Annotated in this window: 41 protein-coding genes, 2 rRNA genes, 1 pseudogene and 3 riboswitches (2 of these 47 cut by a window edge); of the genes and pseudogenes, 11 read left to right on the plus strand and 33 right to left on the minus strand. The window is 54.0% G+C overall.

All coding sequences use genetic code 11. From position 1 onward, the window contains the following. From LOS79_RS21700 to LOS79_RS21740, 9 genes are all read right to left on the minus strand, one after another. Positions 1-787: ribosomal RNA gene (locus LOS79_RS21700) — 23S ribosomal RNA — on the minus strand; it reaches 2,139 nt to the left of the window's first position. 323 nt (positions 788-1,110) lie between these two features. After that, a 16S ribosomal RNA gene (locus tag LOS79_RS21705) occupies positions 1,111-2,658 on the minus strand. The 16S and 23S rRNA genes sit together here, the layout of an rRNA operon. A 372-nt stretch (positions 2,659-3,030) precedes the next feature. Beyond that, positions 3,031-3,840, minus strand: a complete 810-nt coding sequence (locus tag LOS79_RS21710) for a transglutaminase-like domain-containing protein (RefSeq protein WP_315412261.1) — start codon at positions 3,838-3,840, stop codon at positions 3,031-3,033. 13 nt (positions 3,841-3,853) lie between these two features. Further along, a riboswitch (cyclic di-GMP riboswitch) is annotated at positions 3,854-3,934 on the minus strand. Between the two features lie 74 nt (positions 3,935-4,008). Next, positions 4,009-4,089, minus strand: a riboswitch (cyclic di-GMP riboswitch). Positions 4,090-4,214: 125 nt separating this feature from the next. Next, entirely contained in the window at positions 4,215-4,865 is a 651-nt protein-coding gene (locus tag LOS79_RS21715) for a class D sortase (RefSeq protein WP_315412262.1), read from the minus strand. Positions 4,866-4,904: 39 nt separating this feature from the next. Beyond that, positions 4,905-5,309 carry a GtrA family protein gene (locus LOS79_RS21720; protein ID WP_315412264.1) on the minus strand — a complete coding sequence of 135 codons (405 nt, stop codon included), beginning with the start codon at positions 5,307-5,309 and terminating at the stop codon, positions 4,905-4,907. Further along, positions 5,299-6,276, minus strand: coding sequence for a glycosyltransferase family 2 protein (locus LOS79_RS21725; RefSeq protein WP_315412265.1), 978 nt, complete (start codon positions 6,274-6,276; stop codon positions 5,299-5,301). Before LOS79_RS21725 ends, LOS79_RS21720 begins: the two co-directional genes overlap by 11 nt. A gap of 55 nt (positions 6,277-6,331) precedes the next feature. After that, the gene (locus LOS79_RS21730) at positions 6,332-10,132 is read right to left on the minus strand and encodes a glycosyltransferase family 39 protein (protein WP_315412267.1); all 3,801 of its coding nucleotides are present in this window, start codon (positions 10,130-10,132) and stop codon (positions 6,332-6,334) included. A 35-nt stretch (positions 10,133-10,167) separates the two neighbouring features. Beyond that, complete coding sequence (locus LOS79_RS21735) at positions 10,168-12,153, minus strand: ArnT family glycosyltransferase (protein WP_315412269.1); 1,986 nt, start codon at positions 12,151-12,153, stop codon at positions 10,168-10,170. Positions 12,154-12,279: 126 nt separating this feature from the next. After that, positions 12,280-13,680, minus strand: coding sequence for an NCS2 family permease (locus tag LOS79_RS21740; protein ID WP_315412270.1), 1,401 nt, complete (start codon positions 13,678-13,680; stop codon positions 12,280-12,282). 123 nt (positions 13,681-13,803) lie between these two features. Further along, a riboswitch (purine riboswitch) is annotated at positions 13,804-13,903 on the minus strand. Positions 13,904-14,256: 353 nt separating this feature from the next. Between LOS79_RS21740 and rsgA the strand changes: the two genes are divergently transcribed. Both rsgA and LOS79_RS21750 read left to right on the plus strand, forming a co-directional pair. Continuing rightward, complete coding sequence (gene rsgA / locus LOS79_RS21745; protein WP_315412271.1) at positions 14,257-15,270, plus strand: ribosome small subunit-dependent GTPase A; 1,014 nt, start codon at positions 14,257-14,259, stop codon at positions 15,268-15,270. Beyond that, entirely contained in the window at positions 15,267-16,268 is a 1,002-nt protein-coding gene (locus LOS79_RS21750) for an aminoglycoside phosphotransferase family protein (protein WP_315412273.1), read from the plus strand. The genes rsgA and LOS79_RS21750 overlap by 4 nt, the downstream gene beginning before the upstream one ends. 80 nt (positions 16,269-16,348) lie before the next feature. Here LOS79_RS21750 and guaA read toward each other — a convergent pair whose 3' ends face one another. The 4 genes from guaA to LOS79_RS21770 form a co-directional block, all read right to left on the minus strand. Then, a complete protein-coding gene (guaA, locus tag LOS79_RS21755) occupies positions 16,349-17,887 on the minus strand; it encodes a glutamine-hydrolyzing GMP synthase (protein ID WP_315412274.1) in 1,539 nt (512 codons plus the stop codon). 230 nt (positions 17,888-18,117) lie between these two features. After that, a complete protein-coding gene (locus LOS79_RS21760) occupies positions 18,118-20,361 on the minus strand; it encodes a DUF4129 domain-containing transglutaminase family protein (protein WP_315412276.1) in 2,244 nt (747 codons plus the stop codon). Beyond that, a complete protein-coding gene (locus LOS79_RS21765; protein WP_315412277.1) occupies positions 20,330-21,733 on the minus strand; it encodes a DUF58 domain-containing protein in 1,404 nt (467 codons plus the stop codon). The genes LOS79_RS21760 and LOS79_RS21765 overlap by 32 nt, the downstream gene beginning before the upstream one ends. A 180-nt stretch (positions 21,734-21,913) precedes the next feature. After that, complete coding sequence (locus LOS79_RS21770; protein ID WP_315412278.1) at positions 21,914-23,335, minus strand: polysaccharide deacetylase family protein; 1,422 nt, start codon at positions 23,333-23,335, stop codon at positions 21,914-21,916. Between the two features lie 109 nt (positions 23,336-23,444). Here LOS79_RS21770 and LOS79_RS21775 point away from each other — a divergent pair, with 109 nt between their 5' ends. Then, a complete protein-coding gene (locus LOS79_RS21775; protein ID WP_315412280.1) occupies positions 23,445-24,125 on the plus strand; it encodes a DedA family protein in 681 nt (226 codons plus the stop codon). 6 nt (positions 24,126-24,131) lie between these two features. Here the strand turns inward: LOS79_RS21775 and LOS79_RS21780 are convergent, their stop codons facing one another. Next, a complete protein-coding gene (locus LOS79_RS21780; RefSeq protein WP_315412282.1) occupies positions 24,132-25,403 on the minus strand; it encodes an MFS transporter in 1,272 nt (423 codons plus the stop codon). Positions 25,404-25,541: 138 nt separating this feature from the next. Between LOS79_RS21780 and LOS79_RS21785 the strand changes: the two genes are divergently transcribed. Together LOS79_RS21785 and LOS79_RS21790 are read left to right on the plus strand one after the other, a co-directional pair. Further along, positions 25,542-26,525: a helix-turn-helix transcriptional regulator gene (locus LOS79_RS21785; protein ID WP_315412283.1), complete on the plus strand. Its 984-nt coding sequence runs from the start codon at positions 25,542-25,544 to the stop codon at positions 26,523-26,525. 112 nt (positions 26,526-26,637) lie between these two features. Next, complete coding sequence (locus LOS79_RS21790; RefSeq protein ID WP_315412285.1) at positions 26,638-26,937, plus strand: zinc ribbon domain-containing protein; 300 nt, start codon at positions 26,638-26,640, stop codon at positions 26,935-26,937. A 104-nt stretch (positions 26,938-27,041) separates the two neighbouring features. On the opposite strand, the gene LOS79_RS21795 is transcribed toward LOS79_RS21790, so the two are convergent. Both LOS79_RS21795 and LOS79_RS21800 read right to left on the minus strand, forming a co-directional pair. Then, positions 27,042-28,568: a DHA2 family efflux MFS transporter permease subunit gene (locus tag LOS79_RS21795; RefSeq protein WP_315412286.1), complete on the minus strand. Its 1,527-nt coding sequence runs from the start codon at positions 28,566-28,568 to the stop codon at positions 27,042-27,044. Beyond that, a complete protein-coding gene (locus tag LOS79_RS21800; RefSeq protein WP_315412287.1) occupies positions 28,565-29,020 on the minus strand; it encodes a MarR family winged helix-turn-helix transcriptional regulator in 456 nt (151 codons plus the stop codon). The genes LOS79_RS21795 and LOS79_RS21800 overlap by 4 nt, the downstream gene beginning before the upstream one ends. Before the next feature lie 148 nt (positions 29,021-29,168). On the opposite strand from LOS79_RS21800, the gene LOS79_RS21805 reads away from it, so the two are divergent. Beyond that, on the plus strand, positions 29,169-29,858 hold the full coding sequence (locus LOS79_RS21805; RefSeq protein WP_315412288.1) for a DinB family protein: 690 nt from the start codon (positions 29,169-29,171) through the stop codon (positions 29,856-29,858). A 145-nt stretch (positions 29,859-30,003) separates the two neighbouring features. On the opposite strand, the gene LOS79_RS21810 is transcribed toward LOS79_RS21805, so the two are convergent. Together LOS79_RS21810 and bcp are read right to left on the minus strand one after the other, a co-directional pair. Then, on the minus strand, positions 30,004-34,284 hold the full coding sequence (locus LOS79_RS21810) for an acyl-CoA dehydratase activase-related protein (RefSeq protein WP_315422369.1): 4,281 nt from the start codon (positions 34,282-34,284) through the stop codon (positions 30,004-30,006). 125 nt (positions 34,285-34,409) lie between these two features. Next, positions 34,410-34,871: a thioredoxin-dependent thiol peroxidase gene (gene bcp, locus LOS79_RS21815; RefSeq protein ID WP_315412289.1), complete on the minus strand. Its 462-nt coding sequence runs from the start codon at positions 34,869-34,871 to the stop codon at positions 34,410-34,412. 102 nt (positions 34,872-34,973) lie between these two features. Here bcp and LOS79_RS21820 point away from each other — a divergent pair, with 102 nt between their 5' ends. Next, positions 34,974-36,032 (plus strand): LCP family protein, encoded by a 1,059-nt coding sequence (locus LOS79_RS21820; protein WP_315412291.1) that lies wholly within the window; start codon positions 34,974-34,976, stop codon positions 36,030-36,032. Positions 36,033-36,132: 100 nt separating this feature from the next. Further along, the gene (locus tag LOS79_RS21825; RefSeq protein WP_315412292.1) at positions 36,133-37,449 is read left to right on the plus strand and encodes a glutamate-1-semialdehyde 2,1-aminomutase; all 1,317 of its coding nucleotides are present in this window, start codon (positions 36,133-36,135) and stop codon (positions 37,447-37,449) included. 89 nt (positions 37,450-37,538) lie between these two features. Here the strand turns inward: LOS79_RS21825 and LOS79_RS21830 are convergent, their stop codons facing one another. From LOS79_RS21830 to LOS79_RS21870, 9 genes are all read right to left on the minus strand, one after another. After that, positions 37,539-38,159: a chorismate mutase family protein gene (locus LOS79_RS21830; protein ID WP_315412293.1), complete on the minus strand. Its 621-nt coding sequence runs from the start codon at positions 38,157-38,159 to the stop codon at positions 37,539-37,541. 47 nt (positions 38,160-38,206) lie between these two features. Then, a complete protein-coding gene (gene def / locus LOS79_RS21835; RefSeq protein ID WP_315422371.1) occupies positions 38,207-38,770 on the minus strand; it encodes a peptide deformylase in 564 nt (187 codons plus the stop codon). Positions 38,771-38,877: 107 nt separating this feature from the next. Beyond that, entirely contained in the window at positions 38,878-40,170 is a 1,293-nt protein-coding gene (locus LOS79_RS21840; protein ID WP_315412294.1) for a stalk domain-containing protein, read from the minus strand. A 106-nt stretch (positions 40,171-40,276) separates the two neighbouring features. After that, positions 40,277-40,567 carry a hypothetical protein gene (locus LOS79_RS21845; protein WP_315412296.1) on the minus strand — a complete coding sequence of 97 codons (291 nt, stop codon included), beginning with the start codon at positions 40,565-40,567 and terminating at the stop codon, positions 40,277-40,279. Positions 40,568-40,580: 13 nt separating this feature from the next. Beyond that, the gene (locus LOS79_RS21850) at positions 40,581-41,468 is read right to left on the minus strand and encodes an inositol monophosphatase family protein (RefSeq protein ID WP_315422373.1); all 888 of its coding nucleotides are present in this window, start codon (positions 41,466-41,468) and stop codon (positions 40,581-40,583) included. 193 nt (positions 41,469-41,661) lie between these two features. Then, entirely contained in the window at positions 41,662-42,669 is a 1,008-nt protein-coding gene (uvsE, locus tag LOS79_RS21855; protein WP_315412297.1) for a UV DNA damage repair endonuclease UvsE, read from the minus strand. Continuing rightward, entirely contained in the window at positions 42,666-42,983 is a 318-nt protein-coding gene (locus LOS79_RS21860) for a hypothetical protein (RefSeq protein ID WP_315412298.1), read from the minus strand. Before LOS79_RS21860 ends, uvsE begins: the two co-directional genes overlap by 4 nt. Before the next feature lie 47 nt (positions 42,984-43,030). After that, the gene (locus tag LOS79_RS21865; RefSeq protein WP_315412300.1) at positions 43,031-44,122 is read right to left on the minus strand and encodes a D-alanine--D-alanine ligase; all 1,092 of its coding nucleotides are present in this window, start codon (positions 44,120-44,122) and stop codon (positions 43,031-43,033) included. Positions 44,123-44,141: 19 nt separating this feature from the next. Next, complete coding sequence (locus LOS79_RS21870; RefSeq protein ID WP_315412302.1) at positions 44,142-45,170, minus strand: amidase domain-containing protein; 1,029 nt, start codon at positions 45,168-45,170, stop codon at positions 44,142-44,144. Between the two features lie 393 nt (positions 45,171-45,563). Here LOS79_RS21870 and acnA point away from each other — a divergent pair, with 393 nt between their 5' ends. Beyond that, positions 45,564-48,308 (plus strand): aconitate hydratase AcnA, encoded by a 2,745-nt coding sequence (gene acnA / locus LOS79_RS21875; protein ID WP_315412304.1) that lies wholly within the window; start codon positions 45,564-45,566, stop codon positions 48,306-48,308. 124 nt (positions 48,309-48,432) lie between these two features. On the opposite strand, the gene LOS79_RS21880 is transcribed toward acnA, so the two are convergent. The 3 genes from LOS79_RS21880 to LOS79_RS21890 form a co-directional block, all read right to left on the minus strand. Continuing rightward, positions 48,433-49,458 carry an iron-hydroxamate ABC transporter substrate-binding protein gene (locus LOS79_RS21880; RefSeq protein ID WP_315412306.1) on the minus strand — a complete coding sequence of 342 codons (1,026 nt, stop codon included), beginning with the start codon at positions 49,456-49,458 and terminating at the stop codon, positions 48,433-48,435. Between the two features lie 182 nt (positions 49,459-49,640). Beyond that, positions 49,641-51,857: a helix-turn-helix transcriptional regulator gene (locus tag LOS79_RS33110; protein ID WP_397386677.1), complete on the minus strand. Its 2,217-nt coding sequence runs from the start codon at positions 51,855-51,857 to the stop codon at positions 49,641-49,643. A gap of 167 nt (positions 51,858-52,024) precedes the next feature. Then, positions 52,025-52,774 (minus strand): IclR family transcriptional regulator, encoded by a 750-nt coding sequence (locus LOS79_RS21890; protein WP_315412307.1) that lies wholly within the window; start codon positions 52,772-52,774, stop codon positions 52,025-52,027. Between the two features lie 236 nt (positions 52,775-53,010). Between LOS79_RS21890 and LOS79_RS21895 the strand changes: the two genes are divergently transcribed. Further along, positions 53,011-54,051: an alpha/beta hydrolase gene (locus LOS79_RS21895; RefSeq protein ID WP_315412309.1), complete on the plus strand. Its 1,041-nt coding sequence runs from the start codon at positions 53,011-53,013 to the stop codon at positions 54,049-54,051. A 251-nt stretch (positions 54,052-54,302) separates the two neighbouring features. After that, positions 54,303-55,454, plus strand: a complete 1,152-nt coding sequence (locus LOS79_RS21900) for a Fe-Mn family superoxide dismutase (protein WP_315412311.1) — start codon at positions 54,303-54,305, stop codon at positions 55,452-55,454. Positions 55,455-55,587: 133 nt separating this feature from the next. Here LOS79_RS21900 and folE read toward each other — a convergent pair whose 3' ends face one another. The 3 genes and pseudogenes from folE to queG form a co-directional block, all read right to left on the minus strand. After that, complete coding sequence (gene folE, locus LOS79_RS21905) at positions 55,588-56,181, minus strand: GTP cyclohydrolase I FolE (RefSeq protein ID WP_315412312.1); 594 nt, start codon at positions 56,179-56,181, stop codon at positions 55,588-55,590. A gap of 53 nt (positions 56,182-56,234) precedes the next feature. After that, positions 56,235-56,486 carry a YneF family protein gene (locus LOS79_RS21910; RefSeq protein WP_315412313.1) on the minus strand — a complete coding sequence of 84 codons (252 nt, stop codon included), beginning with the start codon at positions 56,484-56,486 and terminating at the stop codon, positions 56,235-56,237. Between the two features lie 197 nt (positions 56,487-56,683). Next, positions 56,684-57,671: pseudogene (gene queG / locus LOS79_RS21915) on the minus strand (tRNA epoxyqueuosine(34) reductase QueG); its annotated part runs 206 nt beyond the window's last position; the annotation flags it as partial.

A 57,671-nucleotide genomic window follows, 5' to 3' on the forward strand; every position in this document is an offset into this window, starting at 1 on the left:
GGGTTCGGGCCTCCAGTGCGTGTTACCGCACCTTCACCCTGGACAGGGGTAGATCACACGGTTTCGGGTCTACGTCCACATACTCAGTCGCCCTATTCAGACTCGCTTTCGCTGCGGCTCCGGCTTCTCACCTTAACCTTGCATGTTAAACGTAACTCGCCGGTTCATTCTACAAAAGGCACGCCATCACCCATAGATCGGGCTCTGACTTTTTGTAAGCACACGGTTTCAGGTTCTATTTCACTCCCCTTCCGGGGTGCTTTTCACCTTTCCCTCACGGTACTGTTTCACTATCGGTCGCCAGGTAGTATTTAGCCTTAGCAGATGGTCCTGCTGGATTCATACGGGGTTTCACGTGCCCCGCACTACTCGGGATCCGTCTCGGAGAGAACACAGTTTAGGCTACAGGGCTTTTACCTCTATCGCGGGCCTTTCCAGACCTCTTCACCTACCATATTCCTTTGTAACTCCATGTGAGACGTCCCACAACCCCAAGAGGCAAGCCCCTTGGTTTAGGCTGTTCCGCGTTCGCTCGCCGCTACTGACGGAATCACTATTGTTTTCTCTTCCTCAGGGTACTTAGATGTTTCAGTTCCCCTGGTCTGCCTCTGCACACCCTATGTATTCAGGTATGAGTAACTGTGCATTACCACAGCTGGGTTTCCCCATTCGGACACCCCCGGATCAAAGCTTGCTTACAGCTCCCCGAGGCAGTTTCGTTGTTCGCCACGTCCTTCGTCGGCTCCTGGCGCCTAGGCATCCTCCGTGTGCTCTTATTAGCTTAACCAACGCTCCGGTGTTTCGCTTGTTTGCTCATCTTGTTTTGAATGACGCCTCCGGATCACTCCGTATGCTAGATCATTCAAAGCCAAAGGTCGCTGCACAATCGAAAACCTTCGCTATTCATCAACTAATAACTATTTCAACTTGCTTACACAAGTTTCAGCTAAAAGATGTTCTAAAACGCAAATTCGTTTCGGTATCCAGTTTTCAAGGATCAAGTCTTACTTGAGAGCTTAAACTCTCAAAACTGACCAACGAGTGAGTAACTAACCGACCGGTTAGATTTAAAATTTGAATGTCTTCATTGCAGAAGACGATTCTCCATAGAAAGGAGGTGATCCAGCCGCACCTTCCGATACGGCTACCTTGTTACGACTTCACCCCAATCATCTACCCCACCTTCGGCGGCTGGCTCCCTTGCGGGTTACCCCACCGACTTCGGGTGTTGTAAACTCTCGTGGTGTGACGGGCGGTGTGTACAAGACCCGGGAACGTATTCACCGCGGCATGCTGATCCGCGATTACTAGCAATTCCGACTTCATGCAGGCGAGTTGCAGCCTGCAATCCGAACTGAGACCGGCTTTGCTGGGATTGGCTCCACCTCGCGGCTTCGCTTCCCGTTGTACCGGCCATTGTAGTACGTGTGTAGCCCAGGTCATAAGGGGCATGATGATTTGACGTCATCCCCACCTTCCTCCGGTTTGTCACCGGCAGTCACTCTAGAGTGCCCAGCCTTACCTGCTGGCAACTAAAGTCAAGGGTTGCGCTCGTTGCGGGACTTAACCCAACATCTCACGACACGAGCTGACGACAACCATGCACCACCTGTCTCCAATGCTCCGAAGAGGGGCACTATCTCTAATGCTTTCATTGGGATGTCAAGACCTGGTAAGGTTCTTCGCGTTGCTTCGAATTAAACCACATACTCCACTGCTTGTGCGGGTCCCCGTCAATTCCTTTGAGTTTCAGTCTTGCGACCGTACTCCCCAGGCGGAGTGCTTACTGTGTTAACTTCGGCACCAAGGGTATCGAAACCCCTAACACCTAGCACTCATCGTTTACGGCGTGGACTACCAGGGTATCTAATCCTGTTTGCTCCCCACGCTTTCGCGCCTCAGCGTCAGTTACAGCCCAGAAAGTCGCCTTCGCCACTGGTGTTCCTCCACATATCTACGCATTTCACCGCTACACGTGGAATTCCACTTTCCTCTTCTGTACTCAAGTCACCCAGTTTCCAGTGCGACCCCAGGTTGAGCCCAAGGTTTAAACACCAGACTTAAATGACCGCCTGCGCGCGCTTTACGCCCAATAATTCCGGACAACGCTTGCCCCCTACGTATTACCGCGGCTGCTGGCACGTAGTTAGCCGGGGCTTTCTTCTCAGGTACCGTCACTCCGGTAGCAGTTACTCTACCGGACGTTCTTCCCTGGCAACAGAGCTTTACGATCCGAAAACCTTCATCACTCACGCGGCGTTGCTCCGTCAGGCTTTCGCCCATTGCGGAAGATTCCCTACTGCTGCCTCCCGTAGGAGTCTGGGCCGTGTCTCAGTCCCAGTGTGGCCGTTCACCCTCTCAGGTCGGCTACGCATCGTCGCCTTGGTGAGCCGTTACCTCACCAACTAGCTAATGCGCCGCAGGCCCATCCTCAAGCGGCAGATTGCTCCGCCTTTCATTCTTCTCCCATGAGAAAAAAGAAATTATCCGGTATTAGCTACCGTTTCCGGTAGTTATCCCAGTCTTGAGGGCAGGTTGCCTACGTGTTACTCACCCGTCCGCCGCTAAGCATTTCCCGAAGGAAATACTCCGCTCGACTTGCATGTATTAGGCACGCCGCCAGCGTTCGTCCTGAGCCAGGATCAAACTCTCCAATTTGTATTGAAAAGAGCGATTGCTCATTTTGAAACATCTGACGAGAATTTACATTCTCTGTTTTGGAATCACATAAGTGAATTCCGATACTCACTCGTTGTTCAGTTTTCAAAGATCAAACTCGTTGTCAGCGGCGATTATCTCGTCACCAGCAACTCTTATAATATATCACGTTCGTTCGAGTAAAGCAAGTCTTTTTTTGAAACCACTTTTTTAAGTCATTTCCAAATCAACTTTCCCGCTCCAACAACGCTCATTTATAATAACCTATCTCTCTACTAAAAAGCAACCCTTTAGCAAAATAAAAATAACCCGCTTAATAATTAAGCGGGTTATTCGCGAATAAATCTATCAATTGTATGAGTACAGCTATTCTTAGTAGAACTTAGCTGCAGTATATTTGCTTGCTACTTTAACCAGATCAGAAGTTTTGCTGTTCTTAGCCAGACCTGCATCAACAGTAGTATCAATAATTACCCATTTGCCGTTAAGCAGCACTTCATTCCAAGCGTGGTAGGAAGAAACATAACTTGTGTTCCCCATAACCAGTTTAGTTGGGATACCTTCGCTGCGAAGCATAGTAGCAAACAGGGAAGCGTAATCGTAGCAGATCCCTTTAAGGGTTGCCAGAGTGTTATCGTTATTAGGAATGTAATCAGTAGATACATTAGCAGCCAATGTGTAATCATATTTCACGTTAGCAACAACATAGTCATAGATAGCTTTCACTTTAGCTTCATCTGTAGTCAGACCTTGTGTCAATTGTGCTGCTTTCAGGACTGCCTTATCAGTAGAATTCCATTTAACATTCTGAACAGAGCTCAGGTATACAGCGTTAGTGTCGCTCAGGTTAAGATCTACTGTATCGGAAGAAACTACTTTATATTTGTTACCGGTAGTATTCTCAAGCACGGAAACCTTGTAAGTGCCGTTACCTTGTTGCAACGGGAAAGTCTCACTTGGTTTGGAAGCATACAGGTTGTAAGTGTAGCTAGTGCTGTCTTTAGTAATCATGACTTTGATCTTCTTGTCTTTAGGAACATTATAGGAAACGCCGACAACGCCTTGATCCAATTGTCCGACTTTTAACCAGCTTGTATCTGCCTCAGCCGCTTGGACTGTACCAACCTGCACCGTTGTAACCAATACGAACAATGTAACTAACATCATATAGAACTTTTTCATTGATAAAACCCCTTTCGGTAGCTGGCTGCCATCCTTACGGGAAGGCCCTTTAGCTTTGCGTCCCTACCTTTCGATAGGTTTGCCGTTATCGTATAAGCTTTATCTGCTCTAAATTCTACCAAAAAATCAATAGATTTACATAAAGAACAAACAAAAAAAGCTTCTTCATTCGGTAGCTGGCTGCCATCCTTACGGGAAGGCCCTTTAGCTTTGCGTCCCTACCTTTCGATAGGTTTGCCGTTATCGTGTATTAGCTTTGATAGTTACATCTTACCATATCTATTTCTATTATCAAGACCTAAATTACTAGATTTACATAAAAATTTAATAGTTTTTTTAGGTTTTTGTCTGTTGCTGTCATCAAGGCAGATGAATCAGGTTAATTTGGCATGGATAATCAGCCGGTGCGTCGGGTTCACCAGCGGATCACAAGTAATGAGGGTAAGAATCTTATCCTCTTTATTCCCCTCAAGCACCGATACATCGGTAGGCTCCACGACAGAAACATCATATACTACATATTCGTACTTCTGCCCGCTTGTTGTAATAATGATATCGTCACCAATGCCTACTTCATTTAATCTATTGAACAGCCTTCCCGCTGTTCTTGCTCTATGGGCTGCAATTGCAGCATTGCCAACTGAGCCGATTGCTGCCGTCTCCTTCATGTGCGCAGCAGCATGCTTCATATTGGCCTTGGTCGCACCTTCAAGGACAGGCAGCTTCAGATCAATACTGTCAATCTGGATGATGGCGGTTATTTTTCCGCCGAGTTCAATTTCAGGAGCTGCTGTAGGCGCAGCCTCTTCCTGGGCAGATTCATCTGCCAGCAGCTGGGTAACCTCGGCGTAGGACTCACTCAAATTCGTATCCGGATTAGTATCCGCCGGAGTGATTTCACTATAAGCCTGCTCGGCCTCTTCCAGCAGCTTCTGCTGCTGACGGTCATTGTACCATTCGCTTCCTTTGGGATAGAGCATAACCAGAACCCCGGCAAGTATAATCAAATAGGATAACTTCCGCATGATAATCGCCTCCGTAATAAAGATCTATAATATATTAGCTCAAAACACCCATTTACGGTTGCCAAAAAAATTGATGATTACCGTAACAAACGTAACAAGCACCTTCGCTATAAGAACCTGAATACCAAATGTTTCAGTCAGCAGATGTATCAGCAGCACCGAAATCCCCAGGACGGCCAGATTCAGCACAATAAATTTGACAAGCTGCATCCGGTCAAAGCTGTTTTTGCTGCCCCGGTCCGTGTCACGAAAGGTCACTTTTTTATTCCAGAAAAAGCTGTTGGCTGTACCGGCGCTGTAGGAAATAATCTGTGCAGGGGTGTTCAGCATCCCTAATGCATGCAGCAGCGTAAATACGGCGAAATCAATCAGCGTATTCAGCAGGCCGACGGCGTTGAATTTCAGGAACTGGATAAACCCTGCACTCCAAAGCTTATCTGGCATAATCGCTTTCCTTCCGGGTATCTACGGCTTCCTCATTGTCGTATCCTTTGGTCTCGCGTACGATATAGAGCGGTCTGTCCTTGGATTCATCATAAATCCGCCCGATATATTCACCGATTACTCCCAGCAGCATCAGCACAATCCCGTTAAAGAGCAGATTCACCCCTACTATGGAAGCCCAGCCCGCTACCGTCCAGGAGGTAAAGAGCTTCTGGAATAATACAAAGATCAGATAAAGGAAACTGGAGAAGGACAAGAAGAAACCGATATACGACGCAATCTTGAGCGGTTTATGAGAAAAGGAAGTGATTCCGTCGAGCGCAAAGCGGATCATTTTCTTCAGCGGGTATTTCGTTTCCCCGGCGAAGCGCTCCTCACGCACATATTCCACCATCGTCTGGCGGAACCCGACCCAGCTCACCAGTCCCCGGACGTACCGGTTTTTCTCCTTCAGGCCGCGCAGCACATCACAGACTTTACGGTCAATCAGCCGGAAGTCACCGGTATCCGTAGGGATCTCTACACTGGTCATGCTGCTCAGCAGGCGGTAGAAGATTTTTGCAGTGGCTTTTTTGAAGAAAGTCTCCCCGTGCCGTTTCAGGCGCTTGGCGTAAACAACATCGTAGCCCTCTTTCCACTTCGCAATCATCTGCAGAATGACTTCCGGAGGATCCTGAAGATCCGCATCAATGACTACAACAGCCTGGCCTTCAGCGTAATCCATACCAGCAGTAATCGCCACCTGATGGCCGAAATTACGGGAAAAGTCAATCAGTCTGACATGCTCATCCCTGTTACTGATTCCGCGCATAATCTCAGCTGTACGGTCCCGGCTTCCGTCATTCACGAAAACCAGTTCATAGGAATCGCCACACTCATCCATCACTGCTTTGAGCCGCTCATAGGTATGCTGAATGACCTCCTCCTCATTGAACATGGGGACAATTACACTGTATCTGGCTTTCACCTGGGTTCCTCCTAAATATTTGGTGTAACGATTCCAGTTCCTGGCCGGCTGTTCCTTAGAACAGCCAGGACGGGAACCAGCGTAATACATGTATTATATAATTACTGTTAACCTGCATGCCAGATAACACCGGATAGAATAGGATGAACAGTATGGCTGCACCCGCTATATAACCATACCGCAAGTACTTGGCGTCAAGGAATTTGCTGTCAAGTATCTTGAGAACATATACTACCGCAAGAATCAGGAACGGCACCATGGCAAAATAATGATAAAGGAAGGTCTCCCGAGGTACAAGCATCCACGGAACATACTGCGAGAAGAAAGCGATCCAAATCATGTACAGGTCCTTGTCCCGGCGCTTCACAGTAAGCCATACCGCTGCCAGCATGGCAAAGATTCCCGTCCACCAGATGAGCGGATTCCCCATCGTCACAATACTGCTGGCCTTGCCCTCCGGCAAGCCTTCTCCGCCGCTGAAGAACCATACCGGACGTTTCATGAACGGCCACTCCCACCAGGAGGAAGCGAACGGATGCGTTGCTACAAGCTGGCTGTGATAGTTGTACATATTTTTCTGGGCATCAATCAGCCCCTTTATAGTATAACCCTCCGCCGATGCAGATAGTGCAGGGATGAAGGACAGGCTGTAGATAATTACCGGAATAATAACGAAGAATCCGATGCAGCTGGCCAGCGTAATTACGGTATTCTTCCAGAACGACCTGTCCGCGGTGCGGCAGGCGGCTTTGAGCTCCTGATCGGTCAGCTTGCCTCCGGCCAGCAGCCGCCCCGCTGCCTTATACTCCCTGTACCGCTCAAACAGCACAAGTGCCAGCATGATGGCCAGCCCCGCCCCGCCGTAAAGAACGATCCATTTGGAGGCGACTCCGATTCCGAAAAACAGCCCGGACCAGAACAGCGGAACCAGCGTAGTGCGCAGCGGGGTGCGGTAGAAATTCATGGTGAAATACCGCTGCATGAAATAGAACATCAGCATGATAAAGAATACGCCGTACACATCTATTGTCGATATGCGCGTCTGGGTGAAATGCATGAAGTCCAGCGCGAAAAGTCCGGCGGCAAGCGCAGCATAAGTAGTTCTCCGGAACAGCCGCATCGCCATAATATAGATCAGCGGCAACATGGCGATTCCAAACAAGGTGCCAATGATCCGCCAGCCGAACGGATTAACGCCGAACAGCTCCATACCTGCACCAATCAGCAGCTTCCCGAGCGGCGGGTGGGTATTCTCATAAGGCACTATTCCGTGATAATGTTCATAAGCTGTCCGGGCATGATAGATTTCATCAAAATAAGTACTATTCATGAAATTCGAATTCAGCGGAATGATAGATTGTTCATCAAACAGATTAGCCGGTGTCCCTCTTACAGGCACTGCACCGGCATCCGGTACAACATTCGCAATCGTCAGCGGAGTTTCCGGCGCACCCTGCTGATAGAAGGCTATCTCATGCAGGATGAAGCCCGGAGAAGTGACCGTAAGCTTAACATATCTTGCGGATACGTTGACCGGCTGGCTTTTCCAGATGAAGACATTGCCGACATCCTCACTGACCTCAAACGGGCTGCTCCAATTATCCGGCGTCTGGCTGAATTCAAGCTGAAACTTGCCTGTGCCGACACCGCCGAATACCTTCACCTGCTCCAGCGGATAATCCTGTCCCAGATCCACATAGAAGCTCTCGCCGCTGGCAGACGGCTGCCACACAGTCTGAGGCGACTTGGTATCTCCGAGATGATAAAGCGCAAGTGCTCCGTAAAGAACGGTGATCAAAGCCATCCATATCCAGTCTTTACGCTGCAGTCCCAGCCGGGAACGCTGCTCTTTGGCGGCAAGCGGCCGGATTCCCCCGGCAAGTGCCACATCCGCCTCAAATACTGCCGTCATCGTGACCGGCGGTGCCAGCGGCTTCACCGCTTTGCGGATATATACGTCGTATCCGATATACAGGGTATAGAAGGCCAGAATCAATGTTGTAATTGCTGTAACCAGAACAATTCCGTCCGTTGGCGGATTGCCGCCGGTATTAAGATAGGCCAGCGTATACCCTACATTGATGTATTGTGTCAGGGAAAACCCGAGAAACAGCGTCAGGAAACGCCGGTCTTTACTCTCAATAAAGGCGAACAGCGACAGGAGCAGGACCGGGTACAGGTAGCGCTCATGCATTTTGGTGCCAAATACAAACACAATTGTGATCAATACAATACCAATGAAGAATGATTTGGAGAGATCCTTACGGTCCTTGGTATTAAAGGAGAAATACGCTGCAAGGGCTACTGCCGCAAGAATAAAGATGAAACCCCATATCCGGTAAGGTATGCCGAGCCACGTCAAATCCAGAGCGGACCACATCGGATCTGTTAATGCATACAGGTTAAAGGCATTTACAGTTGAGTAAGGGTACGATGATAAGGTGGCTTTATACAAATTAATCAATCCCGCAAAGCCGCCGTTGTTCCAGAAGAACGGGGCTGCGAGGAAAGCGAAGATCCCCAGTCCGTAGACGGCTCCCAGGGCAAGCTGCTTCCAGGCCCGGTGATGATAGAAGGCAAACAGCAGCACCGGAGTAAAGATCAGCGCCTGCGGTTTAACCAGTGTAGCCAATGCGAAAAAGATTGCTGCACGGATAAAGGTTTTGTCCACAATGCCCGTAATGCTGAGCAGCAGGAAGATTAGGAAAAAGGAATCCGCCTGCCCCCAGGCCGCCGAGTCCATCAGCACTGCCGGGTTAAACAGGAACAGCATCATCAGCCCGATACCGAGGCCGGCACCGATTTTGGGTTTGGCGCCTTTGTAAATCAGCCAGCCGAGCACAAGGTCGGAGATGATTGCCGGCAGCTTGTAGAGAAGCGTCTCCCCGCCTGATCCGCCGGCAAAGCCAAACAGTCCGCGAAGCAAGCCCAGCAGGTAGAGCACATACAAGTATCCGGGCGGATAGTCCGCAAAGTAGCCTTCTTCATAGAACTTGCCCGGACCAAGATCATTCAGCCGCTGACTCCAGGCAATGAATGTATTCATATCATTCTTATAGCCCTGCGCGGTAAGGCCGATCCAGATCCGCAGAAGCAGTGCAGCGCCGAACAGTACATAGAGCCATCTCGTATAGATTGCATTATGCTGGATCAGCAGACGCTCGCTGCGGAAGGCCCTGTTATATAGAAGCGCAAAAAATATACTGAAGACAGCTGATATGAGCAGCAGCTTGGCAGGCGAAACCTTATGAGGCGTTTCCGCCGCCGCGCTGTCCCCGCCTCCACCCGCTTCAGCCGCAGGTGCTCCGCTATCCAGTGAAACTACGCTTGCTCCCGCCGGAAGAGCATCCAGCTGCTCCACGGACAGATCATCGAAATAAGCCTTGCCCTGAATCAGGCTGGCATAACCGCCGAGCGCAGCCCCTATAGTGACCTCTGTCTGCCCGGCACCGGTCTGGCCGATGAACTCAAGATACTGCCAGTTGCCTGTTGTATCCAGAGTGGACGGATATCCCCCTCCGATTCCTACAGGGAAGATATTAGCTCCCATTCCTTCGCCTGCAGTTGTTACCACTTTGACGAATCCGGATATTCTGTAATAGGTGTCCGGTGTCACGGCAACCGTCTGCACCCACTTCAGATGGTTGGCTGCAAAATTCTCGATTACAGCCGCCTTACTTCCGGAATGCACATCCTCCGACTGCACAGACAGGGTACCGGAGGCATCTCCGGCAATCCACATATCCTTGCTCCAGCCAGCAGGCGCTCCGTCCTCTCCTTCTTCAAAGCCAGGATTCTGCAGTAAATTCCCTTCGGCATAAATGTTTGTTACAGGAAGAATAAATAATAAGAGCATTAATAAAGCCGTTACAGCCGCACGCATATTCCTCATCATCGTTCCACCCTCACCTCGTCAATATTAATCCAGCCGTTGCCGCCGGTTATGTAAATTTCCGCCTGCCCGCTCTGATCCAGAGTAACAGCAGGAAGGCTAATCTGCGTATAGTTCTCCCCCGCAGGCAGTTCAGCCTCTGCCAGCACTGCCCCTGCCATGCGGATTCCAAATTTCCCGCCGCTGCCGCCGCTGCTGACCATCACAGACAGCTTATATTCTCCGGGCTCAGCTGCGAACAGCTGTGACACGCTTTTATCTGTTCCCGGATCAAGATAGGCTAGTCCCCTTCCCGCGTAAGGATTATTGGACGCTACACCTGTTCCCGCAGTGAAGCTCCAGCCCGGCGTTCCCTCTTCAAAGCCGCCATTCCGGAAATCCCCAGCAGCAGCAGCCGTTACCTCGGGAGCATTCGGCCCGGCACCTCCGGTCTGATTGCTGTTAGTAACCATCACGCTGTAGCCCGTGAATCTTGTTATTGTATACTCCGCACCCGCCGCCGGGACAGGTGAGTTATTCCCGAAGATATATGCCGCGTCAGCAGGCACAGTGTCCAGGCTGCCAAACTTGTACCTTCCAAAGGAGGTCACCTGCTGGAAAGCATCGCCCGGATTGGCATATAAGACTGAGTCCTGGAAATCCCGCGGACTGATCCTCTCATAGAACAATACAAATATATAAGGCATATTCACTTCATTCGCAATATAGACCTCACCTTGGCTATGATCAGAAGCATACTCCACAGCCTCCCCGAAGGATTCAAAGAAAGCAGGACCGATCCGGTCAGGGAATTCACGGAAGTAGCTGTTCGAGAACAGAATAAACATCAGGGCAAACACCGCAGCAGCCAGCCAGGCCGCCCCTCTTACTTTGCCTGCAAGCCACATAAACCCGGCGCTTACCAGCATAATAAACGGATAGAAGACAATATTGATCCGGTTGATATTCACATCAGTAATAAAAGCCATAAGTACAGCAAGCAGCAGCCACAGCAGCAGAGCTCCCTGCCCGGCTGCCTCACGCCGTCTTGTCCACCAGGCATGCGCAGTAACAATCAGCCCGATACCCGCAAACGGCAGCGCGGCCGGATAAGCGTATCCGTAAGGAGCAATTGAATTCCACGGCAGCCCGTCACTTCCGCTATACATCAGCTTGCAGAACGTACTGAAGTTATGTGCAGCAGTCTCCAGCAGCTGTCCGCCGAATACCGATGAAATCTGTTCAACCCGCGGCATGGTGAGCTTCGGAATCGTGAACAGCGGAGTCGCAATATTCTGCATGGAATAGTGATTAATAATAATAAACAACAGTATAGGCAGAGCCATCGCAGCAAACAGCAGGGCATTCCATGCCAGTGTCCGCAGCTTCAGTCCCCTACTATACAATAGAAGAATTGCTGTACCGAACGCAAATAAAGGCACGAAGAAGTAGGCAGTTCCGTAAGCATACAAGGAGAGGGCCAACATACCTGAGAATGCGTAAAGCCATCCTGGGCGGCTTAAGGACCGCAGCAGAAAATATAGTGCAATTAAGATCAGCGTAGGGAAAAGATTCGATTCCAGCGCCCATCTGGACATCATAATATGCCAGGGATTAATCGCAATAAAGAACATCGCGGCTGTTCCTGCTCTGGATGATGAGGACAGCTGCCTCATTATTAAATAGAAGATAATCATGCTGAGCAGTCCCATCACCAGGCTGAGCGCCCGCACCGACAAGGGCGTCAAGCCGAACAGCAGCAGAAACGGCATGGACAAATAGGCATAAAGCGCATTCTGTCCGCTACCCCAGGCAATCAGATGAACGGGCAGCCGGACGCCGTTCCGGTCCATTCCATAGTGAAGAATTGCGTAGGCATCATAGCCGATAGAAGCTTCATCCTGATTCAGCCCCGGCGGTATTGAAGTTATGTATAGAATACGGACCGTTGCCCCCAGCAAGAACAGCAGTAACGGCCAGGGATTATTAATGCATGACTTGTACACTCGCTTAAATAACCCGGACAACATTTATCACCTCTTCAACAATATAATCTAATATGTACAAAAAGAAAACGGCCCCTTCATATTATTGAAGGAGCCGCAGATTTAGAATTAGTTATCTTACGGTGCTTAGCCTTGGCTGCCGATAAGGACATAACGCAGAATAATCAGTACAGCCAGTACCCACATCATCCAGTGGATATCATATTTCTTCTTGCCGGCCAGGTTAGCTACGCAAGCGAGAATTACATAAGTTACGATACCGAACGAGATACCGTTAGCAATGTTATAAGTGAAAGGCATAATGACGAAGGTCAGGAAGGCCGGGATCGCCAGCACCATGTCCTGGAAGTCAATATCGCGGATCGATTGTGCCATCAGTACGCCGACAATAATCAGCGCAGCTGCTGTAGCAGGTCCGGGAATCAGGGCAACAACCGGGGCAAGGAATAAAGCGAGCAGGAAGCAGGCGCCTGTAGTTACTGCAGTCAGGCCCGTACGGCCGCCTTCAGCTACACCGGCAGCACTCTCAACGTAAGCAGTAGTTGTGGAAGTACCCAGAACCGCTCCGCCTGCAACAGCGATCGCATCGACAAACATCGCGTTTCCGACACGTTTTTTGCCTTCTTCAGGATTCTTCATAATTCCTGCACGCTCAGCAGTACCAACGAGTGTACCGAAAGTATCAAACAATTCTACAAAGGTAAAGGTAGCAATGGCGGAAACAATACCGGTGTGCATAATGCCTTCCCAGTCAAATTCCCAGAAGTTGAGTTGTGTGAAATCAGGAATCCAAGGCGTCTGCGGGTTGCTCAGGGAACTGAAATCTACAGCGCCCATCAGGATCGCCGCCAGTGTAGTACCCAGGATACCGAACAGGATTGCGCCTTTTACACGCAGGACCATCAGGATAGAGATCAGCAGCAGGCCGATAATAACGAGCTGAACATTCGTATTTTCCAGGCTGCCCATATGAATTACAGTTTCGAACGAAAGTACATCTGTGAATTTATTAGCGGCAATGTCGCTGCCGGCTTCAACGCCGATTGTCATCAGTCCGCTGTTCTTCAGGCCGATGATCGTGATGAACATCCCGATACCAACGGTAATGGCATGCTTCAGGCTGTCAGGAATAGCGGTAAGCAATATTTGCCGGACCCGGGTTACAGTCAGCAGGATGAAGATGATACCGGAGATAAATACAGCGGTAAGACCCATTTGCCAAGTGAACTGATGTTCAGTAGTAGCAGAAGACAATACAACGGATGCAAAATATGCGTTAAGGCCCATACCAGGTGCCAGAGCTACCGGGAAGTTGATGAATAACCCCATGGCGATTGTGAAAATACCTGCTGCCAGCGCCGTAGCCAGAAATACGGAATACCATCCCATATCAATACGGCCGAAGGCGGTTAAAGTACTCGGGTTAACCGATAGGATATAAGCCATTGCCATAAACGTGGTCAGACCGGCCATAATCTCTGTGCGTACTGTAGTGCCGTTCTCTTTCAACTTGAAAAAGCGGTTCAAATTGTTCTCCCCCTAAGGTGTATGTTGTGCCATTACAGCAACAGAAAAGCCGGCATCTTGGAGACACCGGCCCGAAAAAAAGAGTGATCTGCCGGACGCTCCGGTTATGGCCGGTCATTCGGGGCAGCTGCTCTTCTTAATCGTAGCCAGGTCATTACGGTGACCTCGTAGAGACTTCCAGGCCAATTCCCGGAATTATACGAATATGTATTTGCTGTAGTGCTCTATCATAATAGGTGTATATGACATCTCTTGTCAATGGTAAATACGAACATTATTCTTTAACTTGTTACTATTGTTCGTAAATTAAACATTTTCATGACAAATTCCGCCCAGGCCAGCTAAGATCCGCCAAACAATACAGGGAAAATGCGGATGAAACTGTTACTTTCTGCGTATAGCATTTACTGCCCGCCAGTTAATATACAGCGCAGCAACGAAAATTATTATAATCAAACTGTACATGGATTATTATTCCAACTGGTGTTAGCCTGAAATAGCTTAGCGATAAGCAAGTTTCTGCACCAGAAGTAACCTTTCGTAAATACAACATTATAAGGAGCCCTTCCCAAAAAAATGATTGATTTGACAACCTATGGCTACACCCAAATAGAAGACCCCCCCTCCGGCTTATTACCCGGCAGAATTACGGAGCTGCGGAGGGAACGCTTCACGGTTATAACCGGGCGGGGCGAAGTAACGGCTGTGCTCAAAGGCACGTTCTACCACAAAGCAGAAGCGCGGGAGGACTTTCCGTGCGTCGGCGATTTCGTCCTGCTGCGTCATAACGGGAGCGGGGATTCGCTCATCGTCACCCTGCTCCCCCGCCGCTCCAAGTTCTCACGCGCGGATTACTCAGGCCATGCAGCCGGCTATACCAAAACCATTCTGGAGCAGGTCGTCGCTACCAACTTTGATTATGTATTTATCCTTTCATCGCTGAATTCGGATTTCAATGTCACCCGTATCATGCGCTATCTGACACAGGCCAGGCAGAGCGGCGGACAGCCGGTCGTCATTCTCACCAAGGCTGATCTTATCGGAGACAGCAGTGACCTGCTCGCAGAAGTAAGGCACAGCATGCCTGATGTGCCGGTTCACGCGGTATGCAGCCATACCGGACAAGGGCTGAACGAGCTCGCCTCCTATCTGCTGCCCGGTAAAACAGCCGTTTTCCTCGGCATGTCAGGTGTCGGTAAATCCTCGTTGCTTAATGCGCTCATGGACCGCAGGGTCATGACAGTTAACACCATCCGTGAAGACGACAGCAGGGGACGGCATACGACAACACACCGCCAGCTCTGCATGCTTCCCTCCGGTGCAATGGTCATCGATACGCCCGGTATGCGCGAGCTTGGGCTTTATGCTGCCGAGGAGGGCATACACGCAGAATTCAGCGATGTGGAGCAATGGTTTACACAGTGCCGGTTTCATGATTGCCGCCATCAGAGCGAGCCAGGCTGTGCCGTTCTCGCTGCTCTTGCCGGCGGATCCTTGCCGCGCGAACGATGGGAGCGTTATCTTGCCCAGCAGCAGGAGAGTAAGTTCGTCCGGAACAAAACAAAGAAAAATGGAGGTTATGTGAAATGAATATCCAAACGCAAACGCTGACCCATGCTTTAAGCCAGCTTTTCAAAACTAAAATCGTCTCTGCTGACAGTGAGGCTCTGTCTTTACAAGGCGGGACTGTAGCCAATGTGTACCTCGTATCCGGAAATGCGGAATCGGCCGGCGGGGAGAGCTTCCCGTACCGCATCGTTCTGAAAATCCAGAAGAAATGGGAGCGTTACAGCGACCCTGGTTCATGGCGCCGGGAATACGATCTCTACTCGTCTGAGCTGGGAGCGACCTTCACGGACACCTTCCGCTGGCCGGTATGCTATCACGCTGAACTCAATGACGACGAAACTGAATTCCAGCTGTGGCTGGAATATGTCAGCGGCGTATCCGGCCTGGACCTGACCGGTGACATGTATGAGCAGGCCTCGCTGGAGCTGGGACGGTATCAAGGCAAATTGCTTGCAGAGCAGCCTGCCTTGCTGCAGAGCCTGACCAATCTGAGTCAGCCTGATTTCATGAAAAATGACTATCTGCATTACAGATCATGGCCTGCCGTTTACAATTATCTCCGCTCGGAGGCATGCGAATTCCCGCAGCATGTGCGGGATATGCTTATCGGTCTCGATGAGCACGCAGAAGAGATATTCTCCCGGATTGAACAATTGCCTCTTGTATTATGCCACCGGGATTTCTGGGTAACTAACCTGTTCTATGCAGACGGAACAATCCGTCTCCTGGACTGGGACACCAGCGGCTGGGGCTACCCGGGCGAGGATCTCGCCAGCCTGCTTGCAGATGAAGCGGATATTGAGCATATGGCGGAATACTACAAGCGCTGTATCCCCGCCTATTACAAAGGATTCTCAGAATATAGTGATGCGCTTCCCGCCGCTCACTGCGTCCATGAGATGATGCTCATTAAATTCGGGTACAGGCTTGTCGATGGATATCTGCACGCAGAAGGCGCGGAAGCGAAATCACAGAATCTGCATACGCTCCAGAAAATTTATGAGATGAAATCTGTCTAAATCGGCCGGCTGAATATTCAACTGATTACAAAAAAACTCCGGAACCCTGATACAGCAGGGTTCCGGAGTTTTCTTTTATACTATTCCCACTCGATAGTCGCTGGCGGTTTCGAAGTAATGTCGTACACGATCCGGTTAACGTTATCGACTTCGTTGACGATGCGGACGGAGATTTTCTCCAGCACATCCCAAGGGATACGCGCCCAGTCAGCGGTCATGCCGTCGATGGAAGTAACCGCACGGATACCTACGGTGTAGGAATACGTACGCTCATCGCCCATAACGCCAACGCTCTTCATGTTAGGCAAGGCGGTGAAATATTGCCAGATTTCGCGGTCCAGACCGGCTTTGGCAATTTCCTCACGCAGAATGTAGTCGGAATCCCGGACGATCGTCAGCTTCTCTTCAGTAACTTCACCGAGTACACGGATCGCCAGACCCGGACCCGGGAACGGCTGGCGCCACACAATGGCATGCGGCATACCGAGCTCTTCACCCAGCTTGCGGACCTCATCCTTGAACAGGGTATTCAGCGGCTCGATCAGGCTGAATTTCATATCTTCAGGCAATCCGCCTACATTGTGGTGCGACTTGATGGTCTGAGCTGTCGCTGTTCCGCTCTCTACGATATCTGTATAGAGTGTGCCCTGCGCCAGGAATGCGAAGTCACCCAGCTTGGCCGATTCTTCGTCGAAGCAGTAAATGAACTCATTGCCGATGATCTTACGTTTCTGTTCGGGGTCGGATACGCCGGCCAGCTTGCCGAGGAAGCGGTCACGGGCGTCGATTTTGACTACATGGATATCGAATTTGCCGACAAAGGTCTCCATTACGCTCTCTGCCTCACCTTTACGCAACAGGCCGTGGTCAATGAACATACAGGTCAGCTGGTCGCCGATGGCCCGGTGAATCAGCATAGCCACAACGGAGGAATCGACACCCCCGCTAAGTGCGCACAGCACCTTTTTGTCGCCGACTTTGTCGCGGATATCCTTGACCGCATCATCGATAAACGACTCCATCGTCCATTTGCCCTCGCAGCCGCAGACCTCATACAGGAAGTTCGAGATCATCTCATTCCCGTTCACAGAGTGGCGTACCTCAGGGTGGAACTGGACCGCAAAGAATTTGCGTGCATCATTGCTCATCGCTGCGATTGGAGCACTCTCTGTGCCTGCATCCAGCTTGAAGCCTTCCGGAAGCTCCACGACATGGTCCCCGTGGCTCATCCATACGGTCTGGCTGCTCTCAAGACCCGCTGCAAGCACCGAGCCCGGCGCGAATTCAACATCCGCTTTACCGTACTCCCGTTTAGCTGCCCGTTCTACCTTGCCGCCCTGCTGCTGAGCCATGAGCTGCATCCCGTAGCAGATTCCGAAGATCGGAAGCCCCAGGTCATAAATCGCCGGATCCACATGCGGTGCATCCTCGGCATATACGCTGCTTGGTCCGCCTGAGAATACAATTCCCTTCGGCGACAATGACTTGATCTTCTCTACTGGAGTATTGTACGGCAGAAGCTCGCTGTATACCCCCAGGTCCCGGATTCTGCGCGCGATAAGCTGGTTATACTGTCCCCCGAAATCCAGAACAACGATTATTTCATTTGGCTTGTTCATTACTTGCCTCCCTTGATTATTGGATTCATTATACTCATGGTTAATTCTCATCGTCAAGGAAAGGCGGCCTGCCATTTGCAAGGCATGGTGTCCATGCAGGGCGGGCATTGAATAGCTGCGGATAGGTCTCTACAGGAAGCTGTCCAGCTTTTGGAAAGCGTATCCGCTTCCATGTCCTCCGCTTCCCAAAAAGACGTCTGCTGCCGGAGCAGCGGACGTCTCAGGTTGGTTCACGCCAGACGAAAAGTCATCAGCAGACAGTTCGCTATAAAAGCTGCCGCAGCGGCGGATTCCCCGCTGCGGCGCGCGGCAGGCGCCGTACTGCCGCTGTACGCCAGGGTCTCCCACTGGCGTACAAAGTCCCGGACGGCGGCGCGCAGCCGCCGGTCCTCGATCGCCAGGGAGTCGGCATACTCCCTGGCGGTAACCCCGGGCGGCGGCGGCCCATACCGCGCCGCCAGCCCGTGCCAGGCCAGAGCGGCAGCGCGCAGCTGCCGCTCCCGGCTGAGCCGGCCGGCGCGCCGCAGCGCCGGCAGCAGGGCCAGGCTGCGCCGCCAGCGCACAGCGGCGGCCAGCAGCAGCGCCGCCACCGCAGGCGGCGCAAGGGAAGTGCCGCCCGCCTGCGGCAGGGCGGCGGACAAGCGGGCTTCCGGCGGCGCGGCGGAAGCCGCCGGGATTGCCTCCGCTGCGCCTGCGGCAGCGGCGGGGGCGGAAGCCGGGGTGGGATCGAAGGGAACCCACCCGGCGCCGGGGAAGTAGACCTCGGTCCAGGCGTGGGCATCGGCATCGGTCACGCTGTAACGCTGCGGGACGGAGCCCGCCACTGCGGTTCCGGGGCCGTAGCCCTGGACATAACGGGCCGGAATGCCGCTTGCGCGCAGCAGGACCGTCATGGCCGTGGCAAAATGAACACAGTAGCCCTGCCGGGTCACAAAGAGGAAGTCATCGGCAAAATCGGCACCGGTCCCCGGCACCCTTGTCTGTAGCGTATAAGTATAATTTTGCTGCAGATACTTTGCTATAGCGGCAGCAGCCTCGTAACGGTTAGCTGCGGCGGCGGTAAGCTGCTCCGCCATGGTCCGGACACGCTCCGGCAAAGCCGGGGGCAGCTGCAGATACAGGCTGCTTACAGCTTCCGGGTCTTCCCCCTGCTCTAAGCGCAGCACAGCCGGATCGCTTTCCGGCAGCACCGACTTCACCGTGTACTCCGTTATGCGGGCGGAACCGTATGCTTCAGGCAGCCGGAAGCTGAGCTTCCCGGCACCGGCAAGCACGTAGCCAAGCAGGCTCCCGTCTGCCAGCCGGATATTCTGTACATCAATTACTGTACCTGCACCGAAGAGCGGCAGCCCGCCGGAGGAAGGGGCAGCGAACTGAATCCGCTGCAGGAGCGTCCCGCCCCGAGCGGCAGCCGGCGCTGATGCAGCCGGCTGCGCCGCCGGAAGACCCGTTAAACTAAGCGGGATATAGGAGGCGCCGCTCCGGATCCAGCGCCGGCCGTCGTAATAGGCGATGCTCTCTCCGCGCAGGTAAGCCGGAGCGGCGGCCGTGACTGTCATTACCTCCGCCCGGCCCGGCGTTAACGGTATGCCGAGTTCCCCGTTCCCGGTGCTGTAGCCTGTGCTGCCGCCCCCGGTTCCGGCGGGTGACGCTTCCATTTGCGCCGCTGCCCAGCTCTCCAGCTTATATAAGACAGGCTGTATGGTTAAGGGGGTACCCGGTCTCGCTCCCAGTACCTGCCCGCCTGTCCAGGCGCCTGCCGTTACAATTGCCGCTGCCAGGAATGTCCAGGCTCCCCAGCGAATATAAGGCAGCGTATGCCTTCCTGTGTGCCCCTGCAGCCGGAGCAGTCCGCTTAGCGACTTCATCCACACAATGAGGCCAATTGCCCCCAGTACATCGCCTGCGGTATCCACTGCATAGACTATATCGAGCACCAGGAGATACACCAGGGTTACGCCTGTAAAGAGCGTAATGCTTCCTCTGTAAAGTGCTAATTGCTGGACAGAGGTTACCAGAAGCCCCCAGCCAAGCACCAGAATCAGCAGCCGGCTGTCCTCGCTCAGCGCAGATACCCTTCCCGACAGAAGCTGGAGGACATCCTCCCGGATCATGGCTGTATAGAGCTTCAGCCAGTTAACTCCTTCACCCGCTGCGCAAAGATCGAACCAGGTCAGCAAGATCAGCAGAACCTGCCCGGCAGCCTGCAACAGGCGGGGAAGCTGGAGACAGCCCCAGATTAGCAGCACTGCAGCCGATACCATCAGAATTCGCAGCAATTCTGCAGTATCTTCCGGTACATCCAGCCGCTGCAAGGGCAGCAGCCACTCCAGGAACATCCCCATAATTGCCAAAGAGAACAGCCCGCGATAATACAGTGGACTGCTCCCTCTTACCCCGTCATCCTCCGCCTCTTGCCCCCTGCCGGCTGCCGGGAGCTCTCTAGCCTGATGTCGGCTTGCCTGGTGGTCCATAGTACTCCGCCTCCTTGTGCACCTGCGCAGGAGATACATCGTTCAGACAATGAATCCGGGCACCCAGCCGCATCAGGCTTCCGGCTATGGTTCCCGCCGGTTTCTGTACTGGAGCTCCGCCGCCGCCATTGCCCGGGGAAGGCAAATCCCAGACATAATACAGCTCTACCTTAAGCCCCTGGACCAAATAGCGGGCAAGCGTCCGCGCCGCCGCCTCCTCAAGCCGTCCGGTAATGACCGAAACCGTCATCCCGGGAATCCAGCTCCGCGAAGCATCTTCAAGCAGCCTGCTGAGGCTCTGTGTGCCTGTTGGTGTAATCTCGGTCAAGAGATTCTGCACTCTGCCGGGAATTTGCCCCAGCCCTTCATGCCGGGCCATTCCCTCAGGCCAGCCGCCGCTGTAGAGCTGAATGTATGCCCCCGTGCGCTCGGCCGTCAGCAGCATTCCCATTGCTGCAGAAACCGCCTGCTCGAAGGCAGGCATAACCGCGGCGCGCTGCCCGCGCGGAACAAGGGCGCCATAAGGAATCTCATAATCCTCCGGGCTGTTCGCAAGCACAATGCAGTTCATCCTTCCGGCTTCCCGTTCTGGTGTCTTACTCTGCAGCGTTCCCTTCCGGGCACTGCTCTTCCAGTGAATCCGGCTAAGCGGATCACCGGGGGCATAGTCACGGATATCCGCAGCTTCTGCGCTGCCCTGCTTCCCGCGCCCCGGAAGCACATACTCACCCGGCAGCGGGTGACTATCAGGCCGCATCCAGCCCGTATAGAGCGCCCGGGGGAGGACCCTAAAGCTCTCACGGCCGGTCTGGCGCCAGCCGCCTGTGAACAGGCCCGGCAAGTCTCCCCAGACCAGGCTGCTGCTGTTAAGCCGGTGTACACCTCTGGAGACAGACTCCAGTGTATAGGTATAGGTGAAGGAGCGGCGGAACCCGGGGAAGAGCAGCTCCTTATGGCCTCCCCCGCTCCACTCATCTGTAACAATGATCCAGGGAAGCGGAATTGTGGAGACAAAGCGGATCTGCACTTTAACGGTAACGTTATCTCCGGCTGAGGGCCGGGGAGGTGATACTGTACGGAGGACAGTTAACTTCCGCGGACCGCAGAGCTGCAGCAGCAGGCCGCCAAGGCTTACCAGTCCGCATGTAATCAGAAGCAGCAGCAGGGATTCGCCGCCCCGCCACAGGTACAGCCCAAGCGCGAGGGCAATCAGGGCCAGCATCCGCCCCCACTCCCATAGGGCACTGCGGGGATGCTGCCGCTGCTGCTTCTCCGCCTCGGGCTGCCCGTTGCGGTTCTCTTGTTTAGGTTCTTGCGCTTTCTGATCCAGCAAGGATGAAGAGGACAAAGAGGACACCCTTCCTTCGGTCATAGATTAGCTCCGCGCCGGCCGTTATACTTCAGGCATTGCGCTTTCAGGAGCCTATTATTATCTATTCTTCCCACGAAAAAGGGTGCCCAGACATTCTATTCAGCAAGCTGTATGTCTGCTGTTCACTATAGCCTGACTGTCATCGCGTTAAATATTAAACCTGATACTGCTGACACAGCTTCAGGAAGCCTTCACTCTTCGCTCCTCAGCATTCACACTGGCCTCCACAGGAGGATGACCTGCCGCTTCAAGTAAATCGCGCAGAGGTACCCATAGAGCGGAACCCAGAAGCTGCACACTTGTTGTCTTGGACTTTTCCGTACCGTCCGGCCCGACCACCAGCATCCGCTGCTGCCTGGAATCTACAATGAGCGTCCGGCCATTCCAGACCACTCTGCCGCTTCGGGTGGCAGTATCCCAGCCGACCTCCCCGCCCAGCCGTTCTACAGCCGTGCGGAGCGGCACATAATATTGCCCGCTGCGGATGCTGTATTCCCCGGGGGTAAGCTTCGTTTCCAGCTTTCCGACCTCAAGCGCAAGCGGTTTGCCGGGCGCAAACAATTCAGCGTTCGGAACAATATTAGCGGAGACCCAGGCCGTAGACGGCTTGCTCCGCTGCAGGGCTGTTGCCCGTGCGGAGACCCTGAACTGTACCGGCTCACTTTGTGCATCCAGCACCTCAAACTGGTAACCGGCGGCTTTGTAGCGCTCAATAATTGCCGGCAGCGCCTTGGCGCTCTGCTCATGGCCTGAACCGTCATGCAGCAGCAGGATTACCCTGGAGGACGTAAGATCAGCCACCGAATTGCGTACGATCTCTGCTGACGGTACTCCCCGGCGGCTGGAATCCCCGCTGTCGGCCGTCCAGTCCATAACCGTATAACCTGCCTGCTTCAGCAGATAAAAGTATGTCGCATCGAAATGGCCAAAGGTACCGCCGGGCGCACGGACAAGCTGCGGGCGGACCCCTGTGATTACTCTGACCGTTTCTTCGGTCTGTTTGATCTGCCGCCAAAATTCTGTGAAGCTGCTATATAAATCATGATAATTATGATTATAGGTATGATTGCCGATGGCATGCCCCTGCTCCCAGATCGCATTGATCAGCTCAGGACGGCTTGCAGCCTGATCTCCAAGTACAAAGAAGGTAGCCTTCACGTCCTGCTGCTTCAGAATCTTCAGCACTTCCGGGGTTACGGCACTCGGGCCATCATCAAAGGTGAGGTATACGGTCTTCTGCCCCGGACTGGGTACTGCAGCAGGACTAGATTTGGCTGCAGCGGCAGATACTTGTTGTACCGGAGAGGCTTGCCCGCCAGAGGCTGATCCGGCTTCCGGGGAGACGGAATGCAGCAGCTGCACCGGCTCTGCGCCGGCTGCTTGAACCGCGGGTGCGGGCAAATCTTGCGCCGGGACACCGAGAAGATTATTCTTAGAAGATACAGATATTGCATTGCCTGCTCCGGCGTGCCGGGAGAAGGTCTCCCCTGAAGCGGCAGATTGCCCTTTCTCCCCGCAGGCTGACAAATTTAATATTATTGCAGTTACCAGTAACCCGCGGATGATTAATCTGCAGATCGGATTTACCCGGCATTCCTTCATCTTCTCTACCTCCAGCATTCTATTGACGGATTCGCGTCATTTGGTAGATTGTATGAAGACAAGCCCCAAATTAGAATTAGGCAAGCTGCCTGCGGAGTGTGAATAATGTATGGAAATGCTGAAATGGATACAGGAATTGTTCGCCAGCTACGGATACAGCGTATTGTTCTTTGGACTTCTGCTGGAATTTATCGCCCTGCCCTTTCCGGGAGAGACTACTATGGCCTTCGCCGGCTTTCTGTCCTATACCGGAAGGCTTGATTTCTTTGCACTCGTTATTGTTGCCCTGGCCGGAACCACCGCCGGCATGACCATTACCTATTTCATCGGGCTTAAAGCGGGACTGCCGTTCATCCAGCGCTACGGCAAATGGTTCCTCTTCTCTCCGGCCAAGCTCGCCAAAACCCAGCACTGGTTTGAACGTTATGGCGCCGGGCTGATCTCCATCGGTTACTTCATTCCCGGCGTCCGCCATTTCACCGGCTATTTCGCCGGCATCATCGCCCTGCCTTTCCGCAAATTCGCTGTATATGCTTATGGCGGTGCATTATTCTGGGTGCTCCTGTTTCTCGGTATCGGCAAAATTTTCGGGCCGCAGTGGACCGGGATCTTTCACCTATTCGAAACCTATGCCCTCTGGATGATCTCAGGCGTGGCAGCCATCGCCGTGCTTATTATTGTGTACCGTTACCGCAGTGCCATCCGCCTCCGGCTGCTCCGGCGCAGTTCCGTTACTCCGCTTGAGGCTGAAGTGAAAGTGAAGGTCAAGGAATCCTCCAAAAGCCGCTGAGCCGCCCTATTCTTGGTGCAGCTTGTTCCCGCTGCTCTGCAGCAGGAAATATCCTCCCAGCAGCAGGGCGATCCCGGCAAAACCGGCTCCGCCCGCAAAGCCCAGCATCCGGGGCTCCACATAATCAAGCAGCCAGCCGGCGGTAAGCATAGAGAGGCCAAGAAGGGTGCCGCTCACCGCAGCAAGCAGCCCGAATACAGCCGGCTGCAGCACAGCCGGCGTCTCCCGCATCACCAGCGTATCCAGGCTTGCATTACCGATTCCTCCGGCCAGAGACAGCACAATGTACAGAAGAAATACTGTAATAAAGTGGCCGGCATTACTGATTGCCATCAGCAGAACCCCCTCCAGCAGCAGCCCGCAGAGCGCCACGGCCAGCAGCCTGGTACGAAGCAGCCGGCCGGCAAAAAAGCTCAGGCTAAGCCCAATCCCGAGCGCCGCATAGAACGCCCCTACTCCACTGTCCCCGGCCCGGAAGACCTGTATGGCATAGACACTGATCAGAACATTGTCCCAGCCGTTAATTATCGGCACAAGCAGTTCATAGCACAGGACAATCTGCAGCACCAGGCTGCCCGCAATCAGCTTCCGCAAAGCCCGCCGCCGGGGAGGCCCGGCAGTCAGGCTTAAGGAACTCCCCGTGCTTCCTGCCTGTGCAGATTGCACAACGTTGTTATTATCTCTGACGGCCGCTGAGCTTCCGTGCGGAATACCCATAATCAGCAGACCGGCCGTGAGGAAAGACACCGCGTTCATCACAAAGGCCAGATCCGGACCGAAGTAGAATGAGACGAGCCCCCCGGTAAAAGCGCCCAGTATAAGCACGCAGCCGTTCAGCAGCTGCTCTAGACCGTTAATCCGCAGTAAATCCTCCGGCGCAGCCAGCAGCGGAATATAGGATTTGCGTACCGGGCTATAGACTGCCTCGCCTGCAGCCATCACGAAGCCGCCGGCATACACCAGCCACAGCATTTCCTTGCCGTCCACAAGCATTAGGGATAAGGCTACAGGCACACGCAGGAAATCAACCGTCATCATGATGCCTTTGCGCGGAAGCCTGCTTGCCAGCAGCCCGCCAAGCGGTGCCATGAACAAATAAGGCAATACCCTCACTCCAAGCGATATGCCTACAGCCATTCCTGAACCGGTTAAATGAAGCACCAGCGCCAGCATGGCAATACTGCTGAACCGGTCACCGATACCGTTGATCAGGCCGGCAGCGAACAGCCGCCGGTACCCTCTATTGTTCCCCGTAAATAATCTTAAGCTGGCAGTCATTGTTTATGCTCCTCATTTAATTATATAATTATATAATTATCTAATTAGATGTTAATATAATATATAAATTGAAGCAATGTTTTATTTCCTGCAATTTGCTAAACTTAAGCCATTCCATTGAAAGCAGGTGCTTCTCTTGTGAAGATAGACCGGTTGCTCTCGATTGTTATTCTGCTGCTCAACCGGCCGCTGGTTCAGGCCAAGGAGCTGGCCGATATGTTCGAGGTCTCTGTGCGCACGATTTACCGTGATATAGACAGCATTAACAACGCAGGCATTCCCGTTGTCACGTACCAGGGCTCAGGCGGCGGCATTGGCCTTATGCAAGGCTACCGGCTGGACCGCAACGTTCTTTCCCAGAAGGAGCTGGCTGATATCTTTAATGCGCTGCAGAGCGTCTCTTCCTACGGCGGAGAAGAGCATCAGCTCCTGATGGAGAAGATCAGCAGCGTGATTCCTCCCTCCCAAACCGCCGCTTTCCGCAGCAAAACTACCCAAATGATCGTCGACTTCTCCCCTTGGGGGCTGATGGGTCCGCTTGAGCAGCGGCTCAGCCTGCTGAAGGAAGCGCTGGAGGGCAATTCCGTTGTGTCCTTCGAATATGTTTCCGCGGACGGCCGGGGCAGCAAACGCATAGTCGAGCCTTATACACTGGTACTCAAAGGCCAGAGCTGGTACTTATACGGATTCTGCACAGAACGCCGGGATTTCCGGCTCTTCAAGCTGCTGCGGATGAAGGCGCTGGTGAAGGAGCAGGAGCATTATGTCCGCCAGGATATTCCGCTGAAGGAGCTGCCTTGGAGTGACGGCTGGAAGGAGCCGCAGAACACCGAGGCGCTTACGCTGCATTTCCCGGCCTGGGGAAAACATCTTGCCGAGGAATACTTCGACTCCGAGGAGCTGCAGCCGGATGGCAGCGGCGGCTATAGGCTGACCGTCCATTATCCGGAGAACGACTGGCTGCTGGGCTTTCTGCTAAGCTTCGGAACAGCGCTGGAGGTGCTTGCACCGGAGCATATCCGCCGCAGGCTGGGAGAGCTGGCCGGAGGAGTAGCCGCCCGGTACAGCAGCAGCCTTGCGCAGCCGGAGCCTTCTGCTCCTCCGCCACCGGCAAGGATGTAAATACAATTTTCCATTTCAGCCTCATTGAACCTGAATCTATGCTGTCAGGTTTACACGGTTATACTGGACAAGAAGAGGCGGCATAGACTGCCCGAATCCTGGAGGAGTGTGGATGATGGAGACGAAATCAGCGGGACAGCCTGAAGGTTTATTCTGCCAAAGCTGCGGTATGCCGGTTGAGAGTGCAGAGCTGCAGGGTACTGACAAGGCAGGCAACAAAGTTGAGGACTACTGCATGTATTGTTATGAGCAAGGCGAATTTAAACAGCCGAATATTACTTTGCAGGAGATGACCGATCTCTGTGCCGGATATCTGATTGAGGAAGGCATGGACGAAGCAGCGGCACGCCAGATGCTGAATGCTTCCCTGCCGCTGCTGAAACGCTGGAGCACAGGTACTCCTGTGCACTGAGGGCTGCAAATACCCCAACTCTCAACTTATAAAAAGGGACGCCCCGGCAACCTTTACGGTCACACGGGACGTCCCTCTTTTACTGATCACTGCTTATAGATAGATTAGGCTTGCTGGGATTTCACCTTATGCGCCAGCACAGGCTCTTCTTCTTCCGTCTTCAGGAAGTCAGGCTGCGGCGAGGTTTTCTTGATGAACAGCGCCAGCACCAGGGCCACGACGGTTACCCAGGTAGCTACGGCGAACGCATGGGTAATTCCGTTAATGGTCGCTTCCTGTGTAAGCTTAGCCATCGCCGCCTTATCGCTCTGCGATACCGCTCCGCTGGTCAGCGCATCGGTGATATTGCTCTTTGTGCGGTTGGTGAACAGGCTGACGAACAGCGCCATTCCCAGTGCACCGCCTACGGTCCGCAAAGTGTTAGACATTGCTGTGCCGTGTGAAGCCAGGCGCTGCGGCAGCTGATTCAGACCGGCTGTTACAATCGGCATCATCAGCATCGACATCCCGAACATCCGGGCGGTATAAGTAAGAATCAGATGCGTATACGTTGTGGAATCACTGATCTGGCTGAATTCCCAAGTGGTGATAGCTGTGATGGTCAGGCCGAGCACCGCCAGCCATCTTGCGCCGATTTTATCAAATATAATTCCGGTAATCGGAGACATGATACCCATCAGAATCGCACCCGGCAGCAGCATCAGCCCGGACTCCATCGGTGTAAAGCCGCGGATTGTCTGAAGATAGATCGGGAGCAGAATCATGCCGGCATACATAGCCATTGTTACGATAATGTTAATCACTGTAGTAAGGGAATACATGTTGTAACGGAAAATACGGAATTCAAGCAGCGGCTTATCCGCCGTAAGCTCACGCCAGACGAACAAGGCCAGCGAGACTACGCCCAGGATCAGGCAAAGGATAACCGTCATGCTGTTCCAGCCGTCTGTTCCGGCATCACTGAATCCGTACAGCAGACCGCCAAAGCCCAGTGTCGATAAAATTACGCCCGGCTTATCCAGTCTTGGAGAAGTCAGCTTGCCTACGTTCTGCATCGTCTTCATGCCAAGCAGTGTAGAGAAGATGGCCAGCGGAAGCACAATGTAGAACAGCACACGCCAGGAGTAGTTCTGGACTACCCAACCGGACAGCGTTGGTCCGACTGCCGGAGCAAAGATCATTGCCACTGCCATCAGCCCCATCGCCTTACCGCGTTCTTCAATCGGGAAGATACGCAGGAACACAATGTTCATCAGCGGCATCAGTATTCCGGCCCCTACAGCCTGAATCACTCTGCCGACCATAATCATCTCAAATCCTGCACCTGTCGCACACACCAGTGTACCTATCGAGAATAGGATCATTGCCGTTGTAAAGAGCTGGCGGGTCGTAAATTTCTCCACCAGGTAAGCGCTGATCGGCACCAGCACCCCGTTAACCAGCATGAACCCTGTAGTCAGCCATTGTGCCGTATTGGCGGCGATCTTCAGGTCCTCCATCATTTTGGGCAGGGCCACATTCATCAGCGTCTGATTGAGCAGCGCCACGAACGCGCCGATCAGCAGCGCTGCAATAATCGGACCTCTGCGGAACGCCTTGGACGCTCCGGTATCAGCAGTTATTGTACTCATAGCTTCTTGTTGTCTCTCCCTTGTTCGAGAATTTGAATAATTTGGCCATGCAGCCGCAGCAGCTCACGGACATCCTCTGCTGGGATATCCTTCAGCGGCTGGAGATACCTTCTGAGCGACTGCTTGCTCAGATCACGTATTTCTTGGCCCTTATCAGTCATAGCCAGCTTAAATATACGCCTGTCGCTCTCCGAGCGTTGTCTGGTTATCAATCCGGCCTTCACCATCCGGTCAACCACTCCGCTTGCGGCGCTGTTCCCAAGATGCAGCAGCTCTGCAAGCTCAGTGATGCCGATATCAGGATGTGCCGACAGCTTACGCAGTACCATAAGCTGCGTAGAAGTAATATTAAGTTCTTCGGCATCCTTCCAAAGCAGCTGCTGGAAATTATGGGTGATGCAGCGGAAAGAGGAGAGAATATCGTCGAGCTGCTGTTCTTTTTCCTCCACCATTCATCCCTCCATTAGCTTATTGCGAAATACTTCGCATGCGAACTATTTTACTATTTAACTATTTATCCGTCAATGCTTTGCAGCAATTTTCTGAAAATGATCTTTTTCTTTCAACCTAATAATCCTGAATGAAAGCGGGGAATCGCCGTTGGATCAGACTCAGCGCAAAAACTGGAATGAGAATCATAAGGTACTCACAGGGTTACTCTCCAAGCCGCAGTCACATGCCGCAGCCGTCAGTCTGTTTCTGGAGCTGCACACTGCCCTGTACGCTTCCGGGCCAGCCGGTGCAGAGCAGCCCGGATATGAAGACCTGCTATGGCATAATATCCGTGAAACGACACTGCGCAGCTACCCGGTGCATACTCCCGGGAGCCGTAATTCAATAGTCTGGCATCTCTGGCACAGTGCGCGGATTGAGGATATCACGATGAATATCCTTGGGGCAGACCGTGAACAGGTGATGCACTCGGACCATTACGCTGAGAGCCTGCAGACCTCCTTCATCCATTCCGGAAACGGAATGAGCGAGCAGGATGTCGCCAGGCTCAGCGCAGAGATCCAGCTGGAGGCTCTCGCCGCCTACCGCCATGCCGTCGCCGTCCGGACCCGTTCCTTCATCTCGGCGACCGAGCCGGGGCAATTTGCCACCAAAGCGACCCCGGCACAGTTCCTGAGAATCCGGGAGGAACAGGCTGTACTGGAAAGCGAGCAGTGGCTGCTTGATTACTGGGGCGGCAAAACACTTGCCGGACTGATCCTCATGCCGGCAACACGGCATAATTTCGTCCATCTTAACAAAGCGATGCGGGCGAAGCAGAAGCTACAGCCGGAATGAGCGGAAGCCGTCAGGGCGGGTCCCTGATCCCGGACTGTCCGCTTCCTTCAGCAGGAGCCCCCTTCCTCCCTGTCTTCAATTGCACGCAAAAGAGCGTGACCGGAAACCTATCCGGTCACGCTCTTTTATTCCCCGAAATGCTGCGTTATCTTCCGCAGCCCAGACTGCCCACCAGTGTCGGCTGCAGCTGCGCAACCTCTTCGGCTGAAGGCTGTCTTCCATTCGCCAGGCCGCTGGCAATCGACATCATCAGCTTGATCCGGTTCGCCTGGTTCACCACGCTGACTCCGGCATCATAGTCAATGGCGACGATATTCGCGCCCGGATACAGCTCCTTCAGCCCCTTGATCATGCCCCGGCCGGTAATATGATTCGGCAGGCAGGCAAACGGCTGAATGCAGGCGATATTGTTCACCCCGTTATCCAGCAGATCCATCATTTCTGCCGTCAGGAACCAGCCTTCGCCCATCTGGTTGCCTGCGGAGACCAGGCGCCCCGCCTTCTCGGCGAGACCATAAATATTCTCGCGCCCTTTGGCCAGTCCCGCCTGCTCCAGCGCTACCTTTACCGGCTTGCGGTAAATCTCCAGATAGGAGATCAGCATGGGATTGATGTAGCCCAGGCGTTTGCTTTTGCCGAACTGCTCGGCTTTGTAAATCGGGTTATACACACAATAGAAGATGAAGTCCAGGAAGTCCGGCATTACGGCTTCCCCGCCCTCAGCCTCAATCATCTCAATAATCCGGTTGTTGGCATCAGGATGGAATTTGATCAGAATCTCCCCGACAATCCCGACCCGCGGCTTATCCGCTGAAGTAATGGCCAGCCTGGAGAATTCGGCAACAATCTCACGGCTCAGCCGTTTGTACTCCCGGAACGAGAAGTTCGACAGGCTGTTCTTGCAGCGCTCCATCCCCTTGCGGAATAGTGCCTCTGCGCTTCCCGGAACAATCTCGTAAGGCCGGAAGTGATAGAGCAGACGCATCATCAGATCGCCGTAGCAGGCCGCAGCAATCAGCCGGTTGGCAAGCTTCAGGCTGATGCGGAAGCCCGGCTGATTCTCCATGCCCGAGGCATTTAATGAAATGACCGGAATCTGCCCCAGATTCGAATCCTTGAGCGCCTTGCGCAGCAGTGAGATGTAGTTCGTCGCCCGGCAGCCGCCGCCGGTCTGGGACATAATAACCGCCGTACGGTCCGGATCATATTCCCCGCTCTTGAGCGCGGACAGCATCTGCCCGATCGTCACAATCGCCGGATAGCAGGCATCGTTATTAACGTACCGCAGGCCCTCCTCCGTCTCCTCCGGCCCCGTGGTTACGAGCACCTTCAGCCGGTAGCCAGCGTCACGGAAGACCCGTTCAAACAGCTCGAAATGAACCGGTGACATCTGCGGAGCCAGAATGGTATAGGTTTCCTTCATTTCCTTCGTGAACGGTACATTGGCCTGAGTCTTGTAGAGCAGCTGCGGCTGTACATCGCTTCTCTCCCGCTCGCGCATCGCGGCCAGCAGGGAACGCAGACGGATGCGTGCAGCTCCCAGGTTGCTGATTTCATCGATTTTGATCAGCGTGTAGACCTTGTTATGACGCTCCATAATCTCCTGGACAGCATCACAGGTAATCGCATCGATCCCGCAGCCGAAGGAAGTCAGCTGGACAAGCTCAAGATCGCTTCGTCCTGCAGCGAGCCGGGCCGCACGGTACATCCGCGCATGATAAGTCCACTGGTTGACTACCCCCACATCACCTTCACTGTGGTCCAGATGGCAGACCGAATCCTCAGTCAGTACGGCAAGACCCATACCGGTAATCATATCGGCGATGCCGTGATTGATCTCCGGGTCAGCGTGGTACGGATGTCCGCAAAGCAGAATGCCTTTGGTTCCGGTCTCTGAGAGGAAGACCAGTGTTTCCTCGCCCTTGGTGCGGACGTCACTCTTCGCCTGATCGGCTTCGGCCAGCCCGGCCTGCACAGCAGCGGCAATCTCTTCCCTCGGAACCTCCGCAAAGGTTTTCACCAGCACCCGGGTTAATGCCGGAATATCATCGAAGGTCAGAAACGGGCTGACGAGCGGAACCCCCTGCTCCTTCAGGCCATCCATATTGTTACGGATTACCTCGGGGTAAGAGGCTACTACCGGACAATTGAAATGATTCTGGGCTGCGTCATCCTCTTTCTTCTCATACACAACCGCCGGATAAAAGATGAAATCGACGCCTTTGCCGATCAGGCTCTGCACATGCCCGTGGGCCATCTTGGCCGGATAGCAGATGGATTCAGAAGGAATGGTATCCATTCCGCTCTCATACAGCTTCTTGCTGGATTTCGGCGACAGCACCGTCCGGAAGCGCAAGGCAGTGAAGAAGGTATGCCAGAACGGGAAATTCTCGAACATATTCATCGTCCGCGGAATCCCGACTGTTCCCCGCACAGCCGCCTCTTCCGGCAGCCCTTCATAGTCGAAGAAGCGCTCATATTTGTATTGCATCAGGTTCGGGAGGGTGTTCTTCTCTTTCTTGCCGCCCGCCCCGCGTTCACAGCGGTTGCCGGTCACATGGAAGCTCTTGTCCGGGAAGCGGCTGATTGTCAGCGCGCAGTTGTTGGCGCAGCGGCTGCAGCGGCCGGGAGCTACTGAGTATTGGAACGTCTCCAGCTCATCCGGTCCCAGAATCGTACTGAACCCTTGCGCACCGGCCTGATCCTTGGCAATCAGCGCACAGCCGTACGCACCCATGACTCCAGCAATATCCGGACGTACCACCGTTCTGCCGGTCAGCAGCTCGAACGCCCGCAGGACGCCTTCATTGTAGAAGGTCCCGCCCTGAACGATAATATTGCGGCCCAAATCCTCAGGGTTGCGGATTTTGATTACCTTTTGCAGGGCATTCTTCACTACGGAATAGGCCAGCCCGGCCGACAGGTCAGCCAGGGAGGCCCCTTCCTTCTGCACCTGCTTCACTTTGGAATTCATGAACACGGTGCAGCGTGAGCCTAAGTTCACCGGCTTGCCTGACTCAAGGGCAGCAGCGGCAAATTCCTTGATATCCAGCTCCAGCGCAGACGCAAAGCTCTCCAGGAAGGAGCCGCAGCCTGCCGAGCAGGCTTCATTCAGCATCAGGCTGTCAATCGCACCGCCGCGGATCTTAATGCACTTCATATCCTGGCCGCCGATGTCGAGGATGAAATCGACCTCCGGCATGAACTTGGCAGCTGCCCTGTAATGGGCAACTGTCTCCACCTCGCCGCCGTCTGTCTTCAGCGCAGCCTTAATCAGGCCCTCGCCATAGCCTGTAGCATAAGCACCCGCGATATAGCAGCCGTCAGGCAGTATCCGGTAAATCTCCTTCAGCGCATCCGTGACTGACTGCAGCGGATTACCTTTATTGCTTCCATAGAAGGTATACAGAATTTCATCGGCTGACCCGGTAATTACCAGCTTCGTTGTTGTCGAGCCGGCATCAATTCCCAGATACACTGGTCCCAGGTAAGCGGACAGCTCCGAGCGCGGAGCAGTAGCGTTACCATGACGCAGCCGGAACGAGTCCAGCTCCTCCGGCGTTGCAAACAGCGGTGCCAGCTCGGCGTCCTCCGCACGGTCCTTGCTGAAATCGACAGCTTCAATGCGTGAGATCCAATCAGCCAGCGGCAGGATTAAGGGATCGCGCTGTGCAAGCGCCGAGCCGATGGCGACAAAATACTGCGAGTGCTCGGGGAACAGCACATCCCCCTCGCCCAGCCCCAGCGTCTCCGTGAACCGGTCACGCAAAGCGGACAGGAAGGTCAGCGGCCCGCCGAGGAAGGCTACCCGGCCGCGGATCGGCCGGCCGCAGGCAAGCCCGCTGATCGTCTGGTTGACGATGCTCTGGAAGATGGAAGCGGCCACATCCTCGCGGCGGGCTCCCTCATTCAGCAGCGGCTGCACATCGCTCTTGGCAAATACGCCGCAGCGTGAAGCGATGGGATAGATCCGCTCATGCTTCACGGCAAGCTCATTCAGCCCGCCGGGATCGGTCTGCAGCAGTGAGGCCATCTGGTCGATGAACGCTCCGGTACCGCCCGCGCAGGCGGTATTCATCCGCTGCTCGATCCCGCCGCTGAGATAGATAATCTTGGCATCCTCCCCGCCAAGCTCAATCGCCGTATCGCACTGCGGAATCCGTTCGCTGATGGCCTTGGTGCAGGCAATGACCTCCTGGACAAACGGAATCTCCCCCAGCTTGGATAAGGAGAGGCCGGAGGAGCCGCTTACCGTAAGAGCCGCCTCGCTGCCCGGGAATTTCCCCAGCACATCGGCCAGGAGCGAGAGCGCTGCTTTTTTTATATCACTGAAATGGCGTACGTAATCTTGATATAGTATTGTATCCCGCTGCATAACAACCAATTTGGCTGTAGTTGATCCGACATCAAGCCCAATCCGCAGTATCATCATGCCATCCCCCATGCCTTGCTCCAAATTTGAAGTAATATGAGGCAACTATATCATGCGGGGACCTGATCTAAGCTGTTAAAAAAGTAACAGACAATTACAATTAATTCCCAGCATACTAATTATTTCACGATTTGTTCTAATGCCGCTCCGGCATGTCCCTTGACCCGGACTTTTCTCCATTCTGCACTCAGGATGCCGTCTTCATCAATCAGGAAGGTGGAGCGCACAATTCCCATAAATTCTTTGCCGTACAGCTTCTTCAGCTGCCATACGCCGAATAATTCACTAACCACATGCTCTTCGTCGGAGAGCAGCGGAAACGGCAGCTCATGCTTGGCGGCAAACTTGCCGTGTGAAGCCAGGGAGTCGGTACTGACCCCAAGCAGAACAGCCCCGTGTACGGTAATCGTATCATGGATATCACGGAAATCGCAGGCCTCCTGGGTGCAGGCGGGCGTCATATTTTTGGGATAGAAGTAGAGCAGCACTTTCCGGCCGCGGTACTGGCTTAGGCTGATCGCCTCCCCGGTGGAAGAGGGCAGCGTGAAGTCCGGGACTTCTTGTCCGAGCTTGACAGTCATTCAATGTTCACTCCTTGCTGGATTGGATGGAGATTCGGAAATTGCGTGTATTCCCAAAAGAAATTATAATGTAGAGAATGTGAATCGGAAAGGGAGAACGAAATGCCGCCAAGAAAGAACCGGCACGCAAAAGCCGGCAAGTCAAAAAAGAAACCGCTGCTCTGGACCCTGGCAATCATACTCCTTCTAATTATCGGGGGACTGGTTTATTATTTCACCGCGATCTACAACCAGCTCGACAACCTGCATAAGACAGGTGAAGATTCTCCGTTTGTCAACGTTCCGACAGCTTCGGCGGAAACGGTCCAGCCTCCTGAATGGGAAGGGACTGAGCCGGTAAATATCCTGCTGATGGGTGTAGATGCACGCGGGGTGAAGAAAGGCGAGGTTCCACGTTCGGATACGATGCTCGTCGCTTCTCTCGACCCGGTCAAGAAAAAATTCTATGTATTCTCCATTCTCCGCGATACTTACATTCCGATTCCTGACCACGGGACACAGCGGATTAATGCTGCAATTACCTATGGACCCAATACGGCGATGCAGACCGTAAGCGACCTGCTCGGCATCCCGATTCAATATTATGTGTATACCGATTTCCAGGGCTTCATGAAGCTTGTAGATGCCGTTGGCGGTGTAGACTATGAGGTTGAGAAGGACATGCACTATACCTCCAAGGCTGACGGGCCTGAGTTTGACATTGATCTCAAAAAAGGCTTCCAGCACCTGGATGGAAATATGGCGCTGCAGTACGTGCGTTTCCGCCATGACGCCACTTCCGATTTCACCCGGACGGAACGCCAGCGCGGATTCCTCAAGGCCGTAGCGGACAAGGTGATCAGCACCACTTCTATTATTAAGCTGCCCACAATTCTGTCAGAGGTTACTCCGTTTATTGATACCAATCTTACCACAAGTGATATGTGGAAGCTGGGGACCGTAGGTTATGACAGTTCGATGGGCGGCAGTGCACAGATTCCGCCGATGAGCCTGATCAGGGAGAAAACTACCAGCGATGGAGCCCAGGTTATCGGTTTCACCAGCACTGAGGATCTGCAGCAATTCGTGCAGGATACGATTACTGCTCCTGATCCGACTCCAACTCCTGCAGCAGACGCTACAGGAAGCAGTACACCTTCAGCTACACCGGCAACAAATTAGAACCCAATATAAGCATGCTTGGCGTAAGGGGCGGGCGGACAGCGGAATCATCCGCTGTTCGCCCTTTCCCTTGCGCCAAGTGATGAAAGGATGATTGACTATGAACCGCAGTACATCAGAACATTTATACGAGGAAGCTTTGCAGCATATCGTCGGAGGCGTCAACAGCCCTTCCCGTTCCTTCAAGGCCGTGGGCGGCGGCGCGCCCGTATTCATGAAACGCGCCGGGGGCTCACGCTTCTGGGATGAGGACGGCAATGAGTACATTGATTATCTGGCTGCTTACGGCCCGATTATTACCGGACATGCCCACCCGCATATCACGGCTGCCATTACGGAAGCAGCCCAGAACGGCCTGCTCTACGGCACACCTACCCGGCTCGAGATCAAGCTGGCCAAGATGCTGAAGGAAGCTATTCCTTCTATGGATAAGGTACGGTTCGTCAATTCCGGGACCGAGGCCGTCATGACCACGATCCGAGTGGCCCGCGCCTATACAAAACGCAGCAAAATCATCAAATTCGCCGGCTGCTACCATGGCCATTCCGACCTCGTGCTTGTAGCCGCCGGTTCCGGACCTTCTACACTGGGCATCCCGGACAGTGCAGGCGTTCCAGCCAGCATCGCTCAGGAAGTTGTTACCGTTCCCTTCAATGACCTGGACGGACTGCGCGGAGCACTTGCGAAGTGGGGCGAAGATGTGGCAGCCGTCATGGTTGAGCCGATCGTCGGCAACTTCGGCATGGTGATGCCGCAGCCGGGCTTCCTGGAAGGCCTGTGCAAGCTGACGCATGAGAACGGCTCACTTGTCATCTACGATGAGGTCATTACCGCCTTCCGGTTCCATTACGGCTCCACCCAGACCTATGAGGGTCTTGCTAACCACGAGGATATCATCCCCGATCTGACTGCACTCGGCAAAATCATCGGCGGCGGACTGCCAATCGGCGCGTATGGCGGACGGAAGCATGTCATGGAGCAGGTTGCCCCGCTCGGCCCGGCTTACCAGGCCGGTACGATGGCGGGCAATCCGGCATCCATCTCAGCCGGTATCGCCTGTCTTGAGGTGCTGGCCGCGGAAGGTGTCTATGACGAGATGGAGCGGCTGGCCATCCGCCTGACCGAAGGCTTGCAGGCATCCGCTGACCGGCACGGCATTCCGCTGACCATCAACCGGATCCGCGGCGCATTCTCTACCCATTTCTGCAGCCATCCCATCACTAATTATGATGAAGCGCAGGATACCGACGGTGAGCTGTTCGCCAGCTTCTTCCGTCATATGCTGAGCCGGGGCATCAATCTGGCCCCATCCAAATATGAGGCATGGTTCCTGACCACTGCGCATACCGATGCCGACATTGACATTACGCTGGAAGCGGCAGAAGCTTCCTTCGCAGCGATGGCTGCGGAGCAATAATAATCCAAGGATAGAACACAGCTGTAATTAGCAAATAACCCGCTGCAGAATCTGCAGCGGGTTATTCTTTACGGACGGGTCCTATCCTGTTAGTTGAAATCAATCTGCTTGTCGAGAATAATCTCTTCACGATGCGGACGCAGGAAGCTTCTGGGTGCGGGAATCAGCGAGAATTCAACGGAATCCGGCAGATCCGGAAGGGGCGGCGACACCATAAACTGCATTTGCAGCTGCGAGCCTCCGCCCCGGCCGCCATGCATTCTTGCCTCATATTCCTCCTGGCCCAGAATAGCAAGTGTAAGCTCCGCCTGAAGGCTGACCGGTTCTGCTGTCTGTTTGAGGCACTTAACTTCTACCGAAACGATGCTCAAATGCTCATACTGCATGGAATGCGTGAGGGTATATTCAAACTCGCCGTCCCGTGTTGTCTTCATGAGGGGCAATACTCCGCAGAGTTCACCCGGCTCTTCCCAGAAATGCCGCCGCGGCACAGTTTCGTTCAGGCTGCTGAGCACAAGCGAGATCTCAGCTGTTTCCATTCCCAGTTCTTCAGACCACCGCTCCAGCACTTCCGGGTCCGGGAACAGCCGCTTCCCGCCCGAGACAGCCCTCCGCTGCAGGACCAATCCAAGGATTTGCTCATCGATTCTCTTCGCTTCTTCGTTATACGCATTTGGTATTCCTCTTAAGGCGCTTCTGCTCCACTCCATTTCGTTTCCTCCCGGGTTCAGTTTGACTGTACCGGCTGCCGCTGTTCTTACTTCCCCTTTTGCTCATACAGGCTGCGGATCTCCGCATCCTGCGGAAGCTTAAACGGGTTCTCCTTGTTAATCCGGTCGTAGAACATAATCCCGTCCAGATGATCCATTTCATGCTGAATTACAATCGCCTGATAGCCTTTGAATTTCTGGGTGATGACCTCACCCTTCAGATTAAAGCCGCGTACCTTCACCGACTCATAACGCGGCACAAAACCGTGGACAGGACGGTCAACGGACAGGCAGCCCTCACTCTCCGGCAAATATACCATCGCCAGAGAATGGCTGATGATCTTGGGATTGACCCATGTATACTCTACATTCTTGCCGTTATCATCCTTCAGATACATGACGAACATCCGCTGCGACAGCCCGATTTGATTGGCAGACAAGCCCACTCCCGAGCGCAGCTTATGCTTCGCAGACATTTCCGGATCCTGGCTGTTCTTCAAGAACTGCATCATGCACTGCAGCGCCTCGCGGTCCTGATTCTGGAGCGGCACTTCCACTGGTTCTGCTACCGCACGGAGGACAGGATCACCTTCACGGATAATATCGTCCATCGTGATAATATAATCAGCTTTATACTTTGTGCTAGACAACTGCATTCATCCACCTTTGCCATACGGGCCTGATTTGATTAAGTCGCTTGCTGATATTCTATGCGGAATTAAGGATTAATGAATGCGGTCCGCAGCTTGCTGCTGTAATTCACATCAAAGCCAAGGCCGGTAGCGAGCGCAGCGAGCGGCAGATAGGTTTTATCCTCTTTGCCGACCTTCTGCAGGAATGCCGGTGTATCAATTGCCACATCGGCACCGTTCACCTTAATCGTCTTCGCACCGATCGTAATGATGACCGTTCTCCCGCCGTAAATAATAGTGGCGCTGGAGGTTTTATTATCCCACTTGCCGTTCGCCCCCACCGCATTGAGGATATCCTTCAGAGCCAGGAAGTTCTGGCCATTCTTCAAAATGGGCTTATTCGGGGTATTCAGTTCAATCCCCTTCACTACAATGGCCATCGGCGCGGCAGCTGAAGCCACCGCGGCAACCGCAGGTGTCCTGTATTCTCCCCACTGCAGCTCTGCAAATACACGGGCAATCTTCTCGTACCCCAGCTGGGTGGGATGGAAATCGGCCGCTCCTGCCCCGATAATATGTGTCAGCGAGCCTTCTACTCCGGCAAATTGTGCCGCCACATGAGCTACCTTCACCTGCGCGCCTGCCTGGTTCAGGCCTGCGGCAATGTTCTCAGCTGCTGCCGTGAACTGCGCTGCCGCATTCATCAGCTTGTCGTAGGATGCTCCAAGCGCAATGCGGGGCGCAGGCTGGTATTGATCGGCAAGCAGTATGGCTGCCTGCGGATTCACCGCTCTGATGTTGTCCAGGACAGATTTCACATTGCTGCTGTACTCTGTCAGGCGCTCCGCAAGCTGAGCCGCAAAGTCGGCATCCGTGAGCGTCTTATAATCCATGAACAGGCTGCTGACATCATTGCCGCCTATCGTAATGGTTACCAGATCTGCAGCAGCAAGCTCGGTTCTGATCTGCGGGGTTAGGGCTGCCAGCCCGCTGATCCGCGGATCGCGCAGTCCGGCCTGGATTCCTTCCGCCGTAATAGCAGCACCGTCTTTGACAGCTGTAGTGTATGCGAGCAGTCCCGCCGTCTTCAAACCTAATATCCCGTAATTACTGAGCTCAGTTCTGCCGTGATACCAGCCCTGCTCAAGCAATCTTTCGGCGTAGCCGTACGGCTTCACATTCGGATCAGTCATGCCCGGTTCATACCCGGCAGTAATCGAATCGCCAAGCGCCACGATGCGAAAGATATCCTGCTCCGGGTCTTGCGCTACAGCCGCTGCAGCAGCGCCGGCTGGTCCTGCATGTACACTCATCAATGCAGCGAACATCATCATTGCCAGCGTACCGGCGGATATGAATTTTCTCCATGCCTTCAGCATCGAATTCCCCCTAAATTAGTATAATTCCATTCTATCATCCAGCTACGTTATACAAAAGAGCGGTTTCCCGGACAACCGGGAAACCGCTCTTGAAGAATTACGCTGCTTACTGCTCTGCATTGCCGGATTCTGCAGATTTCTTCCGGCTGTCAGGGCTTTGCGGGTGCTCGCCTTTCTCACGCTGCAGCACATATTTATCATACCGGTCATCCAGCTCATAGGCTATTTTGCGGTAACGGAGCGTTTCCTCGGCTATCGGATCAAGCGTAGTCTGAATCCGGATCTCGTATTTCGGTGAAATCTGACGGATCTCCTTAGCCTTCCGGTCCGCCTGCTCCATCTCGCCATCCTCCAGAAGCTCACTCAGCTTACGTTCCAGATCATCATTGCCGCTCATGGCACACGCCTCCTTACTGCTTCTTGAAGCCTGTGGCTTCTGCCGCCTGCAGCGATGATACCAGATAATCATGAATCCGTCCGTTGCTCGCCACAACATGGCGTGTGCCGATATCATAAGGATTACCTTGTGTATCCGTAACCTTGCCGCCGGATTCCAGCACCAGCAGAACGCCTGCAGCGCAGTCCCACGGACTCAGCCCGACTTCCCAGTAACCGTCCACACGGCCTGCGGCAACATACGCCAGATGCAGGGCTGCCGAGCCGCCGGCGCGGACGCCGCGGACCTGCGGCAGAATATGCTGCAGTCCTGCCATATTAGCCGGCTGGGCGAATACCCGGTCCGGCGGGAAGCCCATTGCAAGCAGGCTGCTGCCAGGCTCGGTTTCAGCGGATACCGAGGTAGGAATTCCGTGCATATAGGCGCCTTTGCCTTTCTCGGCAACGAACATCTCATCACGGATCGGATCGTAGATAACCCCCACCGTCAGTTCTCCCTTAATTACGAGCGCAATCGATACGCAATAGAAAGGGAAGCCGTGTACAAAATTAGTAGTGCCGTCAATCGGATCAACAATCCACAGATATTCATGCTCACGCGCCTCAACCAGAGCCGCTGTGATTGCATCTGCTCCCGGCTGAACCCCTTCCTCGCCAAGAATGGCATGGTCAGGGTAATGGGTCAGGATCAGCCGGCGGATCATTTGCTCCACACCTTTATCGACCTCTGTAACCAGATCCTGGGCGGAAGTCTTGCTGCCCAGCTCCTTCACCTGGCCTTGTCTGCTCTTGATCCATTCCCCCGCTTTGGCTGCGGCATTGATGGCTACTGCCGTATGGCCCTTGCTTGTAACTACATAGGGCTCCCTTTCATTTCGGTTATCTGGACTTACAGGACTCATCTCTTCACTCCGCTTTCTTTGCACATGATCGTTCTCCCATGGAACGCTGTTTCGCGCAGGACATCATTTCCCCATAGCTTTAATTTCCTTCAACGTAACCTATTTGAGCAGACTTATCAAGTGTAAAAGACTTTGCAGCCCGTATTTCAGAGCCGCGCCGCAGGTAACTCCATGCATCAAAGTTACACAGCGCTTAAGGTTCTATATTCACGCTGGCACCATTAAGTACCGTAATTCCGCTATCCTTCCCGGCGTACTCCTTCATAGCCTCCATCAGGCCAAACAGCGCCCCGTCCTTTAGCTTCGCCTCAATCATGACATCTACTGCAGGAGTATCTGCGGCGATCCGCTTCAGGAAAGCCACGAGCGGCGCCGGCTCCACGCCATCAGCATGGCTGCGCGGGTCTGACGGGCTGCGCGGGCTGGAGACATGAATCTTGGGCGGCAGCGTCTCTCCGGCCGGAACATCCTTCAGGGCAAGACTGCTCTTCCAGGTCTCCTGAATTCCCGGCCACAGCTCCCAGGGCAGCTCTCCCTCATTGTTGACCCACTGGTGGTGGATATCCAGTACCATCGGCAGTCCCATCTTGCGGCAGACATCCAGTGTCTCCACCGCATTAAAGGTCTTGTCATCGTTCTCCAGCGTCATGCGTTCCCGGAGGGCAAGCGGCAATGCGGAGCACTGCTCGCAGAACCGTGCTGCCGACAGGGGCTTGTCCCCGTAAGCACCGCCAATATGAATATTGCTCTTGGCGGTTGCCGGCAGCCCCATGGCCTCCAGCATATCTGCATGGTGCTGCAGGTCCCGCACGGAGTTCACGAGCACCTCCGGCCGCGGAGTACTCAGTACGGTGAAGTGGTCCGGATGAAAGCTGACCCGCATCCGGTGCTTCTTCACATAATTGCCGACTTCAGCAAAATCCTCCGCAAGTGCGGACAATGCATTCCAATCCTCCAGATCAGGATGCGTGGCCAGCGGAACCAGCTTGGAGGTAAGCCGGTAGACCATGATATCCGAGCCTGCGTTATGCTTCAGCAGGCGCAGCGTATTATGCAGATTCATCCGGGCTATTGCTTCCAGCTTGCGCAGCCCGGCTTCCCGGTCGCCAAGCTTACCAAAGCTTGCCATAGTCATAGTCTTGGAGGGGGAGCATTCTGGGATGACAGTTGACATGGCGACATAGCCGAAGCGGACAATCATCCCTCTTCACCGAAGAACATCTCATAGGCAAGGGCAGTCTGAATACGCGATTCTTCGTCATTCAGCTTGCGCACCAGATCCATTTCGACAGCGGTAACCTCATTGCCCTGAAAATTGATTTCAGCAATGGAAGCAGAAATTTTGACAATGGCCACAGCCACATTCTCCGGATTATAAGCGATAACCTTCTGGCCGGTCGGATAGACGCGGAAGCCCTGCTTCACCATCTTGGTACGTCCGTACTCCAGCAGCTCATACAGCTCCTGTTCATTCTTGAACTTGCACACCGAATTGAATTCTGATTGAAATCCCATGCTTCTCTCTCCTTCCCGGCCGGAATGCTCCCGCCGATCACCTGGTATTATTCGTTGTCGTATTTAAGGCCCTGTCTGAACCGGTAACGCTCCAGCGCCAGCTCGATCATCCGGTCCAGAAGCGCCTGATAGGATACACCGGTCTCACGCCACAGCAGGGGATACATGCTGAACGGGGTGAAGCCGGGCATCGTATTCACTTCATTAATCAGAATCTTGCCGTCAGACTTCCGCAGGAAGAAGTCGGCCCGGGTAATACCGCTGCCCTCAATGGCCTTGAAAGCCCGCAGGGCTGCATCACGCAGACGTTCCGCCACCTCGGAATCAACAGGCGCCGGAATCAGCATCTGCGACTTGCCGTCGGTGTATTTTGCCGCATAGTCATAATATTCGCCGGAAGAGACGATTTCACCCGGAACCGATGCATCCGGTTCTTCGTTGCCGAGTACAGCAACCTCCACCTCGCGTGCATCGACGAATTCTTCAATAATGACCTTGGTATCATAACGCAGGGCGTATTCTACAGCCTTAACCAGGCTCTCCTTGTCGGTTGCCTTGGAGATGCCTACGCTGGAGCCGAGATTGGCCGGCTTAACGAACACCGGATATCCCAGTTTATCCTCTATGTTAACGGTCAGCGCATGGCTCTTGCGTTTCCATTCCGCAGCATTGAAATAGCAGTATTCGCACTGCTCAAGCCCGGCCTCGCCGAACAGCTTCTTCATGACAACCTTATCCATACCGGCGGAGGAAGCCAGAACCCCTGCCCCGATATACGGAATATTCGCCATTTCGAACAATCCCTGGATCGTCCCGTCTTCACCATTCGTGCCGTGCAGCAGCGGGAACATCACATCTATAATGGACTCTCCGCCGCTTAGCCCGCTGAATAAGGCATTAAGGGCCATCCCCATGTCACCGGAAACTCCGGACAGCTTCAGTTCCTGCGGCTCACGGTAGGGAGCCTCCAGGGCCGCGCCTACCTTCCACACTCCCTGCTTCGAAATATAGAACGGGATAATCTCATATTTATCGTAGTCAAAAGCGTTCATAACCGCATAAGCCGTCTGCAGCGATACCTCATGCTCCCCGGATTTGCCGCCGTACACCAGTCCTACGGTACATTTATCGTTCCCCATGCCCTAACCTCTTTCTGAATTATAAGTAGTCATTAATATGAAAAAAACGGTAGGCCGTGCGGTCCGTCCAGGCGTAGGAATCCTTGTAATCCCAATAGCGGTGGCGGCTGCTGACCGTCCGGGCATTCACCAGAGGCATTCCCCCCGCGTCAAAAGCGGTAACGATCGTGCTGTGCTGATAATGCCCGTTGCCGTCCCAGTCATACTGGATCAAATCGCCAAGCATCAGCTGCTCCGGCCGCTCGACAATCTCAGCACGCAGGCCATGGCTGCGGCTGCGGCTCAGGAAATGCTGCAGGCTGTCCGAGACCGCCCAGCTGAAGCTCCACCATTCCTGCGCCCCGTTATAGCCCTTGTACCACCAGCCCGTTTCTCTTTTACCAGTATAGTTGATAGGTGCTCCCCCTGCAAAGAGACATTGGGAGACGAAGTTGGTGCAGTCCACCTCGAATATTTCAAACTCCGGGTTGCCGTCCTTCCACCAGCGGTCTGCATAAGCAGCGGCCTCTTCCCGGCGGTAGCGCACCTCTCTGGCCACGCCGGTTCCGCGCAGTACGCTCCGGTTCAGCAGCGGTAGCGACGGCTGCGGTGCAGGCAGCACTTCCCCCCATTCCGACAAACGCAGTGCCGGCTCTGCCTCCACTACCTTGCGCACAGCATTCCGTTCAGGCACACTGCGCTCCACGTTAACTATCTCCCACGCCCCTGCATTCTGCACAAAGGTTAACCGCTCGGATTCAATAATATCCTCCCGGTGCGTCATTCCGCCCTTCTCATAATAAAAAGCACTGTGCAGCGCGACATCGGCAACGACCTCGGCCGCATTCTGCCGCACCGTGCGCAGCGTTCTGACGCCGGTCTCGCCGCGCAGCGGGACAATGCCCCGCCGGGTGTACCACTCGGCGATCCGGCGGGAGCGCGCCCGCTGCCCGCCCAGAAACCGCGGGTCCTTAATAGTTGTATGCCGCGGCTCCACTCCGGGCGCAACCCGCCCCTTATTCAGCTGATCGACATAGACATAGAGACTCTTTTTCCACTGCTGCTCCATCCCTTCCCCGCCCTTTCGTTCAAATAGAAGAATTGGTTTCTGTTTGCCAGTTTGGCTGCTGTCCTATGTATATGAAGAAATATATGCCGCTATACAGCCGGGAAGTGATTAAACTCCATTTGCAGCAGAGCCTTGCTGCTCTTATGCATGTCCTGGAGTATTACGGAGTAACCTAACTGCAGTACATATTGGAATATAGCCCCGTTCAAACGGGCAGGCGTGAATTCAGTATATTCCCCCTGAAGTTTGAAGCGGTTTCACTCTTCTCTGCGCTCCCTGTATACTACCTATTAAAGAGGAAAAAAAACTTTACTCCCCTCTTTGCAGCCGTTATACTTAAGTTATAAGAAATGTGAAATATGGTTTCACCAGATGAAACAAGGAGGCGCATATATGCCAAGCAAGGACCATTTCTCACTAGCTAAGAACCTGGAATCAGGCGGCAAAACTTATCGCTACTATCATTTGAATGCCCTCGAAGCCCAAGGTGCAGGCGACATTTCCTCCCTTCCTTTCTCCATCAAGGTATTGCTGGAGGCTGCAGTCCGCCAGTATGACGGACGGGCAATTACGGAAGAGCATGTGAAGCAGCTGGCCGGCTGGGCCGGCGGCATTGACCGTAACAAAGAGATTCCGTTCATCCCGGCCCGGATTGTATTGCAGGATTTCACCGGTGTACCCGTGGTCGTGGACCTCGCGGCCATGCGCGACACTGTGAAGAAGGCCGGCGGCGACCCGAAGAAGATCAATCCGCTCGTGCCGGTAGACCTGGTTATTGACCACTCGGTTATGGTCGATGCTTTCGGTACCGCCGACGCGCTGGAATATAATATGAATGTTGAATTCGAGCGCAATGAAGAGCGTTACCGCTTCCTGCGCTGGGCGCAGACAGCTTTCAATAATTTCCGCGCCGTTCCGCCGGCGACAGGGATTGTACATCAGGTCAATCTGGAGTATCTGGCCTCTGTAGCTGCCACTAAGACTATCGACGGGGAGACGGTCGTCTATCCGGATTCTCTGGTCGGTACGGACTCGCATACCACCATGATCAATGGTCTTGGCGTAGTCGGCTGGGGCGTAGGCGGGATTGAAGCGGAAGCAGGCATGCTCGGACAGCCGCTTTATTTCGTTACCCCGGATGTTGTCGGCTTCAAGCTGACCGGCAGTCTGATGGAAGGCGCTACGGCAACCGATCTGGCCCTGACCGTAACACAGATGCTGCGCAAAAAAGGCGTAGTCGGCAAGTTTGTCGAATTCTACGGCCCGGGTCTGGCGAATATCAGTCTGGCTGACCGCGCAACCGTAGCCAATATGGCTCCGGAATACGGGGCAACGATCGGCTTCTTCCCTGTAGATGAGGAGACACTGGCTTATCTGCGCAGCACGGGACGGCCGGATGAGCTGGTTGAGCTTGTAGGGGACTATTATAAAGCACAGGGCATGTTCCGCACTGCAGATACACCGGACCCGACATTCAGCGATGTCATTGAACTGGATCTGGCCTCTGTAGTTCCCAGCCTGGCCGGGCCGAAACGCCCGCAGGACCGGGTAGAGCTGACTCATATGAAGGAGAATTTCGAAGGCATCATCCGTACCCCTGTCGACAAGGGAGGCTACGGGCTCAGCGATGAGAAGATTGCCGAAGTAGTGGAAGTACAGCACAAGAACGGCAGCACGAGCAAGCTGGGTACAGGTGCTGTTGTCATTGCCGCCATTACCAGCTGTACGAATACCTCCAACCCGAGCGTTATGCTGGGTGCAGGACTGCTGGCCAAGAAGGCTGTTGAACGCGGACTGACCAAACCCGGCTATGTCAAAAGCAGCCTGACTCCAGGCTCCCTGGTCGTTACGGAGTACCTGGAAAAAGCTGATCTGCTGAAGCCGCTGGAAGCACTGGGCTTCTACTTGGCCGGCTACGGCTGTGCCACCTGTATCGGTAACTCCGGCCCGCTGCCGGATGAAGTCAGTCAGGCCATTGCTGAGCATGACATGACCGTTGCCGCTGTAATCTCCGGCAACCGTAACTTCGAGGGCCGTGTCCACGCTCAGGTCAAAGCCAACTATCTGGCTTCCCCGCCGCTCGTTGTAGCCTATGCGCTGGCCGGTACGGTTAATATTGATCTGAAGACCGAGCCGCTCGGTTATGATCCGCAAGGGGAGCCGGTCTTCCTGGCTGATATCTGGCCGACCTCAGCCGAGATCCGCGAAGCGATCGGCCTCTCACTCAGTCCGGAAATGTTCCGCCGCAAATACGAGAATGTGTTCACCGCCAATGAGCGCTGGAATTCTATTCCGGTGCCGGAAGGCGAGCTGTATGAGTGGGATGACAACTCCACTTATATTCAGAACCCGCCATTCTTCGAGCATCTGGCTGACGGCGTCAGTGACATCAAGGATATCCGCAGTTCCCGTGTACTCGCATTGCTTGCGGATTCTGTCACTACCGACCATATCTCGCCAGCCGGGAATATCTCTACCTCCGGTCCGGCCGGGGAATACCTGCGCAGCCATGGTGTAGAACGTGCCGATTTCAACTCCTACGGCTCGCGCCGCGGGAATCATGAAGTAATGATGCGCGGCACCTTCGCCAACATCCGAATCCGCAACGCAGTGGCTCCGGGTACAGAAGGCGGCGTAACCACCTTCCTGCCGAGTGATGAGGTAATGTCCATCTATGACGCGTCTATGCTGTACCAGTCAGCCGGACAGAATCTGATTGTCATCGCCGGCAAGGAATACGGCACAGGCAGCTCACGTGACTGGGCCGCCAAGGGCACCCTGCTGCTCGGCGTCAAAGCCGTCATTGCCGAGAGCTTCGAGCGGATTCACCGCAGCAATCTCGTCGGCATGGGCGTGCTGCCGCTGCAGTTCCAGGAAGGCCATGGCTGGAGCAGCATGGGCCTGAGCGGACGCGAGACCTTCGAGATCACCGGTCTCAGTAACGATGTACTCCCGGGTCAGGAGCTGACCGTCACCGCTACCCGCGAGGACGGCACCCAGTTTGACTTCCCGGTTACCGCCCGGCTGGACAGCACCGTAGACATCGACTACTACCGCAATGGCGGTATTCTCCAGACGGTGCTGCGCCAGATGCTTGCCGATGCTACTGCTTCGGAATCGGCACTGCCGGTAGAATAAACGGAGATACCTGCCTCCATTTTTGAATAAAAGCTGCACCGCCACAGAACTCTTTCCTTCTGAGGCCGGTGCAGCTTTTTGTCTAATATGTTTCGGGTCTTCACGGGATTATGCGAGTGCTCCGTTATTTGACCGACAGCAGGCTGGTCGAGATGAAATCCAGCTGTGCTTCCAGCGATACCGGATCATTGTACGTATCTGCAGAAGGGTTCAACTGAAACACATTGCCGGCTTTAACCGCAGGGAGACCTGTCCACACCGGATTATCATAGACGATCTTGGGATCAGTTGTATCCCCGGACCACGGGCAGGTGAAGATAATATCTCCCGCAAATTCCGGGAGCTTCTCCAAGGAAATAGAGGCCCAGCCTGTACCGCTGTCTATCGCTTCCTTCTGGGCTTCTGCCGGAGCCTTCAGGCCGAACTCCCCGTACAGAATTTCACCGCCCCGCCCGTAATTATGGCCGAAGACGTACAGCCCGCCCGAATACGGATTCAGAATCGATACCGTCTTATCGCCTACAGCAGCCTGCACCTGCGGCTTCAGTTCAGCAATCCTTGCTTCCCACTGGTCAATCCAGGCCTTCGCTTCATCATTCCTGTTCACCAGCTTGCCGAAATCAAGCATTTGATCCTTATAATTCTTGGCACCATACTGAATAGCAACCACCGGGGCAATTTCCTTCAGCTTCTCGATGTTCTCAGCACCGGCATACACAATGATCATATCCGGGTTCAGCGCAAGAATGTTCTCAGGCGACAGCTCATCACCGATAATCTCCACACCGTCCAGCTTGCCTTCAAAATACGGATTTTGCGCTGCCCCGGCCAGTACACCAACCGGCTTAACACCCAGCGCCAGGAAGTAACCTGTATAGAATGCAGTAGTATCAACAATTCTCTGCGGATTCTTCGGTACCTGCACTTCTCCTACACTGTCCTTGAAGGTAACTATCTCTGCCTCACCGGATGCATTAGCGCTGCCGGATGCTGCTGCAGGCTCTGTTATTGCTGCCGGTTCAGCCGTAGCGGCATTAGCGGCCGCACCGGAATTCTGAGCCGGGCTATTAGACTGGCCGCAGGCTGCAAGCAGTACAGCCAGCACCAGAGTAAAGACGATTAGCATCAGGCTCTTTTTGGAATATCGCAAAATAATCCCCCTATGTATGTATATAGTATGATATTGATAATCATTATCAATTAACAATATAGCATAAAGTTTCTTCACTGACAACAGCCTGCGCTGCTATTAAATGCCTGATCAGCCCGTATGCCGTATATCCGCACCAAAAAATCCCCTTTCAGTTGAAAGGGGATGAAATCAGAGCCTCTTCAGATCTCGATCCGCTCAGAATCAAGAATTCTTTTATAGACCAGTGCAATAATCTGTGAGCGGTCTGTCACGTTCATCTTGTTAAATATACGGCTTAAATGATTCTTCACGGTATGTTCGCTGATAAACAGGCTGCTGGCAATTTCCTTATTCGTCTTGCCCAGGATAATAAGCTCCAGCACCTCTTCTTCACGCGGGGAAATTCCCCATTCTTCCTTCGGCGTCTTCAGGGCCGAGCTGTTCAGCAGCCTGACTGCTGAAACGGTCCGTCTCACGGGAAGCGTATCTGCCCGGCTGCGCAGAAATGACTGGAATGAGCCTCGCGGCTCACTGTCCAGCGCCTCCGCAATATAATCGTCCAGGCGATAACGTGAGCAGTCAATCCATTCCGATTCTGTATCAGCGGGCTGGCTCTTATCCGCGCTTTTTCCTGTATGAAGAAGTACAAGTACAAGCAGCTGTGCAGAGACTGAGACCGCAGGCTTGTCCATCTCGAAATAGAAGGAGGTCAGCTGATCCACCTGCCGGAGCAGTGAAATCTCTTCCTGATAGAACCCGTACCCCAGCAGGAACTCAAGCTTGAACGGAGCCAGCAGGGCGGCCGTTCTCATCCGCTCAGTCTCTTTCTCCGGCAGGCCTGTATAGCGGGCAAGCTCATAGGCCATGGAAGAGGCTGCAAGCGACAGACGCTCCAGTTCGGGATTGCTGCTGCGGAGATAATGGTGGGTATGCTCCATAAATATTCCCGCCTGTCTCGTATGCCTGCTATCCATCTCAATAAGCCGGATAGCGGCACTTGCCACGCCGGCCAGGCAGCTGGATAAGACCAGCCACTCCTCAGCCTCGTTACGGCGCCTGAAGCCGATGGAGAGGATTCCTTTGAATGTCTTCCCGGCAAGCAGCGGGCATTCCAGCAATACCTGGCCCTCAGCCCCCTCATTAATGATCGCCGAGGAGAGAAAGGCCTGGGGGGAATAACGGTTTCTGATATCCTGAACATAGTGGGCAACAGCTTCCGTGCCCCATCCTTTGGCGTAATGGCTGCCTTCCGAGGTCTCTTCGAAAAAGACGAGCACCGAGGAAGGGTAGAACGGCATTCCCATAACCATCTCCAGCAGCTGGATGCCCAGCTCCTGCAAAGAAGCCGCCTGCGGAAGCAGCTGCGCGGCCTCCTTCAGCCTCTGCGTGGCTTCGTGAATCAGTGCCCCGCTCTGCAGGAGCTTCTCTGCGCGGGCGGACAACCCCAGCAGCGAAGCTACCGTCTGCTCATGCTGGATATAGTCCTTCTCCTGCCGGGTTTCGGTGAAACCTACAGCCAGCAGGAGCGCTTTCTTGCCGCTGTCAATCTGCACCGGATAACAGGATAAATACTCCGGCTGGGTAATTCCCCGCTGAGTGAAGAAGAGCGATCTCGGATCTTTGGCAACCGCCTGCCAGTGCCTGGGCTCCCGGCCGAGAACTGCTTGTCCCAGAAATCCGTCACCAAGCTGAAACTCGGCATTCATGAGCAGATTGGCTTCTTTCCCGGCGGAGTATTTCACCTTGAATTTGCCTGCCTCATCTTCTTTGGCGAATGCATACAGATCCGAGTCCGAAAGCGTTCCGGCCATCTGCTGCAGCACTTTCTCAATCTGCAGGAAATCCTCGCCCAGATTGGACAGCAGCTGCAATATCATCGTGTTGCGCCTCTGCGTCAAAGGCTTTAGTGCAGAGCCTGCCAGCAATTTCGACAATATATTCCCGAGGGTGCTAAGCTTGCCTCTGATCTCACTGATTTGTTCCCGGCTCAGCTCAGGCATAGCCGTAAGCTCAGCCCGTAACTCATCATAGTAAGGATGATTCCGCATCTTGGCTTCGAACGCCTGCAGCATAAGCTCGCGTGTACCCTCTTCCATGTATAAGCCTGACCACAAGTAATAAGTCTGGCCATATTCAGGGACCAGCGGACTGACTACATACTTTAGTCCTGGAACCCACTGCTCCAGTACGGCAGGATACGACAAAGGGCCGAGCCTGAGCAATGCCGGCTCGAACGGGCGCTCTGTCCCCTGCAGGGAGCTAAACATCTTCTGATAGAATATTCCGGAAAGCGTTGGGCGGGTAACTAAATTCCCTGCCTGATCCGTAAGCACAATAGCCTGACTCGTGACAGTACCGAACGTATCCTGGAGCTCTTGAATTTCTCCCATCAGTGAATCGGGTATTACAACCTTCATCCCATCACCTCATGCTCTGGATTACATTTCATGTTATTAAGTATTTGTAACTAATATTTTTTAATAATAGTTCATTTTAACTAGATATTCAATGGAGCAGGCAGGTCTTGTTAGCCTCTAATTACTAAATTACCCGCGAGCCATTCCGGCAGCGCACAGGTTCGGGCTCATACCATCATCAGGCCCATTTCAGCTGCCGCCTCTGCCAGTATTACGGCATATTCCTCCAGCGTCTCCCGTGACAGCCGGCTGACCGGACCGGAAAGCGACAGCGCAGCTACCACACTGCCCCCGCGCCCGACAATCGGCACTGCAACTGCCGCTGCCCCCGGCTCCCGTTCCTCGAAGCTTGTCGCATACCCGCAGCGGGTAACCTCCTTCAGCTGCTCCAGATAACGGCTCCGTTCTACGGCTTCAGGCCATGTCGGGTCAGCCAGCAGGCGCACCTGCACCTCATGTGGCGCGTAGGCAGCCAGCACCTTGCTTGAAGCACCTACAGAGAGCGGAAGTCTGGCGCCAATCTGCGCTACGCGGCGGATCGCCTGCTTGCTCTGCACGGCCTGAATGCGGACGCGCTCCAGATTATCGCGCAGATACAGGCTGACGGTCTCGCCCAGCCGGTCTCGCAGCCGCTCCATAGCAGGCAGCAGCAGTACGGCCGGTTCATTCAGGGTCGGCAAATGGGTGGACAGCTCCCAGATGCGGATCCCCAGGCGGTACTTCTCCGTACTTTCATCCCGTTGCAGGAACCCTTTCTCCGCAAGCGTTGTCAGCAGACGGTGCACCGTGCTTTTATGCAGGCCGATCCTGGCGGAAATCTCAGTCAGGCTAAGGTCGTAGTCACTATCCCCGGTAAAGCAGAGCAATATATCCAGCGCCCGTTCTACGGCGCGCACAGTCAGTTTCCGGTCTTCCAAGCCGCTCTCCCCTTTACGTGTTTCACCTCTTGAAACACGGTTACATATTTACCAATAATATCTCTATCTTAGTGCAAAACTCAGAAGAAAGTCCAGCATATTCAGAGCCGGAAGCACTGCTTCCGCAGTTTACATTTACATTACAAAAGCGCTGAATTCATTGACTTTGTCAGGGCATCACCATACGATTAAATATATGAATGATCTCTATTCACTATCCTTTAGGAGGGGACCTTATGGATCTGGCAACAAGTCACCCCGGCGCGCCGGTCTCCCGTATACCTGCTGAGAACAAGCCTAATGCAGCACCTGTAATTTCATTACGGATGATACGCATTAAACATATTGTTGTAGCTTTGCTTTTATCTGTTTTCTTCTTCTTTGTCTTCTGCTTCATCGCTCTGCACGGCTATATCGCCTGGGTGCTCTCGAACCCGACAGTAGCCCCGATCTACTCGAATCCTTATCTGGCCAAAGGGCTTACTTATGAGGAGATCACCTTTCCTGCACAGGACGGCAGCCGAATGATGCAGGGCTGGTATATCCCGTCTGAGGGAGCAGCCAAAACCATCATCTTCAGCCACGGCTACGGTGCTAACCGCGAGGAGAGCTGGGTGCCGATGTATGACCTGGCCCATTATGCACACAGCCTGAACTTTAACGTGGTTATGTTCGATTACGGCTTCGCCTCAGGGAGCAACAAGGATATCGCTACCGGCGGTAAAAAAGAATCCCAGCAGCTGCTCGGAGCGATCTCGTTCGCCAAGGACAAGGGGGCGGAGGAAATTGTAGTGTGGGGCTTCTCCATGGGAGCCGGCACCGCCCTGCAGGCCGGCCTTGTCACAGAGGATGTGGATGCCATGATTCTGGACAGCACCTTCCTGCTGGAGCCTGATACTTTATATCACAATATCAAGCAGAATATAGACCTTCCCCGCCAGCCCTCACTGGCGATTATGGAACTGCTGTTCCCGGTGCTGAACGGCACAGGGCTTGACCAGATTCCTTATTCCAAGGTGAAATCCGAGGATTATCCGTTCCCGGTCCTGTTCATGCATGGTACCTTGGATGATAAGGCTCCGTACCCGATTGCCGAGGAACTGGCCGCGAACCAGAGCAGCCCCTATTCCGACTCATGGATTATAGAGGGCAGCCATCATGAGCTGCTGTTCCGCGAGCATCCGCGCGAGTACCTGCGCCGTGTCTCTGCCTTCCTGGGCAATGTGCAGCTGGCCAAAGACAGTAAAGACAGCGGGAATTCTACCGCAAGCAAATAAGCTCTGCCGGCTCAACCTGATATTGCTGCGGGTTGCCGCCAGGCAGACAGGCTGCTCCGCAGCTTCATTACAAGCATGTACAGATGTATTTCCATACATCCTGTGCATGCTTGTTCTGTTATGCCGGCCAATGCTGCGGCAGCTTCCGCTGTATCCCGGCATCCCAAATATTGCTGTGCCGTTCTCATAAGCCGGCTCCCCGGATCATATAATGAACCGTTGAATAATCGGAAGCGGGAGGACTGCCTGCCATGCAATATGTATCAAGTTCACACCTGCCAGTGCAGATTCTAAGTGAAATCGCCTTTTGGAAAAACCAGGAGAAGGAGCATGCCGGCTTCATTCTTCAGCTTGCCCCTGCGCTGGAGGAGCGTTATGTAAAGCTGCTTCAGGAATGGACCGTTGTCTTCCTGGCAACAGAGCAGGCGGCATTGCAGCTGCTCGGAATTATACAGTCTTCTGCAGCCGGAGGGCCGGGCAACCTTGCCGCTGAAACCGATCAGCTGCGGCTTGCAGCATGCGGCCAGTCCAGCGAATTCATCCGGCAGCTGAGAATGCTGCTGGAGGCGGATGGCGCTGCAGGCGTATTCCCTGCCGGCGGAGCGCTGCTGGAGCATTTCATCCGCGAATCGGAATACCTCCTTGCCGTACTGTCAGCTCTGAGTGCTGCCCGGCAGGAAACCGGAGGACTGCAGGAGAACTTGCTTGAGAATAATGATTCTTCCAAGGAAACAGCAGCCCAGCAGCTGCCGCTCTGGGAATCCCGTGATCCGGAATCCGTCCCAATCGGCGGACATACCCTCCCTCCGCTCCCCTATGCCTATAATGCACTGGAGCCTTATATTGACGAGAAGACAATGATTATACATCACGACAAGCACCATCAGAGTTATGTTGACGGACTGAATAAAGCGGAGAATAAGCTGGCCGAAGCGCGCAGGAATAACGACTACGATCTGGTTAAGCACTGGGAGCGGGAGCTGGCCTTTAACGGCGCGGGCCATTATCTGCACACCATCTTCTGGAATGTAATGTCTCCGCAGGGCGGCGGCCGCCCTGCCGGGGCGCTGCTGGATGCCATTCAGCGGAGCTTCGGCAGCTATGAAGCCTTCAAGGCCCAGTTTACAGAAGCGGCGAATAAGGTTGAAGGCGGCGGCTGGGCCATTCTGGTCTGGAGTCCGCGCAGCCGCAGGCTGGAAATTCTGACAGCCGAGAAGCATCAGAATTTGTCCCAATGGGATATTGTACCGCTGCTGGTGCTGGATGTATGGGAGCATGCTTATTACCTGAAGCATCAGAACAACCGCGCTGACTATATCCGGGACTGGTGGAAGGTTGTGAACTGGCCTTATGTGGCCGAGCGGTATAATGCTGCCCGCAAGCTGGTCTGGCAGCCTTTTTGAGACTGCTGGGCGTACTTGGCGCTGCTGCGGAAGCCGCGTCTCCAAACAGACACACAGAACCCGCCAGCCACTTCAATGTGGCGGCGGGTTCTGTGTGTCATCCTTCCGGCTCCCGGAGCGGAAGGACTCTGCTCTATTCCTTAATCAAAGCAAGAAACTCAGCACGCGCGGCAGCATCCTCACGGAAGCTGCCCCGGGTCGCCATTGTAACCGTCTTACTGCCCGGCTTCTTCACGCCCCGTGCGCACATGCAGAGATGCTCTCCCTCGACCACTACCATAACCCCATGGGGATTCAGCACCTCGGTCATGATGTCGGCAATTTGCGCTGTAATGCGCTCCTGCACCTGCAGGCGACGGCTTACTGCTTCTACTAGCCGGGCCAGCTTGCTTAGGCCGGCAATCCGTCCGCTGGGGATGTAACCAATATGCACCTTACCGAAGAAAGGCGCCATATGATGCTCACACTGGCTGTAATAGACAATATCCTTCACAATTACAAGCTCTTCATGAGACTCGTCAAATGTGACACCCAGTGCCTCGCGGGGGTCAATGGAATACCCGCCGAATATTTCTTCGTACATCCGGGTAACTCTGGCCGGTGTTTCCAGTAAGCCTTCACGGCTGGTGTTCTCACCGATCAATTCCAAAATTTTTGCAACATGATACTCGATTTGCTCACGGTTTACAGAAACCTTCCCGTTCATGTATCCCTTGATGTCCTCCATGAAGTCTCCTCCTTCCGCACCTGCAGCTGACTTGCCTGTTGCCTGGAGCCGGATTATTTCTTCTTCCGGGCCGGGCCTTTGGATGCTGACGGAGCGCGTCCTGGCGGATTACTGTTCTTCATCATCTGCTGTGCACGCTGCATTTGCTTTCCATTCAGGTTATATCCCATTTGCTTAGCTACCTTCTGCAGCATTTCGGGATCATTCTGCATCGTTGTCATTTGTCTGCGCAGATAATACACACCTATAAAGAATCCGCCGATCAGACCCACAACAAGCGTAATAATAGGCAACGCAATATTCATCTGTAGTCCACCTCTGTACTCTATTGTCTGGCACCGCCCTGCTTGGGCATGCGAATCTATCATAGCATTTCAACAGTGGGACAGCAATTGGTAAATCCGGTGATTTAGAAGAGGTATTCTCCGCTTGTGCCGGGCCCGGCCTGCTCCGCTTCCAGCTGAAGCAGCGGCAGTAGTAACGCCATTAAGCTGATCGTTCATTCCCGCTCCGCCTCCTTCTGCTCCAGCAGCTTGTCCTGTGCCCGTCCCAGCATCTCCCGGACGGTCTCATCCGCCTCCTGCCCCAGGGCCTTGTCCACCGCTGCTGCAGCTTCGCCGCCGCCGATCCGGCCAAGTGCCCAGGCTGCGGTGCCCCGCATCTCCGGGCGCGGCTCCTGCAGCAGGATCTCCGTCAGCTTCGGTACGGCAGAGGCTTCCTTGAAATTGCCAAGGGCAATTACGGCATTGCGCTGAATCGGCTTCTTGCCGCGCCACGCAGCCGAACTGCTGCCGAACTTCTCCTTGAATTCACGGTTGCTGAGATCGAGAATCGGCATAAGCAGCGGCTTCACGATTTCCGGATCCGGCAACAGCTCCGGCCGGTGGTTCCAATTCTTGCCGCGGTTGTGGGGACAGACAACCTGACAGGTATCGCAGCCGTACAGCCGGTTACCGATCTTGGTCATATAATGCTCACTCAGGAACCCCTTGGTCTGTGTCAGGAATGAAATGCAGGCCTGTGCGTTAAGCTGTCCCGGACCGACCAGAGCGCCCGTAGGGCAGGCATCAATACATTTGGTGCAGTCTCCGCAGCCATCCTCCACCGGCTGGTCCGGGGGGAACGGAATGTTCGTTACCATTTCGCCAAGATAGATCCATGATCCCCATTTGGGTGAGATCACTGCACAGTTCTTGCCGCTGAACCCGATCCCCGCCCGCTCCGCTACCGCCCGGTCTACAAGCGCGCCTGTATCGACCATACTTTCCAGGACCGCGCCGGGAACACGCTCACGGATGAAGCTCTCAAGCTTAGCCAGCGCTTCGCGGAGCACATGATGATAATCCTGCCCCCACGAGGCCCGGGCAAGAATTCCTCTGCGTGCTCCCGGCTCGGACTTCGGCGGATCCTCCATTTTGGACGGGTAAGCTACGGCAATAGCTATAATTGAAAGCGGCTGCTCTCCCGACTGCAGCGCCGGAACCGTCCGC

The organism is Paenibacillus sp. MMS20-IR301 (assembly GCF_032302195.1).
Classification (GTDB): Bacteria; Bacillota; Bacilli; order Paenibacillales; family Paenibacillaceae; genus Paenibacillus_AQ.

What these genes read in the sequence shown, in the direction of transcription:
- acnA (WP_315412304.1), top strand. Translation starts at nt 45,564, where the DNA reads ATGCCAAGCAAGGACCATTTCTCACTAGCTAAGAACCTGGAATCAGGC.
- LOS79_RS21900 (WP_315412311.1), top strand. Translation starts at nt 54,303, where the DNA reads ATGCAATATGTATCAAGTTCACACCTGCCAGTGCAGATTCTAAGTGAA.
- LOS79_RS21750 (WP_315412273.1), top strand. Translation starts at nt 15,267, where the DNA reads ATGAATATCCAAACGCAAACGCTGACCCATGCTTTAAGCCAGCTTTTC.
- LOS79_RS21775 (WP_315412280.1), top strand. Translation starts at nt 23,445, where the DNA reads ATGGAAATGCTGAAATGGATACAGGAATTGTTCGCCAGCTACGGATAC.
- LOS79_RS21895 (WP_315412309.1), top strand. Translation starts at nt 53,011, where the DNA reads ATGGATCTGGCAACAAGTCACCCCGGCGCGCCGGTCTCCCGTATACCT.
- folE (WP_315412312.1), bottom strand. Translation starts at nt 56,181, where the DNA reads ATGGAGGACATCAAGGGATACATGAACGGGAAGGTTTCTGTAAACCGT.
- LOS79_RS21845 (WP_315412296.1), bottom strand. Translation starts at nt 40,567, where the DNA reads ATGAGCGGCAATGATGATCTGGAACGTAAGCTGAGTGAGCTTCTGGAG.
- LOS79_RS21710 (WP_315412261.1), bottom strand. Translation starts at nt 3,840, where the DNA reads ATGAAAAAGTTCTATATGATGTTAGTTACATTGTTCGTATTGGTTACA.
- LOS79_RS21870 (WP_315412302.1), bottom strand. Translation starts at nt 45,170, where the DNA reads ATGGAGCAGCAGTGGAAAAAGAGTCTCTATGTCTATGTCGATCAGCTG.
- LOS79_RS21820 (WP_315412291.1), top strand. Translation starts at nt 34,974, where the DNA reads ATGCCGCCAAGAAAGAACCGGCACGCAAAAGCCGGCAAGTCAAAAAAG.
- LOS79_RS21850 (WP_315422373.1), bottom strand. Translation starts at nt 41,468, where the DNA reads ATGAGTCCTGTAAGTCCAGATAACCGAAATGAAAGGGAGCCCTATGTA.
- guaA (WP_315412274.1), bottom strand. Translation starts at nt 17,887, where the DNA reads ATGAACAAGCCAAATGAAATAATCGTTGTTCTGGATTTCGGGGGACAG.
- LOS79_RS21790 (WP_315412285.1), top strand. Translation starts at nt 26,638, where the DNA reads ATGATGGAGACGAAATCAGCGGGACAGCCTGAAGGTTTATTCTGCCAA.
- LOS79_RS21865 (WP_315412300.1), bottom strand. Translation starts at nt 44,122, where the DNA reads ATGGGGAACGATAAATGTACCGTAGGACTGGTGTACGGCGGCAAATCC.
- LOS79_RS21840 (WP_315412294.1), bottom strand. Translation starts at nt 40,170, where the DNA reads ATGCTGAAGGCATGGAGAAAATTCATATCCGCCGGTACGCTGGCAATG.
- LOS79_RS21770 (WP_315412278.1), bottom strand. Translation starts at nt 23,335, where the DNA reads ATGAAGGAATGCCGGGTAAATCCGATCTGCAGATTAATCATCCGCGGG.
- LOS79_RS21730 (WP_315412267.1), bottom strand. Translation starts at nt 10,132, where the DNA reads ATGCTCTTATTATTTATTCTTCCTGTAACAAACATTTATGCCGAAGGG.
- LOS79_RS21780 (WP_315412282.1), bottom strand. Translation starts at nt 25,403, where the DNA reads ATGACTGCCAGCTTAAGATTATTTACGGGGAACAATAGAGGGTACCGG.
- LOS79_RS21715 (WP_315412262.1), bottom strand. Translation starts at nt 4,865, where the DNA reads ATGCGGAAGTTATCCTATTTGATTATACTTGCCGGGGTTCTGGTTATG.
- LOS79_RS21795 (WP_315412286.1), bottom strand. Translation starts at nt 28,568, where the DNA reads ATGAGTACAATAACTGCTGATACCGGAGCGTCCAAGGCGTTCCGCAGA.
- LOS79_RS21860 (WP_315412298.1), bottom strand. Translation starts at nt 42,983, where the DNA reads ATGGGATTTCAATCAGAATTCAATTCGGTGTGCAAGTTCAAGAATGAA.
- LOS79_RS21800 (WP_315412287.1), bottom strand. Translation starts at nt 29,020, where the DNA reads ATGGTGGAGGAAAAAGAACAGCAGCTCGACGATATTCTCTCCTCTTTC.
- LOS79_RS33110 (WP_397386677.1), bottom strand. Translation starts at nt 51,857, where the DNA reads ATGAAGGTTGTAATACCCGATTCACTGATGGGAGAAATTCAAGAGCTC.
- def (WP_315422371.1), bottom strand. Translation starts at nt 38,770, where the DNA reads ATGGACGATATTATCCGTGAAGGTGATCCTGTCCTCCGTGCGGTAGCA.
- LOS79_RS21830 (WP_315412293.1), bottom strand. Translation starts at nt 38,159, where the DNA reads ATGGAGTGGAGCAGAAGCGCCTTAAGAGGAATACCAAATGCGTATAAC.
- uvsE (WP_315412297.1), bottom strand. Translation starts at nt 42,669, where the DNA reads ATGATTGTCCGCTTCGGCTATGTCGCCATGTCAACTGTCATCCCAGAA.
- LOS79_RS21825 (WP_315412292.1), top strand. Translation starts at nt 36,133, where the DNA reads ATGAACCGCAGTACATCAGAACATTTATACGAGGAAGCTTTGCAGCAT.
- LOS79_RS21720 (WP_315412264.1), bottom strand. Translation starts at nt 5,309, where the DNA reads ATGCCAGATAAGCTTTGGAGTGCAGGGTTTATCCAGTTCCTGAAATTC.
- rsgA (WP_315412271.1), top strand. Translation starts at nt 14,257, where the DNA reads ATGATTGATTTGACAACCTATGGCTACACCCAAATAGAAGACCCCCCC.
- LOS79_RS21760 (WP_315412276.1), bottom strand. Translation starts at nt 20,361, where the DNA reads ATGGACCACCAGGCAAGCCGACATCAGGCTAGAGAGCTCCCGGCAGCC.
- bcp (WP_315412289.1), bottom strand. Translation starts at nt 34,871, where the DNA reads ATGACTGTCAAGCTCGGACAAGAAGTCCCGGACTTCACGCTGCCCTCT.
- LOS79_RS21765 (WP_315412277.1), bottom strand. Translation starts at nt 21,733, where the DNA reads ATGACCGAAGGAAGGGTGTCCTCTTTGTCCTCTTCATCCTTGCTGGAT.
- LOS79_RS21910 (WP_315412313.1), bottom strand. Translation starts at nt 56,486, where the DNA reads ATGAATATTGCGTTGCCTATTATTACGCTTGTTGTGGGTCTGATCGGC.